General features: G+C 71.0%; 51 protein-coding genes, 1 tRNA gene and 1 riboswitch (2 of these 53 only partly in view). Of the genes, 22 read left to right on the top strand and 30 right to left on the bottom strand.

Annotated elements, in window-relative coordinates; all coding sequences use genetic code 11:
- From AQJ27_RS31895 to AQJ27_RS31930, 8 genes are all read right to left on the bottom strand, one after another.
- Positions 1-135 carry the 5' portion of a histidine phosphatase family protein gene (locus tag AQJ27_RS31895; RefSeq protein WP_067376087.1) on the bottom strand. It extends 489 nt beyond the left edge of the window, so only the first 135 of its 624 coding nucleotides appear in the window; its start codon is at positions 133-135; its stop codon lies beyond the left edge, outside the window.
- Complete coding sequence (locus AQJ27_RS31900) at positions 89-1,153, bottom strand: MerR family transcriptional regulator (protein WP_067376089.1); 1,065 nt, start codon at positions 1,151-1,153, stop codon at positions 89-91. Before AQJ27_RS31900 ends, AQJ27_RS31895 begins: the two co-directional genes overlap by 47 nt.
- A 71-nt stretch (positions 1,154-1,224) precedes the next feature.
- Positions 1,225-2,580, bottom strand: a complete 1,356-nt coding sequence (locus tag AQJ27_RS31905; RefSeq protein ID WP_067376091.1) for a hypothetical protein — start codon at positions 2,578-2,580, stop codon at positions 1,225-1,227.
- 59 nt (positions 2,581-2,639) lie between these two features.
- Entirely contained in the window at positions 2,640-3,764 is a 1,125-nt protein-coding gene (locus AQJ27_RS31910) for a hypothetical protein (RefSeq protein WP_067376515.1), read from the bottom strand.
- Between the two features lie 50 nt (positions 3,765-3,814).
- Positions 3,815-4,765 carry a COG1470 family protein gene (locus AQJ27_RS31915; protein ID WP_067376093.1) on the bottom strand — a complete coding sequence of 317 codons (951 nt, stop codon included), beginning with the start codon at positions 4,763-4,765 and terminating at the stop codon, positions 3,815-3,817.
- 53 nt (positions 4,766-4,818) lie between these two features.
- Entirely contained in the window at positions 4,819-5,547 is a 729-nt protein-coding gene (locus tag AQJ27_RS31920) for an LPXTG cell wall anchor domain-containing protein (RefSeq protein WP_067376095.1), read from the bottom strand.
- 181 nt (positions 5,548-5,728) lie between these two features.
- Entirely contained in the window at positions 5,729-6,244 is a 516-nt protein-coding gene (locus AQJ27_RS31925; RefSeq protein WP_067376099.1) for an ATP-binding protein, read from the bottom strand.
- Between the two features lie 283 nt (positions 6,245-6,527).
- Positions 6,528-6,896: an STAS domain-containing protein gene (locus AQJ27_RS31930; protein WP_067376101.1), complete on the bottom strand. Its 369-nt coding sequence runs from the start codon at positions 6,894-6,896 to the stop codon at positions 6,528-6,530.
- 239 nt (positions 6,897-7,135) lie between these two features.
- On the opposite strand from AQJ27_RS31930, the gene AQJ27_RS31935 reads away from it, so the two are divergent.
- Both AQJ27_RS31935 and AQJ27_RS31940 read left to right on the top strand, forming a co-directional pair.
- Positions 7,136-8,056: an RNA polymerase sigma factor SigF gene (locus tag AQJ27_RS31935; RefSeq protein ID WP_425275238.1), complete on the top strand. Its 921-nt coding sequence runs from the start codon at positions 7,136-7,138 to the stop codon at positions 8,054-8,056.
- A 235-nt stretch (positions 8,057-8,291) separates the two neighbouring features.
- The gene (locus AQJ27_RS31940; RefSeq protein ID WP_067376104.1) at positions 8,292-9,809 is read left to right on the top strand and encodes an RICIN domain-containing protein; all 1,518 of its coding nucleotides are present in this window, start codon (positions 8,292-8,294) and stop codon (positions 9,807-9,809) included.
- Between the two features lie 92 nt (positions 9,810-9,901).
- Here the strand turns inward: AQJ27_RS31940 and hutI are convergent, their stop codons facing one another.
- The 4 genes from hutI to hutU are packed head-to-tail and all read right to left on the bottom strand — an operon-like array spanning position 9,902 to position 15,355.
- Positions 9,902-11,089, bottom strand: coding sequence for an imidazolonepropionase (gene hutI, locus AQJ27_RS31945; RefSeq protein WP_067376105.1), 1,188 nt, complete (start codon positions 11,087-11,089; stop codon positions 9,902-9,904).
- Positions 11,090-11,124: 35 nt separating this feature from the next.
- On the bottom strand, positions 11,125-12,465 hold the full coding sequence (locus tag AQJ27_RS31950) for a formimidoylglutamate deiminase (protein ID WP_096240112.1): 1,341 nt from the start codon (positions 12,463-12,465) through the stop codon (positions 11,125-11,127).
- Positions 12,456-13,685: an allantoate amidohydrolase gene (locus AQJ27_RS31955; protein ID WP_067376109.1), complete on the bottom strand. Its 1,230-nt coding sequence runs from the start codon at positions 13,683-13,685 to the stop codon at positions 12,456-12,458. The genes AQJ27_RS31950 and AQJ27_RS31955 overlap by 10 nt, the downstream gene beginning before the upstream one ends.
- Positions 13,682-15,355: a urocanate hydratase gene (gene hutU / locus AQJ27_RS31960; RefSeq protein ID WP_067376111.1), complete on the bottom strand. Its 1,674-nt coding sequence runs from the start codon at positions 15,353-15,355 to the stop codon at positions 13,682-13,684. Before hutU ends, AQJ27_RS31955 begins: the two co-directional genes overlap by 4 nt.
- A 206-nt stretch (positions 15,356-15,561) precedes the next feature.
- Between hutU and AQJ27_RS31965 the strand changes: the two genes are divergently transcribed.
- From AQJ27_RS31965 to AQJ27_RS31985, 5 genes are all read left to right on the top strand, one after another.
- On the top strand, positions 15,562-17,025 hold the full coding sequence (locus AQJ27_RS31965; protein ID WP_079065409.1) for a type III PLP-dependent enzyme domain-containing protein: 1,464 nt from the start codon (positions 15,562-15,564) through the stop codon (positions 17,023-17,025).
- Between the two features lie 310 nt (positions 17,026-17,335).
- Positions 17,336-17,734, top strand: a complete 399-nt coding sequence (locus AQJ27_RS31970) for a hypothetical protein (RefSeq protein ID WP_054236907.1) — start codon at positions 17,336-17,338, stop codon at positions 17,732-17,734.
- A 143-nt stretch (positions 17,735-17,877) separates the two neighbouring features.
- Complete coding sequence (locus AQJ27_RS31975; protein WP_067376518.1) at positions 17,878-18,609, top strand: hypothetical protein; 732 nt, start codon at positions 17,878-17,880, stop codon at positions 18,607-18,609.
- Between the two features lie 38 nt (positions 18,610-18,647).
- Positions 18,648-19,157: a roadblock/LC7 domain-containing protein gene (locus AQJ27_RS31980; protein ID WP_067376115.1), complete on the top strand. Its 510-nt coding sequence runs from the start codon at positions 18,648-18,650 to the stop codon at positions 19,155-19,157.
- Between the two features lie 77 nt (positions 19,158-19,234).
- The gene (locus tag AQJ27_RS31985; RefSeq protein ID WP_054231414.1) at positions 19,235-19,609 is read left to right on the top strand and encodes a roadblock/LC7 domain-containing protein; all 375 of its coding nucleotides are present in this window, start codon (positions 19,235-19,237) and stop codon (positions 19,607-19,609) included.
- A gap of 24 nt (positions 19,610-19,633) precedes the next feature.
- On the opposite strand, the gene AQJ27_RS31990 is transcribed toward AQJ27_RS31985, so the two are convergent.
- The 3 genes from AQJ27_RS31990 to AQJ27_RS32000 form a co-directional block, all read right to left on the bottom strand.
- The gene (locus tag AQJ27_RS31990) at positions 19,634-20,203 is read right to left on the bottom strand and encodes a hypothetical protein (RefSeq protein WP_067376116.1); all 570 of its coding nucleotides are present in this window, start codon (positions 20,201-20,203) and stop codon (positions 19,634-19,636) included.
- Positions 20,204-20,307: 104 nt separating this feature from the next.
- Positions 20,308-21,186: a MurR/RpiR family transcriptional regulator gene (locus AQJ27_RS31995; protein WP_067376522.1), complete on the bottom strand. Its 879-nt coding sequence runs from the start codon at positions 21,184-21,186 to the stop codon at positions 20,308-20,310.
- Between the two features lie 68 nt (positions 21,187-21,254).
- Positions 21,255-22,949: an aromatic amino acid ammonia-lyase gene (locus tag AQJ27_RS32000; protein ID WP_067376119.1), complete on the bottom strand. Its 1,695-nt coding sequence runs from the start codon at positions 22,947-22,949 to the stop codon at positions 21,255-21,257.
- Between the two features lie 142 nt (positions 22,950-23,091).
- Between AQJ27_RS32000 and AQJ27_RS32005 the strand changes: the two genes are divergently transcribed.
- The 4 genes from AQJ27_RS32005 to AQJ27_RS32020 are packed head-to-tail and all read left to right on the top strand — an operon-like array spanning position 23,092 to position 26,441.
- Entirely contained in the window at positions 23,092-24,147 is a 1,056-nt protein-coding gene (locus tag AQJ27_RS32005; RefSeq protein ID WP_067376121.1) for an ABC transporter ATP-binding protein, read from the top strand.
- A complete protein-coding gene (locus tag AQJ27_RS32010) occupies positions 24,144-24,785 on the top strand; it encodes an ABC transporter permease (RefSeq protein WP_067376123.1) in 642 nt (213 codons plus the stop codon). The genes AQJ27_RS32005 and AQJ27_RS32010 overlap by 4 nt, the downstream gene beginning before the upstream one ends.
- A 1-nt stretch (position 24,786) precedes the next feature.
- Entirely contained in the window at positions 24,787-25,494 is a 708-nt protein-coding gene (locus tag AQJ27_RS32015) for an ABC transporter permease (RefSeq protein WP_067376125.1), read from the top strand.
- A gap of 14 nt (positions 25,495-25,508) precedes the next feature.
- Entirely contained in the window at positions 25,509-26,441 is a 933-nt protein-coding gene (locus AQJ27_RS32020) for an ABC transporter substrate-binding protein (protein WP_067376126.1), read from the top strand.
- 672 nt (positions 26,442-27,113) lie between these two features.
- Here the strand turns inward: AQJ27_RS32020 and AQJ27_RS32025 are convergent.
- Positions 27,114-28,118 carry a LacI family DNA-binding transcriptional regulator gene (locus AQJ27_RS32025; RefSeq protein WP_067376127.1) on the bottom strand — a complete coding sequence of 335 codons (1,005 nt, stop codon included), beginning with the start codon at positions 28,116-28,118 and terminating at the stop codon, positions 27,114-27,116.
- A gap of 186 nt (positions 28,119-28,304) precedes the next feature.
- Between AQJ27_RS32025 and AQJ27_RS32030 the strand changes: the two genes are divergently transcribed.
- The 4 genes from AQJ27_RS32030 (at position 28,305) to AQJ27_RS32045 (ending at position 31,102) form a co-directional block, all read left to right on the top strand.
- A complete protein-coding gene (locus AQJ27_RS32030) occupies positions 28,305-29,204 on the top strand; it encodes an amidohydrolase family protein (RefSeq protein ID WP_067376128.1) in 900 nt (299 codons plus the stop codon).
- Positions 29,201-29,713 (top strand): cysteine dioxygenase, encoded by a 513-nt coding sequence (locus AQJ27_RS32035; protein ID WP_067376130.1) that lies wholly within the window; start codon positions 29,201-29,203, stop codon positions 29,711-29,713. The genes AQJ27_RS32030 and AQJ27_RS32035 overlap by 4 nt, the downstream gene beginning before the upstream one ends.
- Before the next feature lie 132 nt (positions 29,714-29,845).
- A complete protein-coding gene (locus tag AQJ27_RS32040; protein ID WP_067376132.1) occupies positions 29,846-30,511 on the top strand; it encodes a carbonic anhydrase in 666 nt (221 codons plus the stop codon).
- Positions 30,512-30,664: 153 nt separating this feature from the next.
- A complete protein-coding gene (locus tag AQJ27_RS32045) occupies positions 30,665-31,102 on the top strand; it encodes a hypothetical protein (RefSeq protein WP_067376134.1) in 438 nt (145 codons plus the stop codon).
- A 461-nt stretch (positions 31,103-31,563) separates the two neighbouring features.
- Here the strand turns inward: AQJ27_RS32045 and AQJ27_RS32050 are convergent, their stop codons facing one another.
- Positions 31,564-32,958: a cystathionine beta-synthase gene (locus tag AQJ27_RS32050; protein ID WP_054237278.1), complete on the bottom strand. Its 1,395-nt coding sequence runs from the start codon at positions 32,956-32,958 to the stop codon at positions 31,564-31,566.
- 143 nt (positions 32,959-33,101) lie between these two features.
- Here AQJ27_RS32050 and AQJ27_RS32055 point away from each other — a divergent pair, with 143 nt between their 5' ends.
- From AQJ27_RS32055 to AQJ27_RS32065, 3 genes are all read left to right on the top strand, one after another.
- Positions 33,102-34,127, top strand: coding sequence for an SGNH/GDSL hydrolase family protein (locus AQJ27_RS32055; RefSeq protein WP_201264373.1), 1,026 nt, complete (start codon positions 33,102-33,104; stop codon positions 34,125-34,127).
- A gap of 529 nt (positions 34,128-34,656) precedes the next feature.
- Complete coding sequence (locus AQJ27_RS32060) at positions 34,657-35,877, top strand: acetyl-CoA C-acetyltransferase (RefSeq protein ID WP_054237276.1); 1,221 nt, start codon at positions 34,657-34,659, stop codon at positions 35,875-35,877.
- A 294-nt stretch (positions 35,878-36,171) separates the two neighbouring features.
- A complete protein-coding gene (locus AQJ27_RS32065) occupies positions 36,172-36,957 on the top strand; it encodes a hypothetical protein (protein ID WP_067376138.1) in 786 nt (261 codons plus the stop codon).
- Between the two features lie 67 nt (positions 36,958-37,024).
- Here AQJ27_RS32065 and AQJ27_RS32070 read toward each other — a convergent pair whose 3' ends face one another.
- On the bottom strand, positions 37,025-37,336 hold the full coding sequence (locus tag AQJ27_RS32070; protein WP_079065410.1) for a hypothetical protein: 312 nt from the start codon (positions 37,334-37,336) through the stop codon (positions 37,025-37,027).
- Between the two features lie 103 nt (positions 37,337-37,439).
- On the opposite strand from AQJ27_RS32070, the gene AQJ27_RS32075 reads away from it, so the two are divergent.
- Entirely contained in the window at positions 37,440-37,670 is a 231-nt protein-coding gene (locus AQJ27_RS32075) for a DUF4287 domain-containing protein (RefSeq protein ID WP_054237274.1), read from the top strand.
- 107 nt (positions 37,671-37,777) lie between these two features.
- Here the strand turns inward: AQJ27_RS32075 and AQJ27_RS32080 are convergent, their stop codons facing one another.
- The 3 genes from AQJ27_RS32080 to AQJ27_RS32090 all read right to left on the bottom strand — a co-directional run bounded on the left by AQJ27_RS32080 (position 37,778) and on the right by AQJ27_RS32090 (position 40,360).
- Positions 37,778-38,656: a Bax inhibitor-1/YccA family protein gene (locus tag AQJ27_RS32080; RefSeq protein ID WP_067376141.1), complete on the bottom strand. Its 879-nt coding sequence runs from the start codon at positions 38,654-38,656 to the stop codon at positions 37,778-37,780.
- 197 nt (positions 38,657-38,853) lie between these two features.
- Entirely contained in the window at positions 38,854-40,038 is a 1,185-nt protein-coding gene (locus tag AQJ27_RS32085; RefSeq protein ID WP_067376143.1) for a 4-hydroxybenzoate 3-monooxygenase, read from the bottom strand.
- Between the two features lie 239 nt (positions 40,039-40,277).
- Positions 40,278-40,360, bottom strand: a tRNA-Leu gene (locus AQJ27_RS32090).
- A gap of 413 nt (positions 40,361-40,773) precedes the next feature.
- Between AQJ27_RS32090 and AQJ27_RS32095 the strand changes: the two genes are divergently transcribed.
- Positions 40,774-41,544 (top strand): ABC transporter ATP-binding protein, encoded by a 771-nt coding sequence (locus AQJ27_RS32095; RefSeq protein ID WP_054237271.1) that lies wholly within the window; start codon positions 40,774-40,776, stop codon positions 41,542-41,544.
- Between the two features lie 140 nt (positions 41,545-41,684).
- A complete protein-coding gene (locus tag AQJ27_RS32100) occupies positions 41,685-44,213 on the top strand; it encodes an ABC transporter permease (RefSeq protein ID WP_067376144.1) in 2,529 nt (842 codons plus the stop codon).
- A gap of 75 nt (positions 44,214-44,288) precedes the next feature.
- On the opposite strand, the gene AQJ27_RS32105 is transcribed toward AQJ27_RS32100, so the two are convergent.
- The 9 genes from AQJ27_RS32105 to AQJ27_RS32145 form a co-directional block, all read right to left on the bottom strand.
- Positions 44,289-45,590 carry an SAM-dependent methyltransferase gene (locus AQJ27_RS32105; RefSeq protein ID WP_067376525.1) on the bottom strand — a complete coding sequence of 434 codons (1,302 nt, stop codon included), beginning with the start codon at positions 45,588-45,590 and terminating at the stop codon, positions 44,289-44,291.
- A 375-nt stretch (positions 45,591-45,965) separates the two neighbouring features.
- Entirely contained in the window at positions 45,966-47,366 is a 1,401-nt protein-coding gene (locus AQJ27_RS32110; protein WP_067376147.1) for an NAD(P)/FAD-dependent oxidoreductase, read from the bottom strand.
- 488 nt (positions 47,367-47,854) lie between these two features.
- Positions 47,855-48,796: a Ppx/GppA phosphatase family protein gene (locus tag AQJ27_RS32115; RefSeq protein WP_067376149.1), complete on the bottom strand. Its 942-nt coding sequence runs from the start codon at positions 48,794-48,796 to the stop codon at positions 47,855-47,857.
- Positions 48,797-48,956: 160 nt separating this feature from the next.
- The gene (locus AQJ27_RS32120) at positions 48,957-49,493 is read right to left on the bottom strand and encodes a DUF501 domain-containing protein (RefSeq protein ID WP_054237267.1); all 537 of its coding nucleotides are present in this window, start codon (positions 49,491-49,493) and stop codon (positions 48,957-48,959) included.
- A gap of 83 nt (positions 49,494-49,576) precedes the next feature.
- A complete protein-coding gene (locus tag AQJ27_RS32125; RefSeq protein WP_067376151.1) occupies positions 49,577-50,053 on the bottom strand; it encodes an FtsB family cell division protein in 477 nt (158 codons plus the stop codon).
- Positions 50,054-50,154: 101 nt separating this feature from the next.
- Positions 50,155-51,441, bottom strand: coding sequence for a phosphopyruvate hydratase (gene eno, locus AQJ27_RS32130; RefSeq protein WP_060897729.1), 1,287 nt, complete (start codon positions 51,439-51,441; stop codon positions 50,155-50,157).
- Between the two features lie 337 nt (positions 51,442-51,778).
- A complete protein-coding gene (locus AQJ27_RS32135; RefSeq protein ID WP_067376154.1) occupies positions 51,779-52,489 on the bottom strand; it encodes a LysM peptidoglycan-binding domain-containing protein in 711 nt (236 codons plus the stop codon).
- A 4-nt stretch (positions 52,490-52,493) separates the two neighbouring features.
- Positions 52,494-52,657: riboswitch (cyclic di-AMP (ydaO/yuaA leader) on the bottom strand.
- A 183-nt stretch (positions 52,658-52,840) separates the two neighbouring features.
- Complete coding sequence (locus AQJ27_RS32140; protein ID WP_067376156.1) at positions 52,841-53,845, bottom strand: LysM peptidoglycan-binding domain-containing protein; 1,005 nt, start codon at positions 53,843-53,845, stop codon at positions 52,841-52,843.
- Between the two features lie 171 nt (positions 53,846-54,016).
- Complete coding sequence (locus tag AQJ27_RS32145; protein ID WP_067376158.1) at positions 54,017-55,300, bottom strand: cytochrome P450 family protein; 1,284 nt, start codon at positions 55,298-55,300, stop codon at positions 54,017-54,019.
- 233 nt (positions 55,301-55,533) lie between these two features.
- On the opposite strand from AQJ27_RS32145, the gene AQJ27_RS32150 reads away from it, so the two are divergent.
- On the top strand, positions 55,534-56,040 hold the 5' end (the start) of the coding sequence (locus AQJ27_RS32150) for a globin domain-containing protein (RefSeq protein WP_067376160.1). It continues 705 nt past the right edge of the window; the window shows 507 of its 1,212 coding nt (coding positions 1-507); it begins with the start codon at positions 55,534-55,536; its stop codon lies off the right edge, out of view.

Raw genomic sequence — 56,040 nt, forward strand, 5'->3', positions numbered from 1 at the left:
CGTCAAGGGAACGTCCCGGAGCCGGTCGCCCAGGAGTTGGGCCTGGCGGCGGCCGTTCTCGGTCAGCTCGCTCTCGTCGGCCGTCGCCTCACCGTGGCGGGCGAGGTACAGATAGCGGGTGGCCTTCGCGGTCATGTGCCGTTTCCCCTTGTTGTGGGTCCTGGAGCCGGAGCCAGTCGAGGACTTCGGCGGCGTGCTGGTCGGTTGGGAAGACGGGGTAGAAGACGTGCTCGATCGCGCCCCGGTTCACGATCATGGTCAGTCGGCGGTACAGCGTGCGCCCGTCAGCGGTGAAGGTGGGCAGGTCCAGGGCTTCGCGCAGCGCGAATTCGGTGTCCGAGAGGATCGCGAAGGGCAGGTGCAGCCGGTCCGCCAACTCCCGCTGGTACTCCGGTGACTGCGACGACAGCCCGTACACCCGTGCCGCCCCGGCCGCGCGGAGGTCCTCGTGGTGATCACGGAAGGCGCACGCCTCGGCGGTGCATCCGCGGGCGCCCGGGATGGTGTCCCAGCCGTCCGGGAGGTCGGTACCCGGCCGACCGGACAGCGGATAGACGTACAGCACGGTCCGGCCGGGCCCCAGTGCTCCGAGACCGACCGCCCGACCGTCCGTGGCGGGCAGGACGAGGTCGGGCAGCCGCCCACCCGGCAGATGCGCGGCGCCGCCGTCGTCGGGTGGCCGGGGCAGGCCGGGGGGCAGCCAGGCCGGGTCGGCGGGCACCGGCACGGGGGACGGGGCGCTCACTTCCGGGGAAACCGAAATCCCCGCACGGGCGTTTCCCTCCGGGGAATCCGGAATCGATCTGCGGGCGCTCGCCTCCAGATGTGCCGCCAGCGTGTCCCTGCGCTCCGTCAGCTGCCTGATCCTTTCGGACAGGTCCCTGATCGAGCGCCGGTAGGTCGCCAACGACGCCGGGCACTCGTCCCCCACGTCATGACCGCTGGCCAGGCACTCCACGAAGGGCCGGGTGTCCTCCACCGACAGGCCGAGCCCGGTCAGGGTCCGGATCTCCTCGACCTGCCGCACGGCCATCGGCGCGTAGTCCCGGTACCCGTTGGGCAGCCGGCGGGGCACCACGAGCCCCGCCGCCTCGTAATAACGCAACGCCCGGACCGTCACCCCGGCCCTGCGCGCCAACTCACCAACCCGCATGCCCCGACGCTAAACCCGCACCCCGGGGTCCAGGTCAAGCGGACCCCGGGGTGCGGACGGTGCGAGGGGCGTCAGCGCACGCGGCGGTGCGGCAGGAAGACGAAGACCGCTCCGCCGAGCAGGATCGCCGTGCCGGCCACGAAGCCGAGTGCCCGAAGCCCGCCGTGGTCGTTCGCGCCGGTCTCGGCCAGGCCTCCGCCGGAAGAAGACGAGGACGAGGACGACCCGGAGGACGACCCCGAGGACGACCCCGAGCCCGACGTCGTCGCGCCGGAGACGCCGCCCGCCTGCTTCTGAACATCAAGTTCCAGTGAGACAGCGGTCTTTGTCGCCTTGCAGGGAATCGTGATCGGGTCGGCTCCGGCACTCAGCGTCACGACGATCGTCAGATCACCTGGGCTGAGCGTGGCCTTGCCGTCCGCTCCGGGCTTGTACGTGCCCGTCATATCGCCGAGCGAGACCGGGTCGCCCGTGTTGAGGGCGTCCTTGTTGGCAGGGCCCTCGACCTTGAGCGAGCCGCTGTCGTCGCCGCCGACCGTGATCACCATGGAGGGCTTCAGCGCGCCCGCGGGCAGCGGGGCGGGGCTGTTCATCACGCCCTTGGCGGTCTTCACCGTGAGGTCGTAACTCCCGCCGTTCTTCTTGGCGTTGATCGTCGCCGAAGAGTCGATCTTGGCGGGGCCGGGCGAGGTGCAGGCGAAGGACGTGGCCACGGTCTTGCCGGCGAAGTCGGTCTGACCGTCGTCGCCGCCGGAGGTCGAACCACCGGAGGTCGAACCACCGGACGTAGTGCCACCGGACGTCGTGCCACCGCCGGTCGTGGATCCACCCGAAGTCGTACCACCGGTGTCACCACCCGTCGCCGTGCCTCCGGAGGTGGTCGTCCCGCCGGAGGTCGAGCCGCCCGAGGTCGTCGAACCGCCCTCGGCGGCCGTCACCTTGATGGTGGCAGCGGCCGGCACCGCCTCCTGTGGCGTGCACTTGGTGTCCGTCGAGTAGGCGGTGATGGTGTACGCGTCCGGGGTCAGCGTGACATCACCCGCCGTCGTCAGCTTGACCTTGCCCGTCATGTCGGACAGCACCATGTCACCGCCCTTGGGAATCTCCGGGTTCTCCTGCGGCCCCTCCATCGCGATGTCCGCGCTCTGCGCACCGGACGCCTTGAGAGTTCCCGTCGGCTTGACCGAGTCCTTCGGCAGGACGATGAGGTCCGGATTCTTGGACGCCGCCTGGACGAACTTCCACACGACCTCGATCTCGTCGCCCACCTTCGCCGTCGCCGGTGCGGTGATCTCCACCTTGGTGGTGCCCTCGACGGGGCCCAGGCCGGAGGCCGCGGGCGGTATGCACTCCGTCTTGTACGACACCTCGGCGGCCTGCGCCGGGACCGCGGCCACTCCCAACAGGATGCCCGCGCCGCCGAGCATCAGCGCGAGCCCGGCCGCGCTCGTTCTGTGACCTCCGGATACAACTCTCCGTCGCCTGTTCACGTGTTCCCCTTCGTCGTCGGACCGGTGTCGTGCGGTGCGGAGAGCTGACCGTTCGCCGCGGTCCCCGGAACGTTGTCCGGCGTGAACCACGGCAGGGTCGGGTTCGTAGCGGTGCCGGGTGGCACGGGTGTGGCCGCGGACGCGCTCGCTCCGGGCACACCGGACGGGCTCGCCTTGGCCATGCGGAACGGGGCCGGCCTCGGCACACGGGAGGCGAGTTCGGGCAGGCGCAGGCTCCGATGACGCCCCGCCCGCCCCGCCGACCTGCGCGGGCGCACCCGGTCCACCACGGCCATCCCGACCCGGAAGACCGCGGCCGGCACCACCACGGCGAGCAGGATCCAGAAGAGGGTCACCCCCCAGGGGCGGCCCACCCCCCAGGGCTGCTCGGCGAGGACCTTGCCGCCGTACCGCAGCGAGACCGTGTAGTCGCCGTGCGCCCCGGCCGCGAGCTCGACCGGCAGCTTGATCTGCGCCTTCTTGCCGGGTGCGATCGTGCCGCGCCAGTCCTGTTCCTCCCACTGCGGCGCGAACACGCCGTGGGAGGTGCCGATCTGGAACACGGGGTCCTTGACGGCCGCGGTGCCGATGTTGCCGACGGTGAAGACGAGCCCGCGCGAGGCCGGCGCGCCGAACCAGGTCAGCAGCCCGCTCGACCCGTCGAGGCGGGTGTCGGTGAGCACCGAGAGCCGCCCCCCGCCCACCTCCTTCGGCAGTGGTTCGACCGAGTGCCCGGCGACCATGAAGATCGCGTCGACCTCCGCCTTCTCCCCCGTGACCGTGGCGACGTGCACCACGCACGGGCACGGTTCGGGCGGCTCGGTGACCGGCAGTTCCTTGCTGAAGTGGCCCTGCGCGTCGGTGGTGACGGCCCGCCCGTCGGCGTTGGCGCAGGAGTTGGTGCCGTCGATCAGCCCCCGGGACGGCACGGCCTGCCCGCAGATCAGCATCATCAGCAGGGCCTTCGGCCGCCATCCGTTGCCGGTCACGGTGATCGAACCGCCCGTCCCCGCCTCGGACCTGGACAGACTCACGCCGGGTTTCCCGGCCGCGGACGCCGGGGACACCGGTCCCGCCAGCGGTGCCAGGACGAGCGCGAGCGCCGCCACCAGCGCCGACATCCGCGCCCTGCCGCTCAGGACACCGCTCAGGACTCCGCTCACGACACCGCTCACGACACCGCTCCCGTCCACTCGACTTCCGTACGCGGCCGTTCACTCGTCCCGCCGTCCGTCGTACGGCGCCTGTGACGTCGTACGCCCCACCAGGCGCCCAGTGCCGCGAGCACCACTCCTGCGGTGGCCGCGAGCGCGCCCCACGGCACGAACCGCACCGACGCGGACGCCGTGGCGCGTGCCCCGCCCGCCGCCGTCACCGTCAGTCGTACGTCGACCGCGTCCAGCGCCGGGGGGTCGCGCCAGGGCTCGGTGAGCGTGACGCGGCGGCCGGGCAGGAGGTCGAGGGGCAGGGTGCGCGGGGCGCGGTCCAGGGCCCGGCCGAGGACGCCGTCGGCGCGTACCGCGAGTTTCGGGGTGAGCACGGTGTTGCCTCGGTTGACCAGCTCGTACGAGATGCGCCCGCCGTGCACGGCGACGTGCTCGACGGTGAGCGCCGACACCGCGGGACCGCCGACCCGCAGCTGGACCCGGACCGCCGAGGACCGGCCGCCGGCGCCCGCCACGATCGCGCCGGGGTGGTCGCCGGGCGTCGCGCCCGCCGGGACGCTCACGGTGAACGGCACGTCGGCCCGGGTGTGCGCGGGCACCCGCAGCGAGAGCGTGCGCACCGGGACCCGGCGGCCGCCGCGGTCTCCGGCGAACGCGATCCACGCGCCCGTGTCCGTGGACTTCCCGGCGGCGCGCACGGTGAGGTCGCCGTCCGCGGTGTTGTCGGCGTCCGCGCCTCGCAGCCGCACGGTCACGGGCCGCGCGCCCGGGTTGAGCACGGACACGGAGTCCTGCAGCACCGTGCCGGGCGCGCCCTCCGCGTAGACGTACGGCCGCCCGCCCGGCGCGCTCGCCGACGGCGCGAGGGACCAGCCGTCGTCGGCCGCGGCCACCGGGGCGGCGGCGGCCGACAGCAGCACGGCGACGGCACAGCGGAGGACGGGGGCGTACGGCATCGGCGGCTCCTGCTGGTCGTACGGTCGTACCGTCGTACGGGGGCGCGGCGCCCTCAGCGGCGGGTCGTCTGATGCCTGCGGGTCAGCCACAGCGTGCCCGCCGCGCCCGCGAGCAGCACCGTGCCGCCGAGCGTGCCGAGGGCGATCGCCGAGTCGGCGGGGCCGGTCTGCGGGAGCTGGCCGCCGGAGTCGGTGCCGGTCGAGCCCGTCGAACCGCCCGAGCTGCTGGATCCGCTGGATCCGCCGCTTCCGGAACCGCCGCCCGCCGCCGTGACGTCGAGGGTCAGCGACGGCCCGGGGTTGTTCGTGGGGGTGCAGGTGGTCGTCGTGCCGAGCGCCTTGATCGTGAGCACGCCCGCGGTGAAGGTGACCTTGCCGGTCTTCTCCGGCGTGTACGTACCCGACAAGTCACTGATTTTGATGGGGGTGTTGGCGGGGATCGCGGCCGCGTTGGCGGGGCCGCTCACGGCCACCGTGCCGCTGTCCGCGCCGCCCACCTTGATCACGGCGCTCGGGCTCATCGCGCCCTTGCCGAGCTCCACCGGGCTGGAGGAGACGCCCTTCTGCCAGGACATGGTGAGCTTGTAGCCGCTGCCGCTCTTGACGCTCTTGATGTCGATGGGCGAGACGGCGCTCTTGTCGCCGATCGGCGTCTTGCACTGGTAGTTGACGTTCACCACGCTGGCCTCGGCGACGGGGGCGGCCATCAGCACCGCCGAGCCGGCCAGGGCCGCGGCGAACGCGAGCGCGGCGGTTCGTTTCTGGTACGTCCGGTACGACACCTCGGGGCCTCATTCCTGACGGAACATCAGATCGGCCGTCAAGGTACGCCCGGTGCCTTGTGGAGGGAAGACAAAGTGCGCGCCGGATCCGAGGAGATCCGGCGCGCGTTCGGCAACGTACGAAGAAGGGTTCGAACCGCGGGTAACCCGAGGTGGGAGTCGCACCCGGGATCGGGTGGGGCTACGCGGGCGCCCCGAGTTCCGCCCACACCGTCTTGCCCGTGACCCCTGGAGTGCGCACGACCCCCCAGTCCAGACACAGCCGCTGCACGATGAACATGCCGTGGCCGCCGGGGCGGCCGGCGCGGTGCGGGGTGCGCGGGGCGGGCTGGCCCGCGCCGCGGTCGGAGACCTCGACGCGCAGCACCTTGTTGTCGCAGGAGATCCGCAGCTCGTCCGGGCCCTCGGCATGCAGGCAGGCGTTGGTGACGAGTTCGGAGACGACCAGCAGGACGTCCTCGGCGGCGGCCCGCCGGTCGGCGCTCGCGGCGGGCAGCCAGCCCCACGCGTGCAGCGCCTGGCGCGCGAAGTCGCGGGCCAGCGGCACGACGCCGCTCTCGCCGTCGAAGCTCAGTCTGCGGGCCTGACGCCCCCCGGACGGGACGGCCAGGCCGCCGCCCCCAGGCGCCCCGGAAGCGCCGCCGTCGCCCGACTCCGGGCCGCGGTCGCCCGGCGAGTAAGGCCGGGTGGTGCTCATCAGCGCTTCACCTCACCGATTCACCAGTTTCACGATTCAAGACTCAGCACTCAGCATGTGGTACGCGCCGCGGGTGCTTCCGCACTCAGGGCGTCCGGACGAATATCTACGACGATCACCTACGACGTTCCCACCGATTGTTGCCGACATAGTCAGGTTGTCTCCTGCCCGACCGATCCGTCGGAACACCCCCTTTGTGCGACGGGGATCGTGTGACGCGGGCGATGCCGCGATCGCAGGGGGCACTGCGGAGCATGCCGAGGCGGGGCCCCGACCGCCCCGGCTAGTCGGCCAGGGCCGCATCGAGCGTCTCGTGGACGGTGAAGACGGCCTCGGCCCCGGTGATCTCGAAGACCCGGGCCACCACCGGCAGCATCCCCGCCAGGTGGACTCCGCCCCCCGCGGCCTCGGCCTTCAGCCGGGCACCGAGCAGCACATTCAGCCCGGTGGAATCGCAGAACTCCAGTCGCGAGCAGTCCACGACCAGTCGCGAGCGACCCTTGTCAAGGCAGTCCTCGAGTGGCTCACGCAACAATTCAGCCGTGTGGTGATCCAACTCACCCGCGGGGGTCACGACGGCGCTTGAGCCCTCTTCCCGCACCTCGACTAGAAGCCGGCCCGACTGTGCGCTGCCGACCGTCTGGCGGTCCATGCCGTCTCTCTCCCGAGCGTCGCGACTGCTGATGTACGCACTCGAACACTACGCCTTCCTTACGATCCCCGACACCCGAACAACCCCCTGAAAATGGACATTTCACCGCGCAACGCACTTGCGGGCGACGCGCGAAAGCGGGTAGGGCTAGTACTGACACCTATTCGACACGGCCGGCTTTGGAGGCGCCCGCACACCGCAGTGCACGCATTGGCTTCGGCGGCCATATGCCGAGAACGATGGAGGACACCATGTCACCCCGGCTCGACGCATCGCAGACCCAGACGGCGACGTCGACACCTTCTCTGGAACGCCCGGAGCGTCTCGACGAAACCGGAACCAGCGGACTCGACGGACTGGACGGACTTCCCGAGATCCCCCCGTACGACGAGGTGGGACCGGTGGACGCACGGGCCCTGTCCAAGACCCTCTTCGAGCGGCTGGAGTCCCTCGAAGAAGGCACCCACGACTACTCGTACGTGCGCAACACGCTGGTCGAGCTCAACCTCGCGCTGGTCAAGTTCGCCGCCTCCCGCTTCCGCTCCCGCAGCGAGCCGATGGAGGACATCATCCAGGTCGGCACGATCGGCCTGATCAAGGCGATCGACCGCTTCGAACTGAGCCGCGGCGTCGAGTTCCCCACGTTCGCGATGCCGACCATCATCGGCGAGATCAAGCGCTTCTTCCGCGACACCTCCTGGTCCGTGCGCGTACCGCGCCGACTGCAGGAACTCCGTCTCGACCTGGCCAAGGCGGGCGACGAGCTCGCCCAGCAGCTCGACCGGGCGCCCACGGTGGGCGAGTTGGCGGAGCGCCTGGGCATCACCAACGACGAGGTCGTCGAGGGCATGGCCGCCTCGAACGCCTACACCGCCAGTTCGCTGGACGCCCAGCCCGAGGAGGACGACTCCGAAGGCGCGCTCGCGGACCGCATCGGCTACGAGGACCACGGCCTCGAGGGCATCGAGTACGTGGAGTCCCTCAAGCCCCTGATCGCCGAACTCCCCTCGCGCGACCGGCAGATCCTCTCGCTGCGCTTCGTCGCCAACATGACCCAGTCCGAGATCGGTGACGAGCTCGGGATCTCGCAGATGCATGTGTCGCGGCTGCTGTCGCGGACGCTGGTGCGACTGCGGAAGGGACTGACGGTCGAGGACTGACGGTCGAGGATTGACCGTCGAGGAGTGACCGTCGAGGAGTGACGCTCCCCGCCCCCTCCGGCACCTCTTCTCAGCTGAGAGCGGTCCGGCGCCGAAAGCGCCGGACCGCTTTTTTTCTTGGTCTCCGTCCTCCCTCTTTTCTCAAAGGCCCACCCCCGTCACTATGAGCACTCCAAACTGGCTGGTATGTCAGGACGGGGGCGAGTGACCGTACGGGGTACGAGGAGGCCGGCACATGGCTCAGGACGACGCGGGCGCGTCCGACACGCGGCTCACCGAACTGCTGAGCGCCGACACCCCCAGCGCGTATCCGGCCCTCCAGGAGCTCCGCGAGCGGCACCGCCCGTCCGTCCTCGCCTACGCCCGCCTGTGCACCCGCAGCGAGTCGGCCGCGCGGCAGCTCGCGGCGCAGGCGTTCACCCTGGCGGCCCAGGAGACGGCGCGCGGATCGAACCCGAGCGCCCCCTGGCGCCACCGGCTCCTGCTGCTGGCGGGGCAGGTGGCCGCCTCGTGGGCGAGGGACGAACGGGCCGCCGGCCTCGACCCCGGTCTGCTCCTCGTGCTGAGCGCGGCCGGCCCCGGCGGGCCCGTGCCGCCCATGCTCGCCCCGTTCCAGTCCCTCCCGTCCCGCACCCAGGGCCTGCTCTGGTACGGGGTCGTGGAAGAGGAACCCGCCGACCGGGCGGCCGTCCTGCTCGGCCTCACCCGTGAGGACGTGACGTACGGCGCACAGCCCGCGCTGCACGCCCTGGGCCAGGCCTGTCTGAAGTCCCGGCTCGCCGCCTCCGACGACCCACGCTGCGGGGACTTCCGACGGTTGATCGAGGAATCGCTACGGCCGGACAACCCCCGGTCCAGCCCCGATCTGCACGCCCACATGGCGCACTGCGCGCACTGCACGACGGCGTACGAGGAGCTGTCCGCCCTGCGCGACCATCCGCGCACCGCCCTGGCCGAGGGACTGCTGCCCTGGGCGGGCACGGCGTACGTCATGAGCGAGGCGGGCGAACCCCGGCCCGGCGTTCCCGCCTCGTCGGGGCCCTGGCCGCCGTCCCGCCGTTTCGTCCTCACCTCGGCGGCGGCCCTCGGCGTCGCCCTGGTGCCGCTGATGTTCGTCGTGCTGTCGTCGGGCGGCTCACCGTCCCAGAACACGGCGGGCTCGGTCACCACCCCGTCGAGCGTGCCGCAGGTGACGGTGACGGCGACCGTCTCGGCGACCCCCTCACCCCCGGCCCCGCTGCCCTCCGCGACCAGCGAGTCCCCTTCCCCGACTTCCCCGACGCGGAGCCCCTCCCCCTCGAGATCGGCCAGTGCGGCGCCGTCCCCCACGCCCACCCCGACCTACCCGCCGGGCAGCAGCTACGCCCAGGTCGTGAACCTCGCCTCGGGCCTGTGCCTGGACATCCGCGACGGCGATCTGACGCAGGGCACGGATGTCGTCACGGCCCCCTGCACCTCGGCCCGCACCCAGCGGTGGCGGGTCGACTCCGGGCGCGGCGTCCTGCAGTCGTACGCCGACTCCGACCTCTGTCTGGACAGCCGCGGCTCCGTCGACAACGGCGTCGGGATCTGGGACTGCGGCTCGATCGACGGCAGCCACGGCCAGAACCTGAGGTTCACCGTGGACGACGACGGCGTGATCCGCCCGTCCATCGCCGTCGAGACCGCGGTCACACCGAGCGGCGGGGACGGCCTGTCCCTGCTGCCGCTCGACGGGGGCACGAGTCAGCGGTGGCGGGCGGGGGCCTCGTGACCCCGGCGTCCTGATGCCGGCGCCGTGACCCCGGCGTCCTGATGCCGGCGCCGTGACCCCGGCCTAGCCGCCTCGGACTCGTGACCCCGGCCTCAGACCTCGCGTGCGCCGCGCCGCCAGACGCCGGTGACCAGCGGTACGCCCGGCCGGTAGGCGAGGTGGACGTGGCTGGGCGCGTCCAGGAGGGCGAGGTCGGCGCGGGCGCCGACGGTGAGGCGGCCGATGTCCGTGCGGCGCAGGGCCGCCGCGCCGCCCGCCGTGGCCGACCAGACCGCCTCGTCCGGGGTCATCCCCATGTCCCGTACCGCCAGCGCGATGCAGAACGGGACGGAGGAGGTGAAGGACGAGCCCGGGTTGCAGTCGGTGGAGAGGGCGACGGTCACGCCCGCGTCCAGGAGGCGGCGGGCGTCCGGCCACTCGGCGCGGGTGGAGAACTCGGCGCCGGGGAGCAGGGTCGCGACCGTACGGCCGTTCGCCAGGGCCTCGACGTCCGCGTCCGTGAGGTGGGTGCAGTGGTCGGCGCTCGCCGCGTCGAGTTCGACGGCGAGCTGGACACCGGGGCCGTACGAGAGCTGGTTGGCGTGGACGCGCGGGTGCAGGCCCTTCGCCGTGCCTGCCGTGAGGATCGCGCGGGCCTGGTCGCCGTCGAAGGCGCCCTTCTCGCAGAAGACGTCGATCCAACGGGCGTACGGGGCACAGGCGTCGAGCATCTCGCCGGTCACCAGGGCCACGTACGCGGCCGGGTCGTCGGCGTAGTCCGGGGAGACGATGTGCGCGCCGAGGTAGGTGACCTCGTCGGTGTGCGCCGCCGCGATGCGCAGCGCCCGGGCCTCGTCCTCGACGGTGAGGCCGTAGCCCGACTTGGTCTCGAAGGTGGTGGTGCCCTGGCGCAGGGCCTCGTGGAGGTAGTGCGTGAGGTTGCGCTCCAGGTCCTCGTCGCTGGCGGCGCGGGTGGCGGCGACGGTGGTGCGGATGCCGCCCGCCGTGTAGCCGCGGCCCGACATGCGGGCGTTGAACTCCTGGGTGCGGTCGCCCGCGAAGACGAGGTGCGAGTGGGAGTCCACGAAGCCCGGGATCACGGCCCGGCCACCGGCGTCGACCCGGTTGTCAGTGGCGGGTGCTTTTCTTGAGTCACCGGTCCACGCGATGCGGTCGCCTTCGATGACGACGGCCGCGTCCTGGATCAGACCGAGGGGGGACCCGTCACCGAGGGAGGGATCGTTGGTGACCAGGCTGGCGATGTTGGTGATGACGGTGGTCGTGCCGGTGGTGCTGCTCATGGCGTCCTCGTGGGGGCGGGGTTCGGCGGTCGTCTCTAGGCGCGCAGGGCTTCGACTGCCCGCGCGAGGGCCTGCGGCACATCGGGAACAAGAGCGTGCGCCCCGTCGCGTACGACATGCCGGCCGCCCACGACGGTGTGCCGTACGTCGGCCGCCGTCGCCGCGAATACGGCCGTCTCGGCGCCCAGGCGCGGCACCGGTCCCGCAGTTCTGACCGAGTCGAGGGCGACCGTCGTGAAGTCGGCGAGCGCGCCCGCTTCGAGGATGCCCGCGTCCTGCCAGCCGAGGGCCGCGTGGCCGTCGGCGGAGGCGGCGCGCAGCAGGGCGGCCGCCGTCCAGTGACCTCGGGTGCGGGTGCGCAGGCGCTCGTTCAGCTCCATCGCGCGGGCCTCTTCGAGGAGGTCGATGACGGCGTGGCTGTCGGAGCCGAGGGAGAGGGGCGAGCCGGCTCGCTGGAGAGCGACGGCGGGGCCGATGCCGTCCGCCAGGTCCCGTTCCGTCGTCGGGCACATGCACGTGCCCGTCCGGGAGTCGCCCAGCAGCGCGATGTCCTCGTCCGTGAGGTGCGTGTTGTGGACGCCGGTCGTGCGGGAGCCGAGCACGCCGTGGTCGGCGAGGAGCCGCGTCGGGGTGCACCCGTGGGCGGCCAGGCAGGCGTCGTTCTCCGCCGTCTGCTCCGACAGATGCACGTGCAGCGGGGCCCGCCGCTCCTCGGCCCAGCGCGCGACCGTCGCCAGCTGTCCGGCGGGCACGGCCCGTACGGAGTGGATGGCCGCACCGATCCGTGCGTGATCACGGTCCTTGAGAAGTGAAGAGCGTTCCGCCCAGGCCTCCGCGCTGCCGTCGGAGAAGCGGAGCTGGTGGCGGTTGGGCGGCTGTCCGAAGCCGGCGGACACATAGGCCGTGTCGAGGAGGGTGATCCGGATGCCGGCCTCGCCCGCGGCCGCGATGAGCGCCTCGCCCATCGCGTTCGGGTCGGCGTACGGGGTGCCGCCGGGGGTGTGGTGCACGTAGTGGAACTCGCCGACGGCCGTGACGCCCGCGAGCGCCATCTCCGCGTACACGGTGCGGGCGAGCGCGTGGTACGTGTCCGGAGTCAGCCGGTCCGCGAAGGAGTACATGATCTCGCGCCAGGTCCAGAAGGTGCCGGAGCCGACCTGGACGGTGCCGCGCAGGGCGCGGTGGAAGGCGTGCGAGTGGGCGTTGGCGAGGCCGGGGAGGGTGAGTCCGCGGAGGATCTCGGCGCCGGGGGGCGGGGTGGCGGTGTTCTCGCGGACGGCGGTGATCCGCCCGTCGCTCACGTCCAGGGCCACGCCCGGCTCGACGTGAGTGTCGAGCCAGGCGTGTTCAAGCCAGTACGTCTGCGTCACCTGCAGGCCAGCCCTTCGAGTACGTCGGCGAGTGCGGTCACCCCGGCCACGCAGTCGTCCTCGGCGGCGTACTCGGCCGGGGAGTGCGAGACACCCGTGGGGTTGCGTACGAACAGCATGGCGGTCGGGACGGTCCCGGAGAGGATTCCGGCGTCGTGTCCGGCGCCCGTGCCCAGGACGGGAACCGTGAGTCCCGCGGCGCTTTCCCCGTCCTTGCCCAGGATGCGGGCGAGCTCGTCGCGCAGGGCGTGCTCGAACTCGACGACGGGGGTGAACGACTCGCGGACGACGTCGAGTTCGACGCCCTGGGCCTCCGCGTACTCGCGGGCCGCCTTCTCGACGCCGGTGACGACCGTGTCGAGGGTCGCCTGGTCAGCGGCGCGGGAGTCGAGCCAGCCGCGCACGAGGGAGGGGATGGCGTTCACGCCGTTCGGCTCGACGGAGATCTTGCCGAAGGTGGCGACGGCACCGGCGAGCTGGGCCTCCCGGCGGGCGGCGAGCACGGTCTCCGCGTACGACAGCATCGGGTCGCGGCGGTCGACGAGCCGGGTGGTGCCCGCGTGGTTGGCCTCGCCCCGGAAGTCGAAGCGCCAGCGGCCGTGCGGCCAGATGGCACTGGCGATGCCGACCTGGTCGCCGCTGAGGTCGAGGGCGCGGCCCTGCTCGACGTGCAGTTCGACGAAGGCACCGATGCGGGCGAGGCGCTCGGGGTCGGGACCGATGGTGTCGGGGTCGTGTCCGGCGCGCTCCATGGCCTGCGGGAGCGTGATGCCGTCGCCGTCGGTCAGCCGGTGCGCCTGCTCGACGGTGAGCTGTCCGGCGGCCAGCCGGGAGCCGACACAGGCGAGCCCGAACCGGGCACCCTCCTCGTCACCGAAGTTGACGATGGCGAGGGGACGGGTGAACTCCGCCTGCCGGGCGCGCAGTTCGTCCAGGGCGGCGAAGGAGGACACCACGCCGAGGGGCCCGTCGAAGGCCCCGCCGTCGGGCACGGAGTCCAGGTGGGAGCCGGTGACGACGGCGTCGCCCTCGGCGGGGTCGCCGAGCCAGGCCCACTGGTTGCCGTTGCGGTCCAGCTCGTAGCGCAGCCCGCGGGACTCGGCCTGGGTCCGGAACCAGGCCCGGCAGTCGGCGTCGGCCCCGGTCCAGGCGAAGCGGCGGTAGCCGCCGGAGGCGGAGCTGCGGCCGATCGGCAGCAGCTCCGCCCACATGCTGTGGAAGGTCACGCGGCGCCGCCCTCGTCGCCTTCGCGCATCGGGATGCGCACGCCGCGCTCCTGGGCGACGGACTCGGCGATGTCGTACCCGGCGTCGACGTGACGGATGACGCCCATGCCGGGGTCGTTGGTGAGCACGCGGCGGATCTTCTCGCCGGCCAGCTTGGTGCCGTCGGCGACGGACACCTGGCCGGCGTGGATGGAGCGGCCCATGCCGACGCCGCCGCCGTGGTGGATGGAGACCCAGGAGGCGCCGGAGGCGACGTTCACCATGGCGTTGAGCAGCGGCCAGTCGGCGATCGCGTCGGAGCCGTCGAGCATGGCCTCGGTCTCGCGGTACGGGGAGGCGACGGAGCCGCAGTCGAGGTGGTCGCGGCCGATGGCCAGCGGGGCCGCCAGCTCGCCGCTCGCCACCATGTCGTTGAACCGCTCGCCGGCCTTGTCCCGCTCGCCGTAGCCGAGCCAGCAGATACGGGCGGGCAGGCCCTGGAAGTGGACGCGCTCACCGGCCAGCTTGATCCAGCGGTGCAGGGACTCGTTCTCCGGGAAGAGGTCGAGGATCGCCTTGTCCGTCTTGTGGATGTCGGAGGCCTCGCCGGACAGGGCCGCCCAGCGGAAGGGGCCCTTGCCCTCGGAGAAGAGGGGGCGGATGTAGGCGGGGACGAAGCCGGGGAAGGCGAACGCGCGGTCGTACCCGGCGAGCTGGGCCTCGCCGCGGATCGAGTTGCCGTAGTCGAAGACCTCGGCGCCGGCGTCCATGAAGCCGACCATCGCCTCGACGTGCTTGGCCATGGACTCACGGGCGCGGGTGGTGAAGCCCGCCGGGTCCTTGGCGGCCGCGTCGGCCATGTCGTCGAAGTCGATGCCGATGGGGAGGTAGGCCAGCGGGTCGTGGGCCGAGGTCTGGTCGGTCACGATGTCGATGGGGGCGCTCTCGGCGAGCATGCGGGGCAGCAGCTCGGCGGCGTTGCCGAGCAGACCGATGGAGAGCGGCTTGCGCTGGTCGCGGGCCTCGACGGCGAGCTGGAGGGCGTGCTCCAGGGAGTCGGCCTTCACGTCCAGGTAGCGGTGCTCGATGCGGCGCTCGATGGCGCGCGGGTCGACGTCGATACAGATCGCGACGCCGTCGTTCATCGTCACGGCGAGCGGCTGGGCGCCGCCCATGCCGCCGAGGCCCGCGGTCAGGGTGATGGTGCCCGCGAGCGTGCCGTTGAACTTCTTGGCGGCGACGGCGGCGAAGGTCTCGTAGGTGCCCTGGAGGATGCCCTGGGTGCCGATGTAGATCCAGGAGCCGGCGGTCATCTGGCCGTACATGGTGAGGCCGAGGGCCTCCAGACGGCGGAACTCCTCCCAGTTCGCCCAGTCGCCGACCAGGTTGGAGTTGGCGATGAGGACGCGCGGGGCCCACTCGTGGGTCTGCATCACGCCGACGGGGCGGCCGGACTGGACGAGCATCGTCTCGTCCTGCTTGAGGGTGCGCAGCGTGCGGACCATGGCGTCGAAGGAACGCCAGTCGCGGGCGGCCTTGCCGGTGCCGCCGTAGACGACGAGCTTGTCGGGGTGCTCGGCGACCTCGGGGTCGAGGTTGTTCTGCAGCATCCGCAGGGCGGCTTCCTGCTGCCATCCCAGGGCACTCAGTTCCGTACCGCGCGGCGCTCGGACGGGGCGGGGTCCTGACATGGTCTGCCTCCTAGCGGACTGTTGCAGTAGATATTCACATCCTGGCTTCTTGAATAGAGCTAGTCAATAGATGAGCGGGCCAGCAGGGGCGTGGCGCGGATGTTTGGCTGGGATGTATGGGCACAGACAGGGACGCGACGGAGGATTCAGTGAGCGATGGGGCAGCAGGGACCAGGGCGTCTTCGACGGGGACGCCTTCGACCGGGATGTCTTCGGCGGCGGCGCCTTCGGGTGGGGCTTCGGCGGGTGGGGCGCCTTCGGTGGGCGGGGGCGAGTCCGGCTCCGATCGCGTGGCGCGGCGCGACGATGCCGTCCGGGCCGCCGTGGCTCATGGACTGCTGGGGCCCGAGGCCCCCATCATCGCCCTCCTCGACGTTCCCGGCATCAAGGCCTCGGCGGCGGAGCTGCGGGCCGCCTTCGACGCGGTGACGGCGCCGGGCACGCCCGTGCTGCACGCCTTCGCGGTGAAGGCGACCCCGCTGGTGCCCGTACTGCGGCTGCTGCACGAGCACGGCATCGGCGCGGAGGTCGCGAGCCCCGGCGAGCTCGCCCTCGCACGGGCGGCCGGAGTGCCACCCTCCGAGACCGTGCTCGACTCACCCGCCAAGACGATCACCGAGCTGCGCGAGGCACTGGCGCTGGGCATCGCCGTCAACGCGGACAATCCGCAGGAGCTGGACCGCCTCAACGGCCTGGTGGGGGACCTGCCCCATGGGCCGAACGGCGGTCCCGCGGGATCCCCGCACCCCCGCTCCCCCATCGGAATCCGAGTGAACCCGCAGGTCGGCGGGGGTTCCATCGAGGCGTTGTCCACGGCGACGGCGACCTCGAAGTTCGGGGTCGCGCTGCGCGACGAGGGTGCTCGGGAGTGGATCGTCCAGGCGTACGCCGACCGTCCGTGGCTGACCCGGCTGCACGCGCACACCGGATCGCAGGGCATCCCGCTCTCGCTGATGGCGCGGGGGATCGCGGAGACGTACGCACTCGCCGAGGAGATCAACCGGCGTGTCGGGCGGCAGCAGATCGACACGCTCGACATCGGCGGCGGACTGCCGGTCAACTTCGGCTCCGACGTCACGACCCCGACGTACGCGCAGTACGCACGGCTGCTCGCCGAGGCGGTGCCGGGGCTCTTCGACGGGCGGTACGGGCTGGTCACCGAGTTCGGGCGGTCGCTGCTGGCCAAGCACGGGACCGTGGTCGCGCGGGTCGAGTACGCGAAGTCCGCCGGGGGCCGGCCGGTCGCGGTGACGCACGCCGGGGTGCAGATCGCGACCCGCACGGTGTACGCGCCCGGGTCCTGGCCGCTGCGGATCGCCGCGTACGACACGGAGGGGCGCCCCAAGGCGGGGCCGGACGTCGTCCAGGACATCGCGGGGCCCGCCTGTTTCGCGGGCGACCTGCTCGCCGAGGGGCGCGCGCTCCCGCTGCTCGAACAGGGCGACTACGCGGCGGCGTTGGACACGGGCGCGTACTACTTCGCCCACCATTACGCGTACAACTCCCTGGCCCGGCCCGGCGTTTACGGCTTCGCGTCGGTCGAGGGCGGCAACGCCAACGGCAACGGGGGTACGGACGTGCGGTTCGCGGTCGTACGTGAGCAGCAGGGCGTCGAGGAGATCGTCGCGGAGTCGGGCGGCGCACGGCCGACGGCACTTACGGCGCTGTAGCCCCAGCACCCGGCGCCTGGCACCCGACGCCCGACACCTGGCACCTGGCACCTGGCACCCCGAAATAGAACACGGCGTGCGTGGCCCCGGCGCGCACCCCTGCGGACCTGCGAGCGCCCCCTGGCACGCCTTCGCAACGCCCTGACCGGCATCCGAACAGCCTCGAGAGGACTGAAAATATGGTCAGTTGACCCACCTTAGTCACCGCGCGCATGTTCCACAGGAAAATGCCAGATCCCTCACCCGTCGCGCACACGTTGCGTAACTTCGGCGTCACTCGGCCGAACCCTTTGGCGGGAGGGGATACGTGGTGCCCGGAATCGACGAGTGCCTACTGGAAGCCATGCGACTGCCCGGTGCCCGGGGCGCCGCGGTGGTCGACTGGACCAGCGGGCTGGCCCTGGGCACGGTCGGGGACGCCCCGGGCGGTGACCACGAGACGACCGCGGCGGAGGCGGCCGAGCTCGCCCGGCTCGCCGCGGAGCACAAGGCGTTCGCCCCGTCCGACGGGTCCGACTGGTCCGAGCAGGAGACCCCGGTCGAGGACCTGATCGTCAGCAACCGTGACAGCTACCACCTGCTGCGGTTCGTCAGGACCACGTTCGACAGCAGTGTGTTCCTGCATCTGTGGCTGGACCGGGCGGACGGCAATCTCGCGCTGGCCCGGATCCGGCTCGGCGAGATGGCCGGACGGCTGGTACTGGGATGACGACGGTCAGAACACCGCCGGCACCCGAACTCGCCGTGCACAAGGACAGCGGCCAAGACCACGACCGCAACAACAACGACAACAACGACAACAACAACGACAACAACAACGACAGGGCGACGGTCCCCGCCGGCCTCTCGCCCATGCTCAGCCGACTCGCCGCCGAGCGGGCCACCGGCGTGCTGGTGCGCGAGCGCGGGGTGCTCTATCTCTGTGACGGAGAGGTCGTGCACGCCGAGAGCCCCGCCACCCCCTCGCTCGACGTACTGCTCACCGCGCGCGGAGTGCTGGCGGCCGAGTCCTGGCGGGAGGCGGTGGCCGAGGCCGGGGCGCGGCGGCGGGTCGGGCGGTTCCTGGTCGAGCGCGGGCGGATCGCCGAGGGCGCGCTGGAGCTGTGCCATCTCGGGGCGCTGTACGACGCGGCGTACTTCGTGCTGGGGCCGAGCAGCACTCCGGCCCGGTTCCGGTACGGGGCCGCGCACTGGCTCGGCCCCGTGCGTCCCGTGCCCGTGGCCGCGGTGGAGCGTGAGACGCTGCGCCGCCGCCAGCTGCTGCACCGGGTCTGGCCCGACCCGGCGACCGACACCGCCCCGTTGGCACGCGCCCGGCGCGCCGCCGAACCGTCGGTCCCCCTGCGCCAGTGGGCCGTCCTCGGCCGGGTGGACGGTCTGCGGACGGCGTCGGACATCTCGCTCGCCCTGGGGCGGCCCGCGTTCCACACCCTCGTCGACGTCCGCCGGCTGGCCGCGGCCGGGCTCGTCACGGCGGCGAACGCGCCGGAGCGTGCGCCGTTGCCCAAGGTGCTCACCCAGTCTTCCGCCGATCCCGACGTCGCGTTGTTGCGCCGGCTCCGAGACGCGCTGGAGGCCCTGTGATCCGCGCGCTGCGACAGCGTGCCGAGAGGAGACTGCTGATGGCGGCGGAACCCGAAGTCCTCGACGAGCTGCACCGGTTGAGGGCCCGTGTGCCCCAGCTGACCGGTGCGCTGGCGGCCAGCGTCGACGGACTCGTACTCGCCCACGACACACCCGGAGTGGAGCCCGAGGGCGTGGCCGCGCTCACCGCGGCCGCGCTGGGGGTGGCCGTGCGGATGGCGGACGCCACCGGGCAGGGCGAGTTCCGCGAGCTGCTGGTGCGCGGCGTCGACGGCTATGTGGCGACGTACGCGGCGGGCGGCTCCGCCGTGCTGACGCTGCTGGCCCAGGACCGGGTCAACGTCGGCCGGTTGCATCTGGAGGGGCGCCGTTCCGGTACCCGGATCGGCGAGCTCGTGGAGGCCGCGACGGCGCGCGGCGAACCGGTCACCCCGGCGCGGGCTCCCACGCGGCCCGCCTCCATGCCGACGCGTACCCGTACGGCGCGCGGCACTCCCCGAACGCCCCCGACCCCCACCCCCAACACCCCTACCGCATCGGAAAGCTGACCGAGAAGTCGGACCGAAGGTCGGGCCGAAGTCGGGCCGAAAAGTCGGACCGACAAGCCGAAAGGAAGAACCACACCATGACCAACACCGAAACCGCGCTGAAGGAAGCACTCGCCTCCATCGAAGGCGCGACCGGAGCCGCCCTCGTCGACTACACCAGCGGAATGGCGCTGGGCACGATCGGCGGCAGCAAGGGCTTCGACCTCACCGTGGCGGCGGCGGGCAACACCGACGTGGTCCGCGCCAAGATCCGCACCATGGAGCACCTCGGGCTGAAGGGCGAGATCGAGGACATCCTGATCACGCTGTCCGACCAGTACCACCTGATCCGGCTGATCAAGGGGCGTGGCGGCAACGGGCTCTTCCTGTACCTGGTGCTCGACGCCAAACGGTCCAACCTGGCGATGGCCCGGCACCAGTTGAAGAGGATCGAGGCGGACCTCGAGGTGTAGCGACCTCCCTGTCGCCGCCTCGGGTCAGCGGCGTCGCGCTCCGCCGGGCGCGGCGTCGCCGGCCGCCACTCCGGTGGCCCGGCAGGCCTTGACCGGCTTTCCGGCGGGAGCCCCGGCGCGTCGGCCGAGCCAGTCGACGCGCACCCAGATCAGCGCCTCCTCGGCGCGTTCCCGGCGCCCGAGCCAGCCGGCCTTGAGCCACAGCCCGACGCCCGCACCGGCGAGCAGCATGCCGCCCGCGGCGGGCACCGCGAAGGAGCTGCCGAGCGCGGCCACGAAGGCGAGCAGCAGCCACCGACGATGGCCCCGGCGCCAGTTGCGTACCGTCACGGCCCGGTCCTGGAGCACGTCCTGCTTGCTCGCGCGTGCGGCCGAGCGGACGAGTGCGGCGTACCGCTTCCTGCGGGTGTACGCCACCACGACGGCCGCGAGGATGAACAGCGCGGCCCCGGCCATGACCCCGATCCGGCGTCCGGTCAGCCCCGGCAACAGCACCCCGATACCCGCCGCGAACACACCGAACCACCACAGTGGTGCCGCCCCGGCTCTCACCACGACGGCCACCCGAGCCAGCCCCTGCCCTCCGCGCGCCACGTTCTCCGCCTCCCGTGCTTGCCTCTTCAGCGTCTTTGGGCGGGCACGCTAACGAGCGAAGGTGAGACGAGTCTGAGAAGCGGGGCCGCTCCACCGAACCGTGACTACTCCACGAACAGGCCCCTGGCCGCCGCCCGCGCGTCGAACTCCTCCAGCCGCGTCTGGGCGTCCGGGATGTCGTCGCACATCGCCTCCAGCAGGACGCGCCCGAGGAGCATCGGGGAGCAGGCCGTGTCGAAAGCGAGCCCGGTGCCGACGGCGGCGGGCAGGAGGAGGTCCGAGACCTTGGCGACCGGCGCGAACGCGGAGTCCGCGACCGTCACCACCGTCAGCCCGGCCTCCTTGGCATAGGCGAGCGAGTCCACGACCTCGCGCGGGTGGCGGGGCAGCGCGAAGCAGAGCAGGGCGGTGGCTCCGGCGTGGACGGCCGCGTCGATGCGGTCGTGCAGCATGGTGCCGCCCTCGTGCAGCAGCCGTACGTCCGGGTGGACCTTGGCGGCGAAGTACGCGAAGCCGTACGCCTGGGAGGCGGCGGCGCGCAGTCCGAGCACCGGGAGCGGACGGGAGGCGGCGAGCAGCCGCCCCGCGCGCTGCACCGGGCGCGGGTCGGCGAGCACCTCGGCGAGGTGCCTCAGGTTCTCGATCTCGGCCTCGACGGCCTGCTGGTACTCGTTGTACGAGCCCGGGGCCGCCGTCTGTTCGGTGGGTGCGACCTCGCGCAGGTGCTTGCGCAGCGCCGGATAGCCGTCGAAGCCGAGCGCGACCGCGAAGCGGGTGACGGAGGGCTGGCTGACCCCGGCGAGTTCGGCGAGTTCGACGCTGGAGAGGAACGGCACGTCGGCGGCGCTGCGCACCATGCTGTGCGCGATGCGCCGTTGGGTGGGCGTCAGCCGGTGCCCCTCGAAGAGCGCCTGCAGGCGCCCGGCGGGACTGTCCATCACGCTCTCGTCGGCTTTGACGTCGGCTTTCACATCGGCCTTCATGCCGGCCTTCACATCGGCCCTCACGCCGGCTTTCGCCTCCGCGCTCACGTCCGTGCTCCTGTCCACGCTCATGACTCGCTCCCCCTCCAGATGTCCGTGAACCGGTCGAGCAGCGCGGCCGCCGCCGTCACGTCGTCCGTCAGCGGCCGGTCGGTCTGGTCCAGGCCGAGCACGGACTCGGCCAGTTCCATCGCCCGTCCGACCGGCAGCTCCGGGTCGGGCCGCAGATCGCGCTGGCGCAGCGCCCGTACGGCGGAGACCAGTTCGCAGCCCACGACGAGACGGTAGGCACCGCACGCCCGCAGTGTCTGCCGTGCGGCGAGCGAGGCGAAGCTCGCCTGTTCCTCGACGCCCCGGGAGAGTACAGCGTGGCCGAGCGAGGCGGGCGCGGAGAAGGCACGCAGGTCGCCGAGGGCGGCGGCTGCGGCGTACTCCAGGATCATCACGCCGGAGGACGCGGGCTCGTGGTCGGCGAGGAAGGGGCGCAGGCGGGTGTAGGCGGGTTCGTTGAGGGTGGAGAGCCGGGAGGTCGACAGCCGCGCCACCTGTGTGACGGCGAGCCTGAAATGGTCGAGGGCTAGGGCGAGTTGGGCCTGGTAGAAGCCGCCGTGGTGGTACGCGGCCATGTCCTCGGGCGAGATGAGGGGGTTCTCGGCGGCGGCGTTGATCTCGACGACCAGGACGCCTTCGAGGGCGTCCGCGGCGTCCTGCGCGGGCCCGTGGATCTGCGGGACGCACCGGAAGCCGTACGGGTCCTGGATCCGCCCGAGCGGCGGGGTGGGCCGGTCCGCCGCTCCGATCAACTCCCGCATCCGGCGCGCGACTTCGGCCGAGCCCTTGTGCGGGCGCGCGGCGTGCACGGGCGCCGCGTACGCCTCGTGCGATCCGTCGACGGCCAGCAGGGACAGCGCGGCGACGACCTGGGTGGCCTCGATCAGTCCCCGCAGCTCGTCCAGGGCGAGCGCGGACTGCCCGAGGGTGAGGGCGTTGCTGCTGATGAGGGCGAGGGCGTCGTTGTTGTCGAGGGGCTGGGGTTCGGGGGGCAGGCCCTGCCCGACGGACGACACCTCCTCCCCGAAGGACGTCACCCTCTCCCCGAGACCGAGCGGCGACGGCCCCTGGGTCTGGCCCGACGGAGCCTGCCCTCGGGCCTGGACCGACGGAGCCTGCCCCTGGGCCTGGACCGACGGAGCCTGCGCCTGGGGCGGCGCACCCTGCTCCGGCCCCCGCCAGGGATGCTCCCCCACCAGCGCAAGGCCCACCTGGGCCAGCGCCGCGATGTCCCCCGTACCCACCGACCCGAACTCGTTCACGACCGGGTACGCGCCGGTCTCCAGGGCCTCGCACAGAGCCGTGACGACGGTGGGCCGCAGGCCCGCTCCGCCCGCCAGGAGCTGGTTGGCGCGGACGGCGAGCATGGCCCGGACCTGGCGGGCGGGCAGCTCCTCGCCGATGGCACCGGCGTGGCTGCGCAGCAGGCGCAGCCCGTGCTCGGCGGCGGCCTCGGTCGGCACGTCCTCGTTCCGGTTGGCGCCGACGCCGGTCGAGCGTCCGTAGACGCGACCGGTGGCGGCGATCTGCCGGGCGGCGTCCCAGGACTGCTCGACGCGCTTCATCGCCTCGGTGCCGGGAACGGGCCGGGCGGCCCCGTCGGCGAGCCGCACGATGTCGGTGACACCGGTGCTGCACCCGTCGAGCACCACGAGACCGGCGGTGAGGCCGGCCACCACCGCACTCGACGTGTCCGCATTCCGAGACGACATAGAGCAAAAACTCCCCTCAATCCAGACATTGGATCTTGCCTGGTGGCCATAAGTAACCAGCGATTAACACCGGACCGTTGACAACCTATTCAGGTACAGAGAACTCTGCATGACGATATGCAGACCGGGCAAGGGACACCTCATGATCCAGTTCGACACGGTCCACAAGCGCTTCCCGAACGGCACCACCGCAGTCCACGACCTCTCTCTGGAGATGCCGGAAGGCGGCGTGACCGTCCTCGTCGGATCCTCCGGTTGCGGTAAGACCACCACCCTCCGGATGATCAACCGGATGGTCGATCCGACCTCCGGCACCATCCGCGTCGGCGGCAAGGACGTCCTCGAACAGGACGCGGCCGAACTGCGCCGCTCCATCGGGTACGTCATCCAGCAGGCCGGCCTCTTCCCGCACCGCACCGTGCTCGACAACATCGCCACCGTGCCGCTGCTGCTGGGCTGGGGCCGCAAGAAGGCCAGGGCGCGGGCGGCCGAGCTCCTGGAGACCGTCGGCCTCGCCGCCGACGCCGGCAAGCGCTACCCGCACCAGCTCTCCGGCGGCCAGCAGCAGCGCGTCGGCGTGGCCCGCGCGCTCGCCGCCGACCCGCCCGTCCTGCTCATGGACGAGCCCTTCGGCGCGGTCGACCCGGTCGTGCGCACCCAGCTCCAGGACGAACTGCTCCGCCTCCAGAAGGAGCTCAGCAAGACCATCGTCTTCGTCACCCACGACATCGACGAGGCCGTCCGGCTCGGCGACCAGATCGCGATCTTCCGCACCGGCGGCCATCTGGTGCAGTGCGCGACCCCGGCCGACCTGCTCGCCCGCCCCGCGGACGACTTCGTCGCCGACTTCCTCGGCGCCGAGCGGGGCCTGAAGCTCCTCTCGCTCCAGCACCTCGCCGACGTACCGCAGGGCCCGGCCCCCGAGGGCGGCGCCTGGACCCTCGTCCTCGACGAGGCCCGCAAGCCGCGGCACTGGCGCGCGACGGCGGACGACGCCGAACTCCCCGTACGGCCGCTCAAGGACACCGACTCCCTGCTGGCGGCGCTCAACGAGTCCATCGCCTCGCCCAACGGACTGGTGGCACGTGTAGACGCCGAGGGCGTGCTCACCGGCGTCACCTCCCGCGACGACATCCACGAGCACGCGAGCAAGACGCACGGGCACGGCACCCACGGCACCGCGAGCGTGGCGATATGACCGTCGACTGGTCCTGGATAGGCGACCACACCCACGACCTCACCTCCCTCGCCCTCTCCCACCTCCAGGCCGCGCTGCTGGCCGTCTTCTTCGGGCTGCTGATCTCCCTCCCGCTGGCCGTCGTGGCCCACCGGGTGCGCGCCCTGCGCGGCGTGTTCCTCGGCCTCTCGAACGTCCTCTTCACGATCCCGTCGATCGCGATCTTCGTCCTCCTGCTCCCGGTGAGCGGCCTGACCCGCACCACCACGGTCATCGGCCTGACGGTCTACACCCTGGTCGTCCTGCTCCGGAACACGGTCGAGGGCCTCGACTCGGTCCCCGTGAAGACCAAGGAGGCCGCCAAGGCGATGGGCACCCGCCCGCTGCGGACCCTGCTCACCGTCGAACTCCCGCTCGCCCTCCCCGTGATCATGGCGGGCGTGCGGATCGCGACGGTCATGTCGATCTCCCTGGTCTCCGTCGCGACCTACATCGGCGACGGCGGACTCGGCCAGCTCTTCACGGACGGCTTCCAGCGCAACTTCCCGACGCCGGTGATCGTCGGCGTGGTCCTGACCCTGCTGCTCGCGCTGGTCGCGGACGCGCTGCTGGTCGCGGTCCAGTACGTACTCACTCCGTGGACGAGGCGGCGAGCCTGACATGTACGAACTCTTCAAGAACCTCGCCAAGTGGCTGGTCAGCGGCGACCAGTGGGCCGGCACCGACGGCATCGCGCACCGGATCGCCGAGCACCTGGAGTACTCGCTCCTCGCCACCCTCATCGCGGCCGCGATCGCGCTCCCGCTCGGCCTGCTGATCGGTCACACCGGCAAGGGCGCCTTCCTCGCCATCAACCTGTCCTCCTTCGGCCGGGCGCTGCCGACCGTGGGCCTGGTCGTCCTGGTCTTCCTGGTCAGCGGCCTGTCGCTGTGGTCGGTGTACGTGGCCCTGGTCGTCCTCGCGGTACCGGCCATCGTCACCAACACCTACGCCGGCATGAGCGCCGTCGACCCGGAGGTGAAGGACGCGGCGCGGGGCCAGGGCATGCGCGGCCACCAGGTCCTGTTCCAGGTCGAGATCCCGCTCGCCCTTCCCCTGATCATGACGGGCCTGCGCCTCTCCCTCATCCAGGTGGTGTCCACCGCCACGATCGCCGCGTACGTCAGCTTCGGCGGCCTCGGCCGGTACGTCTTCGACGGCCTGGCGCAGCGCGATCTCGTCCAGGTCCTCGGCGGGGCGGCGCTGGTCGCGATCGTCGCCGTCGTGCTCGACCTCGCGCTGGCCGGACTCCAGCGCTACCTGTTCCTCCCCCACTCTCGACTGCGCTCGAGCGGGCGGGACCCCCATCGCCGTACCGCCGCCCACTGAGGAGCCGAAGAACCATGAACCGTAGGACTCTGCTCGGCGGCCTCTTCGCCGCGGCCTCCGTCCCCGCCCTGGCCGCCTGCAGCAGCGGCATCACCTCGCTGGACAGTTCCGGCGGCGGCAGCGGCGGCGGCTCCGGATCCAGCGCCGGCGGCCTGACCATCGGCACCGCCAACTTCAGCGAGAACCAGATCCTCGGCTACCTGTACGCGGGTGTCCTGGGCGCCGCGGGCATCAAGACGAAGGTCCGCCCCAACCTCGGCTCACGCGAGATCGTCGTGCCCGCGCTGGAGGGCGGCGACATCGACCTCCTCCCCGAATACCAGGGCAGCCTGCTCCTGTACCTGGACGACAAGGCCACGGACACCGAGGCCGGGGCGATGCAGAACACGCTGACGACCGTGCTCCCCGGCGGCCTGGAAGTCCTCCCCTACGCGGCGGCCGAGGACCGCGACAGCTTCGCCGTCACCAAGGAGACGGCGGCCAAGTACGGTCTGACCTCCCTCGCCGACCTGCGCAAGGCCAACGGCAAACTGGTCCTGGGTGCCGCCGCCGAGATGAAGAAGCGGGTCGTCGGTGTCGTGGGCCTCAAGGACCGCTACGGGGTGGAGTTCAAGGAGTTCAAGTCCCTCGACTCCTCGGGCCCGTTGGTCAAGGGCGCGCTGAAGAAGGGCGACATCGACGTCGCCAACGTCTTCACCACGGACGTGGACGTCATCGAGAACGGCTGGGTCGTCCTCACCGACCCCCTCAACCTGATCCCCTCCCAGCACATCGTCCCCCTCATCGCCTCCCGCAAGGCCGACGCGAAGGTCCGCAAGGCCCTGGCCACCCTCGGCAACGTCCTCACCTCCGAGGAGCTGACCAAGCTCAACCGCCTGGTGGACAAGGAGAAGAAGGACCCGGACGCGGTCGCCAACACCTGGCTGAAGAGCAAGAAACTGGCGTGATCCCCTCCTTCGGGGCTGCGCCCCGGACCCACTGGGTGGTTCGTCGGCTGCCGCCCGGCGGGGGCTGGTCGCGCAGTTCCCCGCGCCCCTAAAGACCCCGGGCCGACCAGCCTTCCAGAGCGAGGCCGGGAGCTGGGGCTGCGCCCCAGACCCACTGGGTGGTTCTTCGGCTGCCGCCCGGCGGGGGCTGGTCGCGCAGTTCCCCGCGCCCCTGAAAACCCCGGGCCGACCGGCGTTCCGGAGCGAGGCCGGGAGCTGGGGCTGCGCCCCGGACCCAGTGGGTGGTTCTTCGGCTGCCGCCCGGCGGGGGCTGGTCGCGCAGTTCCCCGCGCCCCTGAAAACCCCGGGCCGACCGGCGTTCCGGAGCGAGGCCGGGAGCTGGGGCTGCGCCCCGGACCCAGTGGGTGTGTTCGGCTGCGGGTGCGTGGGGGCTGGTCGCGCAGTTCCCCGCGCCCCTAGAAGCCTTGGGCCGACCGGCGTTCCGGGGCGGGGCGGGAGGTCGTGGCTCTCTTGCGCCGGCCCGCATCTTCAGCCCGTCCGGCGTTTGAGGACGAGGCCGTTCAGGCCGTGCGGGGGTCCAGGGGGCGCAGCGCCCCTGGCGGGGGTCTGGGGGCGGAGCCCCCAGGTAGGGATGGGACGGGTAGGGGCGGCGGGGGCGAGAACCCTGTGGGGCTATACCCGAACCGCTGAGCCCCGTTCGCTCATCCTCGGCGCGCACAGGATCCGCTTCTTCCGGACCCGCTTCCCCTCGATCGCCGCGACCGTCAGGCGTGCCGCCTCCGCGGCGATCTCCGGGAGACCCCAGTCCACCGTGGTCAGCGGCGGGGTGAGGACCCGCGACACGGGGTGGTCGTCGAAGCCGACCACCGAGACGTCCCGGCCGACGGACAGCGAGGCCTCGGCGGCGGCGGCGTACACCCCGTACGCCAGCGAGTCGGAGAAGCAGAAGACGGCGGTCGCGGGCCGGGGCCCGTCCAGAAGGCGTCGGGCGACGACCGTGGCCTCGCCCAACTCCTGCGGGCACGGAACCAGTTCGGCACGCAGCCCGAGCCGTTCGGCGGCCTCGCGGACGTACACGTCGGCGGGCCGGTCGGGCGTACTCGGCCGGGTCGGGGTCAGCACGGTCACCCGACGATGGCCGAGCCCGTACAGATATTCCAGGACGGAGTCGATGCCGGCCCGGTTGTCGAAGATGACCTGCCCGGCGGTACGGGCCGCGCTGAGCGAGTCCCCGACGGCCACCACCGGCAACGCGTCGGCGATCGCCGCCCACCCCTCGGCCGAGGGATTCACCGGCGACACCAGCAACGCGTCGACACGCTGGTCGCGCAGCTGCTTGGCGAGCTTCAGCTCACGGTCGGGGTCACCGCCCGCGTCGAGGATCAGCGCGTAACGGTCGCCGGCCAGCAGCTCCCGGCCGATGGCGGCCATCAGCTGCTGCTGCCAGAGGTCCTGGAGGTCGCCCGCGAGGACACCGACCATGCTGGTGCGCCCGCTGGCGAGGGCGCGGGCGATGGGGTCGGCCTCGTAGCCGAGCTCGGCGGCGGCCTTGCGCACCCGCTCCTCCGTCTCCTTCGAGACGTGCTTGCCACGCAGGGCGTAGGAGACGGCGGCGGTGGAGAGACCAGTGGCCTCGGCCACCTCCCGGAGGGTGGTGCGCTTATTGGGCCTGGCCATGCCGGGAAGCCTACCGGGACACGTCCACATCGTGGGCATGCGACGCCCTCCACCCCAGGGACGCATGGTTGACAGAAAGGCTTGTTAACCGTTTAAGTTAACCGCATAAGTGAAGCGGTTAACCAAGCTCAGACCAGTCAGCCCACCCCATCCCTCCCCGAAGACCGAGGACCCGAGGACCGCCGCGTGCCCACCGACGTCCACCAGCACATCTGGCCGCCCGCCTTCGTCGAGCTGCTGCGCGCCCGCACCGCACCGCCGTACCTCGACGGCTGGACCCTGCACCTGACGGGCGAGCCGCCGTACGAGGTCGACCCGGCCGACCACGACGTCGCGGCCCGCACCGCACTCGCCCACGCCGACGGCCTGGACCTGGCCCTGGTCTCCCTCTCCAGCCCGCTCGGCATCGAACACCTGCCGCCCGCCGAGGCCGCCCCGCTGCTCGCCGCCTTCCACGACGGCGCCCTCGCGCTCCCGGCCCCCTTCGGCGTCTGGGCCTCGCCCTGCCTGTCGGAACCGGACACAGCCCCGGACGCGGTCGAGCGCGAACTCCGCCGGGGCTGCGCAGGCCTCCAACTCCCCGCCACCGCCCTGCTGGACGCGGCCGGCTGGGACTTCTGCGCACCCCTCCTCGACGTCCTCACCCGCCACGACAGGCCGCTGTTCGTCCACCCGGGCACGGCCCCGCCCACTCCCGACACCCCGCCCTGGTGGCCCGCGCTGGTCCCGTACGTCCACCAGATGCACGCGTCCTGGTTCGCCTTCCGTGCCTTCGGCCGCGCCCGTCACCCCCGTCTGCGCGTCTGCTTCGCCGCCCTCGCGGGGCTCGCCCCGCTGCACGGCGAACGGTTCGCGGCGCGCGGCGGCGGGCGCGGCGAGGTCGACTTCGACGCCTTCTACGAGACCTCGTCGTACGGGACGCGTGCCGTGGACGCGCTCGTGCGGGCCGTCGGCATCGACGTGGTCGTCAGCGGCAGCGACCGCCCCTACGCCTCCCCCACCGTCCCCGACCTCGGCGCGGCCGCCGCCGTCCACGCCCTGCGCACCGTCAACCCCGCCCGCCTCCTGAAGGGAGCCACCCCATGACGTACGAGGCCCTGCCGGACCGCACGCTCGACAAGCGCGAGCTCCAGGCCCTCGTCGACGACCTCGCCATCCGCCCCGAACTCTGGCGCGAACAGGTCGCGTTCTCCGACGAGGAGCGGCACTACGCGTCGCTGTACCGCGACGAGTACGTCGACGTCTGGCTGCTGTGCTGGACCCGGCGCAACGACACCGGCTGGCACGACCACGACATCTCCTCCGGCGCGGTCGGGGTCGTGCAGGGCGCGTTGACCGAGGCCAACCCGCGCATCGGCGGCAGCCATCTGTCCGTCACCGTCGGCGCGGGCGAGTCCTTCTGCTTCGGCCCCGAGCACATCCACCGTCTGACCGGCGCCACCGACGACGCGGTGTCGATCCACGCGTACTCGCCTCCGCTGTGGCGCCTGGGCCAGTACGACATCACCGAGGACGGTCTGATGCGCCGGATCTCCGTCTCGTACGCGGACGAGCTGCGGCCCCTGGACCTTCCCGTGGACAGCTCCGCCGCCTGATCAAGGGGCGGTATCGCGGCAGCGATGATCCGACGACGATTCGACCAAGGATCACTAAATCGACACTCAGGGTGAGTGCGCGTGTGCGTACGGTGATTGAGCGTTTACAGGCACAACTCCTGAGGGAGCGTCATGCCCCCGAACCGCAGGGCCTTTCTGGCGGCGACCACCGCCTCCGTACTCACCACCACCGCGTCGACTCCGGCCGTCGCCGCGCCCCGCTCCCGGCCGGCGACCGCCCGCGCGGCGCTCGACGAACTCCTCGCGGGCAACCGGCGGTACGCCGCCGGGCGGCCCCGCCATCCGCACGAGGAGCGCGCCCGGCGGCATGTCCTCGCCGCCGGGCAGCACCCGTTCGCGGTCGTCGTCGGCTGCATCGACTCCCGCGTCCCGCCCGAGCTGGTCTTCGACCAGGGGATCGGGGACCTGCTCTGCATAAGGACCGCCGGGCAGGTGCTCGACGAGGCGGTCCTCGCATCCGTCCAGTACGGGGTGGAGGAGCTGGGCGTTCCCCTCGTGCTGGTGCTGGGGCACGAGCGTTGCGGGGCCGTCGCGGCGACGCTCGAACACCTCCGTACGGGGGCACCCGTGCCCGGCCATCTCGCCCTTCTGGTGGACGAGATCACGCCCGCGGCGCTCCGCACCCGGGCGGTGCCCGGGGACTGGGCCGACCACACCGTGCGGGCGCACGCGGCCTGGGTCCGGGACGCGATCCGGGCGGACCCGGCCTTCACCGCGGCGCACGTGGCCGCCGCACGCTTCGACCTCGACTCGAGCCTGGTCACTCTCCTCCCCTAGGGTCCGTCCGGCGGATGTCGGCCTCACGGCGGTCGAGGCGACCGGCGCGCTCGGGGTACCGGCCCGGGCTGCGCCCCTGGGGGGTGCAGCCCAGCCCCAACCGGGGGGCTATCCCCAGTGCGACGGGGGCCGTCGCTCCCTAACGTGAACACCATGACCGGTAGGGAAGCGGGCGGCGACGCCGAACTGAAGAAGGAACTCGACGCCACCCTGCACGCGCGCAGGGAGTTGGGCGAGGAGTACGAGTCCGCGCTCGTCGACTCGTTCCTGGAGAAGGTCGAACAGCGTGTCGACGGCGCGGTGGACCGCCGGGTGCGGCGGCAGCTGGCCGAGCAGCAGATGGTGGTGGCCCGCGGTTCGCGCTCCCCGCAGGGGGCGACCGACTCGTGGGGGGAGCGCTTCGGTTTCGGGATCGTGTCGCTGGTCCTGGCGGTCCCGCTGTCCGCGATCGGCGGCGGCGTGGCGCAGCTGTCCGGCCTGTTGGTCGCCTGGGTCGGCATCGTGGGCGTCAACGTGGTCCAGGCCGCGCGCGTCACCCCGAACTTCTTCGGCCGCCGCGGGGGCAAGTCGGACTCCGACTGGGAGGACTAGGCGAGCGAGGAGCGTCGGTACGTCGCGGCGTACACACGGGAAGGGCCCGGCACCTGACTGGTGCCGGGCCCTTCTCACGTGTTGCGCGGAGACCGCCGCACCCCCGTTACCGGGGGGCGGGACGACGGCGGTCCCCGCGAGGGACGCGTGCCGGGTCAGGGCCGGGCTTGCGCGTCCGTGGCGTCCATGGAGGTCCGGGAGCCGCTCCGGAGGTCCTTGGCGCCGTTTTGGCGTCGGCCGGGGCGGGGAGCCGCTCCCGCCCTGCCGACACCCACTAATGTGCCGGACCCGTGTTAAGCGGGTGCTGCGCGGACGTGACGCGCTCGTACCACTTCCGCGAAGTTCCCTGCCGAAAGGCAGGAAGATCCCCCTCAGGAGGGGAACTTCAGGAAATATCCTCCTGCCACCTGCGGAAATCGCCCCGACCGGCGCCTTCTTGCCCGCGGGCGGCCCGTCGGCACCTACTGCTTGGCGCCGCCCTTGGCGAGGAAGGACAGCAGGTCCTGGCGGCTGACGACACCGGTGGGCTTGCCCTCGACGAGCACGATCGCCGCGTCGGCGCTGCCGAGCACGGACATCAGGTCGCCGACCGGTTCGCCGGAGCCGACCTGCGGCAGCGGCGCCGACATGTGCTTCTCCAGCGGGTCCTGCAACGAGGCGCGCTGGGTGAACAGGGCGTCGAGCAGCTCCCGTTCCACGACGGACCCGACGACCTCGGCGGCCATCACGTCCGGGTGACCGGCGCCCGGCTTGACGATCGGCATCTGCGAGACGCCGTACTCGCGCAGCACCTCGATGGCCTCGCCGACCGTCTCGTCCGGGTGCATGTGGACGAGGGAGGGGATGGCGCCGGACACCTTGTCGTTGAGCACGTCCGCGACGCGCGCGCTCGGGCCGGAGTCCTCCAGGAACCCGTAGTCGGCCATCCACTCGTCGTTGAAGATCTTGCTGAGGTAACCGCGCCCGCTGTCGGGAAGGAGCACGACCACGACGTCGTCGGGTCCGAGCCGCTCGGCCACCCGCAGCGCGGCGACCACGGCCATCCCGCAGGAGCCGCCGACGAGCAGCCCCTCCTCCTTCGCGAGCCGGCGCGTCATCTGGAAGGAGTCCTTGTCGGACACGGCCACGATCTCGTCCGCGACCGTACGGTCGTACGCCGTCGGCCAGAAGTCCTCACCGACGCCCTCGACGAGGTACGGCCGCCCGGACCCGCCGGAGTACACGGACCCCTCCGGGTCGGCGCCGACGACCTTGACCTTGCCGTCGCTCGCGTCCTTCAGATAGCGCCCGGTCCCGGAGATCGTGCCGCCGGTGCCGACGCCCGCCACGAAATGGGTGATCCTCCCCTCCGTCTGCTCCCACAGCTCGGGGCCGGTGGAGTGATAGTGCGAGAGGGGGTTGTTCGGGTTGGAGTACTGGTCGGGCTTCCAGGCGCCGGGCGTCTCACGGACCAGCCGGTCGGAGACGTTGTAGTACGAGTCCGGGTGCTCCGGGTCGACGGCCGTGGGGCAGACGACGACCTCGGCGCCGTACGCCCGCAGCACGTTGATCTTGTCAGTGCTCACCTTGTCGGGGCAGACGAAGATGCACTTGTAGCCCTTCTGCTGGGCCACGATGGCCAGCCCGACCCCGGTGTTTCCGCTGGTGGGCTCGACGATCGTGCCGCCGGGCTTGAGGGCGCCGCTCTCCTCCGCGGCCTCGATCATGCGCAGGGCGATGCGGTCCTTCACGGACCCGCCGGGGTTGAAGTACTCAACCTTCGCCAGGACGGTCGCCTGGATACCTGCGGTCACGTTGTTGAGCCTCACCAGCGGGGTGTTGCCGACGAGGCTGATCATCGAGTCGTGGAATTGCACCGTTGTCTCCGGAGCTGCGTTTTAACAGGAATGGTCCCGTCAGCCTAAGGCCCTGGGTGACGGTTCACTCGCCGTTGAGATTGGCCGACCCGCTCCACGGGGCAAGCAGTGTTTGTACGGCTACGAGGAGGTGGCGGCGACGTATGTCGAGCTTGTCGAGGGCGAGGGTGGCACGGCGGATCGCGGCGGGCGCGGCGTACGGCGGCGGCGGGATCGGGCTGGTGGGTGCCGCGGCGGTCGGGGTGGTGCTGGCGGAGGTACAGCTGGCGAAGCGCCATGTGGGCAACGGGCACGCGCACGCGCCCCGCGCGGACGGTCTCTACGGGTACGCGTACGCCGTGCAGGACGGGCCGCCGCTGCGGCTGACCATGCTGGGTGACTCGACGGCGGCCGGGCAGGGCGTGCACCGGGCCCGCCAGACGCCCGGCGCGCTGCTGGCGTCCGGGCTCGCGGCGGTCGCCGAACGCCCCGTGGAGATGTGGAACGTCGCGCTGCCCGGCGCCCAGTCCGACGACCTCGACCGGCAGGTCGCGGTCGCCCTCGCGGACACCTCGCGGGTGCCGGACGTCTGCGTGATCATGATCGGCGCCAACGATGTCACCCACCGGATGCCGCCGACGCGGTCGGTCCGCCATCTGTCGGCCGCGGTGCGACGGCTGCGTACGGCGGGGGCGGAGGTGGTCGTCGGGACCTGCCCCGACCTGGGCACGGTGGAGCAGGTCCAGCAGCCGCTGCGCTGGCTGGCCCGCCGCGCCTCGCGCCAGCTCGCCGCCGCGCAGACCATCGGCACGGTCGAGCAGGGCGGCCGTACCGTCTCGCTGGGCGACCTGCTGGGACCCGAGTTCGAGGCGAATCCGCGCGAGCTGTTCGGCCCCGACAACTACCACCCCTCGGCGGAGGGGTACGCGACGGCGGCGATGGCCGTGCTGCCCACCGTCTGCGCGGCGCTGGGCCTCTGGCCGGCCGAGGAGGAACGCCCGGACGTCTCGCGTCGCGAGGGCTTCCTGCCGGTCGCACGGGCCGCGGCGGAGGCGGCGTCCGAGCCGGGCACGGAGGTCACGGCCGCCATGCCCACGGGGCCGCGGGGTCCTTGGGCCCTTCTCAAGCGCCGTCGGCGGCGGCGCGTCCCCGCCACGGATCCGGCTCCCGCGCCGACGCCGTCCGCGTGAGACGCCCGCTGCGGGCGCGGGGCTGTGTTCGCCCGCTGCGGGCGCCGGGTGCGTTCGCTCGCTGCGGGCGCGTGGGTGTGGTCGCTCGCTGCGGGCGCGTGGGTGTGGTCGCTCGCTGCGGGCGCGTGGGGGGCTGGGCGCGCAGTTCCCCGCGCCCCTGGGCCGGGGCTGCGCCCCGAATCCCCGGCGCCCGGCTTTCCTCGGCTGCCGGACGGTGGGGGCTGGGCGCGCAGTTCCCCGCGCCCCTGGGCCGGGGCTGCGCCCCGGTTCGCCGCGGACCTGGGGCGGGGCTGTGCCCCGGATTGCCGCGGCCCTGGGGCGGGGCTGTGCCCCGGATTGCCGCGCCGCTGGGTCGGGGCTGTGTCCCGGATTGCCGCGCTGCTGGATGTCTCCAGCAATCGAGGTGAGGAAAGCAAGCGCTTAGAAATGCGGTCCTAGTCACACCGTCGGAGCGGTGACCCGGGCGGTACGGGCGGGTAACTTCCCAAGCAGCCCTGCCTGTCCACCCCATAGCGCCCATGGAGCCGTGATGCCCGAAGCCGTGATCGTCTCGACCGCCCGTTCCCCCATCGGCCGCGCTTTCAAGGGCTCCCTCAAGGACCTCCGCCCGGACGACCTCACCGCCACGATCATTCAGGCCGCCCTCGCCAAGGTCCCCGAGCTGGACCCCAAGGACATCGACGACCTGATGCTCGGCTGCGGCCTCCCCGGCGGCGAGCAGGGCAACAACCTCGGCCGCATCGTCGCCGTGCAGATGGGCATGGACCACCTCCCGGGCTGCACCATCACCCGTTACTGTTCCTCGTCCCTCCAGACGAGCCGCATGGCCCTGCACGCCATCAAGGCCGGCGAGGGCGACGTCTTCATCTCGGCCGGCGTCGAGCTGGTCTCCCGCTTCACCAAGGGCAACTCCGACTCCCTCCCCGACACGCGCAACCCCTTCTTCGCGGAGGCCGAGGCCCGCACCGAGGCCGTGGCCCAGTCCGAGGGCTCGACCTGGCACGACCCGCGCGAGGACGGCCTCGTCCCGGACGCCTACATCGCGATGGGCCAGACCGCCGAGAACCTCGCCCGCATCAAGGGCGTCACCCGCCAGGACATGGACGAGTTCGGCGTCCGCTCCCAGAACCTCGCCGAGGAAGCCATCAAGAACGGCTTCTGGGAGCGGGAGATCACCCCGGTCACCACCCCCGACGGCACGGTCGTCAGCAAGGACGACGGCCCGCGCGCGGGCGTGACACTGGAGGGCGTCCAGGGCCTCAAGCCCGTCTTCCGCCCCGACGGCATGGTCACGGCCGGCAACTGCTGCCCCCTCAACGACGGCGCCGCCGCCCTCGTGATCATGTCCGACACGAAGGCCCGCGAGCTCGGCCTCACCCCGCTCGCCCGCATCGTCTCGACCGGCGTCACCGGCCTCTCCCCCGAGATCATGGGCCTCGGCCCGGTGGAGGCCAGCAAGCAGGCCCTCCAGCGCGCCGGCCTGACCGTCGACGACATCGACCTCTTCGAGATCAACGAGGCCTTCGCCGCCCAGGTGATCCCCTCCTACCGCGACCTGAACATCCCGCTGGACAAGCTGAACGTGAACGGCGGCGCCATCGCCGTCGGCCACCCCTTCGGCATGACCGGCGCCCGCATCACCGGCACGCTCATCAACTCCCTCCAGTTCCACGACAAGCAGTTCGGCCTGGAGACGATGTGCGTGGGCGGCGGCCAGGGCATGGCGATGGTCATCGAGCGCCTCAGCTAGTTCCGTTGGTTCCGTACGGGTGACCAACGCTGAGCCCAGCGTGACCGAATCGGCCCAGAGCCCAGTAACCACCGGGACTCTGGGCCGATTTGTGATCCAATCCCCCCCAAGATGTGACCTATCTCCCCCTGGAGAGCGATTTACGCAGGTCAGAGCCGCTGCACGACTAAACCCCGGGGCCAAAGTCCTGTCCTATTCGTGACGTTACGCACTGACAGCAGGATGGTTTGCCCTTCAAGCTGATGTAGGAAGTCGGGGGGTCGACTTTGAACCGGGAGTACGTCAGTGAGCGCCATGCCAATTGCTTTGCTGCTCACCACCGCCGCGACCGCGGCCGTGGGCGTCGCCGTTCTGCGCACCCTGCAGGGTCTGCGCCGGCAGGTAGCGGCCCTGCACAACGAGCTGGCCGAGAGCCGCGCCACGGCCCTCACGCACGGCCTCGTACCGGCGGCGCGCTCGGCCGCGGACACGGACGACATACGCGCTGCCGTCGCCGAGGCGCTCGCCGAGGAGCGGGAGCGGGAGCTCGCCGAGGCACGGGCGTTCTGGGCCGCCCAGGAGGCGCGTGACGCCTCGGACGCGCCCTCGCTGCTCGGTCTGCCCGACAGCGAACTGTTCATGCCCCGCGAGTCGGACTTCTTGAGCCTGGAGCCCCTGGAGCCGGTCTCCGAGGCGGCCCTCGACGCCGACGAGTACGCGGGTGACTCGCCCGAACTGGCCGCGGCCCGCCGCCGTCACCCCTCGCACCCGGACTTCGTCCCGGTCCAGTCACCCGTCGTGAACGACCACGAGCGCACGGTCTCCTGCCTGGAGGAGCTCGCCGAGTCCCGCACGGAGCTGGCGGACGTCCGTCCCGGCCCGCTCGGCACCCTCGACGTCTACGTCTTCGCCGACGGTACGACCCTGTGCATGACCCCCGGCCACCGCGAGACCGCGGAACGGCTGGCCGCGGCTCTGCGGGCCGGTGAGACCCCGGTCCTCCTCGGCGGCTCCGGCATCTCCGGCGCCTACGCCCTGACCTTCGCCTGCGGCGAGGAGAGCGTCTACATCCTGGCGGACAGGGTCATAGCGTCCCTGTAAGTCCCTGCAGTAAGTGGCTGCAGTAAGTGCCTGCAGTAAGTGCCCGCGGCAAGTCGCTGCACCGGCGTCACACCCCGGCTCTCTTCTGCGCCTCCTCCACCAGCATCAACGCCTCCGCGAGCTCCCCCTCGTCCCTCAGGACGACCGCCAAATCATGCGCCGCGACGGTGATTTGATCGGCGACGGCGAACATCCCCGCGTCCGGCATCTCCAAGGGCTCAGCCGCGGGGTCCTCCACACGCTGCGCCCACCGTGCCAACTCCCTGGCCAGCCCCAGCGCCTCCGCGGCGGCCCCCCGTTGCAGCCGGCTCTGCGGCGCGGCCCGCAACCGGTCGGCGAAGTGGTCCACGGCTCGGGTCAGCGGCGTCGTATCAAGCACGCCGCGAGACTACGCGCCGCGACGGGACTGTTGCCAACAACCGAACCCTCAGGCACCGTGGCGTGAAGGACCGGCTTACACCCCATTGCGTCCGGAGGCGCCGATGTCCCAAGTGTTCTCCCAGGAGACCCACCGCAATCTGCTCGCCCGCATTCCCCACTGCACCGGTCGTGAAGTGTCCGACTGGCTGCGCACCGTCGACGAAGGCCCCGCCCTCTTCCGCTTCGAGGAGAAGGTCAGCTGGCTCCGCGCCGAGCACAATCTCGCGTACGGCCATGCCAAGGCGATCATTCATGAGTACGACTTGAGGAGGGCCGCGCGCAAACTGCTCTGAGCGCGCACCACCACCAGGACCAGGCATCCCCATGGCAAAGGGCCCGCGAACCGTCGGTTCGCGGGCCCTTCAGGTCGGTCACCGGCCCGTTCGGCCGGCGGGGTCGGCTAGTCGTCGCCGCTGAAGATGGCGACCAGCCGCAGCATCTCGACGTAGATCCACACGAGGGTCATGGTCAGGCCGAACGCGGCCAGCCAGGCCTCCTCCTTCGGCGCGCCGTACGCGATGCCGTCCTCGATCTGCTTGAAGTCGAGGGTCAGGAAGAACGCGCCGATCAGGATCGCCAGGATGCCGACGATCGCGCCCAGCGGGCCCATGCTGCGCAGTCCGCCGTCATTGGCCACGCCGAAGACGACGAGCAGCAGGTTGACCGCCGTGACGACCACGAAGGCGATCGCGATGGTCATACCGATGCGCGCGTACCGCGCGGTCACCCGGACCCAGCCCGCCTTGTAGACGAGGAGGGTCGCTCCGGATACCGCCATGGTGCCGAGCACGGCCTGGAAGGGCGCGCCGCTCCACCGGCTGTTGTACATCTCGCTGATGACCCCGAGGAAGACGCCCTCGAAGGCGGCGTAACCGAGGATCAGCGCGGGCGAGGCCGTGCGCTTGAAGGACTGCACCATCGCGAGGACGAACGCGACGAGCGCGGCGCCGATGGCGAGCCCGTAGCTGGTGCTGGACACCGGAAGCAGCGCCCAGGCGAGGATCGCGCCCACGGTGACGGTGCCGAGCGTCATGGCCGAGCGCATGACGACGTCGTCCATCGTCATCCGGCCGGTGGAGACCGGGGCCTGCGGCGGTGCGCCGTGCTGCAGGTCCTGCTGGGCGTAAGGGTTCTGCGCGTAGGGGTTGCCACCCTGGGCGTACGGGTTGGCCTGCGTGCCGACAGCGGGTCCCCCGGCCTGCGGCGCCGCGTTGAATCCCGCGTAGCCGTTGTCGCGGCTGAACCCCCGTCGCGAGAAGACCGGGTTGCTGCTCCTCATTTCACTCCTCCATGGCCACCGTGCGTGGCCTTGGCTCAAGGGTAATGGGTAGGCAAAGGATCGACCCTACTGCTTGGGGAGGATCTTTCCCTCACGCTGCCAAGGTACGCGTGTGTTTCCCGGCACGCGCGTACTGGTACCAAGCCGTGACAGGCCCCTTACGCCCTGCCTGGCGGGGTCTCGGGACTCCGCGGTGATCAGTCCAGAGGAAACCCGGTGTAACCCTCCGCCAGGTCCGTCCCGGCCGCCCGTGAGGTGGCGATCCGGCGCAGCCTGGCCAGCTGGACGCGGTCCTCGAAGGGGGTCGCGTCCGGGGCGCGGTGCAGCAGGGTGGTCATGTCGTACGAGAACCGTTCGGCCTGCCAGACGCGGCGCAGACAGGTCTCGGAGTACGCGTCGAGACGTTCCGCCGATCCGGTCTCCTCCAGGTGGACCAACGCGCGGGCGAACGTCACCACGTCACCGACGGCGAGGTTGAGTCCCTTGGCGCCGGTCGGCGGAACGATGTGGGCGGCGTCCCCGGCGAGGAAGAGCCGCCCGTACCGCATGGGCTCGTGGACGTGACTGCGCATCGGGGTGACGGACTTGGAGGTGATGGCCCCGCGCTCGAGACTCCACCCGTCGGCGGTCTCCAAGCGCCGCTCCAGCTCGTCCCAGATCTCCTCGTCCGCCCATGAACCGGCGTCCATGCCCTCGGGCACCTGGAGGTAGAGCCGGGAGACGTTGGGCGAGCGCATGCTGAGCAGGGCGAAGCCGCGGTCGTGGCGGGCGTAGACCAGTTCGTCGTGGGAGGGCGGCACGTCGGCGAGGATCCCGAGCCAGCCGAAGGGGTACGTCCGTTCGAATACACGGGAGTGCTCGGCGGGTATCGCCCGCCGGGCCACCCCCCAGAACCCGTCGCAGCCGACGACGTAATCGCACTCCAGCACGTCCTCACGCCCCTCACGCCCCTCACGCCGGAAGCGGACCCGCGGCCGCTCGCTCTCCGCCCCCTCCACCGCCAGCGCCTCGGCCTCGAAGAGCAGCGGGCCGCCCTCCTCGATCTGGAGCGCGATGAGGTCCTTGCAGACCTCCGTCTGGGCGTACACCATCACGGAGCTGCCGCCGGTCAGGGCGGGGAAGTCGACCCGGTGCCGCTCCCGCGCGAACCGCAGCTCGATCCCGTCGTGCCGCAGCCCCTCCCGGTCCATCCGCCCGCCGGCCCCGGCGGCCCGCAGCACGTCCACCGTCCCCTGCTCCAGGATCCCGGCACGCTGGCGCTGCTCGACGTACGCCCGGTCGCGGCTCTCCAGCACGACGGAGTCGATCCCCGCGTTGTGCAGCAACCGCGCGAGCAGCAGGCCGGCCGGCCCGGCTCCGATGATTCCGACGGTGGTACGCATCCGGCACGCCCCTTCGCGTTCCGCTCAGCCCGCAGCCCGGCTTGTTCGCCTGACGGCTCGTTCGTCTGACGGCCTGTTCGTCTGACGGCTCGTTCGCCCGACGAGCTTGTTCGCCTGGTGAAAATTACTTCACCATTTCCTGACGGGAGTCTGCGACGGCACGCGCTTGCTGTCAACGGTTCACGATGAAGTCGCCGAAGACGCCCCTGAGGGACGCAAAAGGACAGAAGGGTCGGAGGTGCCCGGAACCGGACTTGAACCGGTACGCCCGCGAGGGGCAGCGAGGTTTAAGCTCGCCGTGTCTGCATTCCACCATCCGGGCAGGCCATGGGCTCCGCATTGAGGTTCCGAGCCTATCGGGGCGCGTCCCTCGAACAGCGGACGAGCGAACCGATGTTGTCTTATTTTATTGACGTCTGAGGGTGCATCAGCCCCCGGTACGGGCCATCCGCACTTGCCAATAGCCTTTCGGGCGGCACAGACCCGCGTATACGGAATGACGGAATTTCACCGTCCGAACGGACGCACCCGCAGGAGTCGTACCCGCACGGCGCTCGGGAAGCACTCAGGGAGCACTCAGGGCGCGCCCTCATCCCCAGGTATGACAAGACCGTGCGCGGTCCGACCCGAGGCTGCCCCCGGAACCGGAACAGCGGCTGACTCCAAGGCGCCGAACGGCCGCGAGGATGGGACACGTCCCCAGAATCGCCGTCGTCCCGACAGGAGCACCCTCCCGTGACCAGCACGCCCCTCGCCGACCGGGCCACCACCGTGGCCGCCCGCGCCACGGAACTGTCGAAGGTCTACGGACAGGGCGAGACCCAGGTGGTCGCCCTCGACCGGGTCTCCGTCGACTTCCGGCAGGCCGAGTTCACCGCGATCATGGGCCCCTCGGGGTCCGGCAAGTCCACGCTGATGCACTGCGTGGCGGGCCTCGACACCTTCTCCTCCGGCTCCGTGCGCATCGGGGAGACCGAGCTCGGCTCCCTCAAGGACAAGCAACTCACCAAGCTCCGCCGGGACAAGATCGGCTTCATCTTCCAGGCGTTCAACCTGCTGCCGACGCTGACGGCCCTGGAGAACATCACCCTCCCGATGGACATCGCGGGCCGCAAGCCCGACCGCGAGTGGCTGGACAAGGTCATCACGATGATCGGTCTCTCCGACCGCCTCAGCCACCGGCCCTCCCAGCTCTCCGGCGGCCAGCAGCAGCGCGTCGCCGTAGCCCGCGCGCTCGCCTCCCGGCCCGACATCATCTTCGGCGACGAGCCGACCGGAAACCTCGACTCGCGCTCGGGTGCGGAGGTACTGGGCTTCCTGCGCAACTCGGTACGGGAGTTGGGGCAGACCGTGGTGATGGTGACCCACGACCCGGTGGCGGCGGCGTACGCGGACCGGGTGGTCTTCCTCGCGGACGGACGGATCGTGGACGAGGTGTACGGGCCGACGGCGGACTCCGTCCTGGACCGCATGAAGCAGTTCGACGCCAAGGGCCGCACCAGCTGACCGAGGGGTGACTCGCCCCTGACCGGGGCGCGGGGAACCGCGTGCCCAGCCCCCGCTCGCCCGCAGCCGACGGGCTCACCGCAGACACAGCCACACCCTCCGCCTGCCGACCGCCTCACCCTCCTGGACTGAGAAACCCCATGTTCCGAACCGCCTTGCGCAACGTGCTCGCGCACAAGGCCAGGCTCCTGATGACCGTGCTCGCCGTAATGCTCGGCGTGGCGTTCGTATCGGGCACCCTGGTCTTCACCAACACCATCTCCGACGCCTACCAGAAGAGCTCCGCCAAGGGCTTCGACCAGGTCGACGTCGCCATCCAGCCCAAGACCCAGGACGACAAGGGCGACAAGGTCGGCAAGGAGCAGAAGCTCACTCAGGCACTGCTCGAGAAGGCCTCCAAGGTCCCCGGCGCCGGCACCACCATGGGCGTCGTGACCGGCTTCACCGCGATAGCCGACAAGGACGGCAAACTCGTCGGCAGCGGCTTCCAGTCGCAGGGCGGCAACTACTGGGGCACCAAGGACGCCCGCTACCCGCTGACCAGCGGCCACGCGCCCAAGGGCAAGAACGAGGTCGCGATCGACTCGGAGACCGCGAGGCGCGCGGGCTACAAGGTCGGCGACACCGTACGACTGTCCGTCGACGGCCCCGTCCTCGCCCCCACCGTCGCCGGCGTCTTCAGCACCGACGACGGCAACGTCGCGGCCGGCGGCAGCCTCGCCCTCTTCGACACGGCGACCGCGCAGCAGCTCTTCCACCGCGTCGGCGAGTACGACGAGATCGACGTGAAGGCCGCGTCCGGCACCAGCCAGACCGCCCTGCGCGCCGCCCTCGACCAGGTCATCCCGCAGGGCGTCGCCTCCACCACCACCGGCAAGCAGCTCGCCGACGACCAGGCGAGCGCGATCGCCTCCGCGATGAGCGGCATGAAGACGGGCCTGCTGGTGTTCGCGGGCATCGCGCTGTTCGTCGGCACGTTCATCATCGCCAACACCTTCACCATGCTGGTCGCCCAGCGCACCAAGGAACTCGCCCTGCTGCGCGCCGTCGGCGCCTCCCGCCGACAGGTCACCCGCTCCGTGCTCGTCGAGGCCTTCCTCGTCGGCGCGGTCGCCGCGGTGGCGGGTCTGCTCGCGGGCATCGGCATCGGCGCGGGCATGCGCTCGCTGATGGGCTCGCTCGGCGCCACCGTCCCGGACGGCCCGCTGGTGATCTCGCCCGGCACGATCGCCACGGCCCTGCTCGTCGGCATCCTCATCACCATGCTGGCCGCGTGGCTGCCCGGCCGTCGCGCCGCGAGGATCCCGCCGGTCGCCGCGATGAGCAGCGTGCACGCACAGGCGACGACGAAGTCCTTGGTCGTACGGAACACGATCGGCGCCCTGTTCGCCGCGGCCGGCGTCGCCGTCGTCCTGTACGCGACGACCATGAGCGGCTCGGACGGCCAGGCCCCGATGGGTCTCGGCGCTGTCCTCCTCATCATCGGCGTCTTCGTGCTGACCCCGCTGCTCTCCCGCCCTCTGATCGCGGCCGCGGCCCCGGTGCTCCGTGTCTTCGGGGTCTCCGGCAAGCTGGCCCGCCAGAACTCGGTGCGCAACCCCCGCCGTACGGCCGCCACCGCCTCCGCCCTGATGATCGGGCTCACCCTGATCACCGGTATGACGGTGATGGCGGGCAGCCTGCAGAAGTCGATCGACAAGATGGCCAGCTCCGCGATCAAGGCGGACTACGTCGTGTCGATGGCGAACGGCGTCCCCCTCTCCCCGGACGTCGCGAAGACCCTCGCCGGCCTCGACGGTGTCACCGACACCAGCCCCCTGCGCACCTCCCCCTCGCGCATCGACGACACGTCCGAGCTGCTGGCGGGCGTGAACGGTGGGTCCATCGCCAAGCTCACCGACCTCACGCTCGACGAGGGCGCCTTCAAGGTCGGCGGCACGCAGGTCGTCGTGGACGACGACACCGCCAAGTCGCACGGCTGGAAGGCCGGTTCGGACCTCACGGTCTCCTACGAGGACGGCAAGAAGCAGCGCCTCACCGTCGCCGGGATCTACCACGGCAACCTGATGATCAACGGCATCATGGTCGACAACGCGACGCTCGCCCCACACCTGACGGACGTCGCCGACATGCAGGTCATGCTGAAGACGGCCGGCGGCACGTCCGACGCGACCAAGAACAAGCTGGAGAAGGCCCTCGGCAAGAACCCGGCCATCCGGGTCCAGGACAAGAAGGACATCTCCAACGGCATCGCGCAGATGTTCACCCTGATCCTGAACATGCTCTACGGCCTGCTCGCCATGGCGGTCATCGTCGCCGTCCTCGGTGTCATCAACACCCTGGCCATGTCGGTCTTCGAGCGCTCCCAGGAGATCGGGATGCTTCGCGCGATCGGCCTCGACCGCAAGGGCATCAAGCGGATGGTCCGCCTGGAGTCCCTGGTCATCTCGCTCTTCGGCGGCGTGCTCGGCATCGGCCTGGGCGTGTTCTTCGGCTGGGCGGCCGGCGAGCTCGTCGGCAGCAGGATGTCGACGTACGAACTGGTCCTGCCATGGGACCGGATGGCCCTCTTCCTGCTCCTCGCGGGAACGGTCGGCGTGCTGGCCGCGCTGTGGCCGGCCCGCCGGGCGTCCCGCCTGAACATGCTGTCGGCGATCAAGTCGGAGTAGCGGCGCAGGACCTGTCACGAACGTCGGGGCCCCGTTCCGGATCGGAACGGGGCCCCGGTCGTCGGCGGACCACGGTCAGTGGGACGGGTTCCAGGTTCTGGCCCGCAGGGGCATTCCGGAAGCACCGGAGGGCTCGGGGGTCCTGACCGCCAGTACCTGGTTGACGCCGATGCGGTTGCGCTCGAAGGCGACCGCGGAGGCCGCCATGTACAGACGCCAGACACGGGCGCGGCCCGGACCGGTGAGCGCCACGGCCCGCGCCCACTGCGCCTCCAGGTTGGTGACCCAGCGGCGGAGCGTGAGGGCGTAGTGCTCGCGGATCGACTCGACGTCGCGGACCTCGAACCCGGCGCGTTCCAGCTGGGTGACGGTCGTGCCGATGGGCGCGAGCTCGCCGTCGGGGAAGACGTAGGCGTCGATGAACTCGTCGACGTCGTACGCCGATTCGTCCCGCCGGGGCGGCCGTGCGATCTGGTGGTTGAGCAACCGCCCGCCCGGCTTGAGGAGGCGGTACAGCACCTCGGCGTACTCCAGGTAGCGCTCGGCGCCCACGTGTTCGGCCATGCCGATGGAGGAGATCGCGTCGTACGGCCCGTCGGCGACGTCCCGGTAGTCCTGCACCCGGATCTCCACCCGGTCGGTCAGCCCCTCGTCCGCGACCCGCTTACGGGCGTATGCGGCCTGCTCGTGCGAGAGCGTGACCCCGACGACGCTCACGCCGTGCTCGCGGGCGGCGTGGATCGCCATCGAGCCCCAGCCGCAGCCCACGTCGAGGAGTCGCTGGCCCGGCCTCAGATCGAGCTTCTGCGCGATGAGTTCCAGCTTGTCGCGCTGGGCGTCCTCGAGCGTTCCGCCGTCCTCCCAGTAGGCGCACGAGTAGACCATCGAGGGCCCGAGGACGATCTCGTAGAAGTCGTTGCCCACGTCGTAGTGGTGGCTGATGGCGCGCTGGTCGCTGCGCTTGGTGTGGAGGTGGCGGCGGCGCCTGCGCATCTCTTCCTGGGGCGGGCTGGGCGGCAACGGGAGGCCGCCCATCTTCACCAGTCCGCGGACGGCGGCCCGTACCTCCGGATCGCGCAGGGCCTCCGCGAGGCCCCGCGCGTCCTCGCCCCGGTCCCAGACGAGCCCCGACAGCAGATCGAGCGCGGTGTAGAGGTCGCCCTCCACCCCCAGGTCCCCGGCGACCCAGGCCCGGGCGAGCCCCACCTCACCCGGTTTCCACAGCAGCCGGCGCAGGGCGCGCCGGTTGCGGACGACAACGGCGGGGGCGCCTGGAGGGCCCGCTTCCGAGCCGTCCCAGGCGCGGATGCGCATCGGGAGCGGGGCCCCCACCAACTGTTCGACAAGGCTCTTCAGCCGCAGCGCGGCGTCCTGCATGGCGTACACCTCCGAGACAACACTCCCGAACGCTCCAACACCACGTAAACACCAACTGGCCTCGCGCGCAGTCCCCCTTCCGCGTTACAGCTGAGCAAAATACTTGTACCCACCACGTTCTTCCGCCCCCGCCGCCCCTACCCTCCCCCAAGCTCTCGGCTTCGCTCGAGCAGTGAAGATGCGCGCAGCGCCCCTTCAGGGGCGCGGGGAACTGCGCGACCAGCCCCCACCGGTCGTCGGCCAAAAGACGAAGGGCGGACGGGGGATGCGGGGCGAAGCCCCCGCCCCAGGCAGAGAACTCGCCCCCAACGCCAGAGGGACCCCCCGCACCACGGATGGCGGGAGGTCCCTCAGGGACGAACAGGTGACCGGAGGTCAGGAGGCCTTGGCCTTCTCCTCGGTCTTGGCGGCGGCCGGAGCCGCGGCGGCAGCCGGAGCCGGAGCCGGCTTCGCAGCCTCGTAGAACTCCTCACGAGGAGTCTCGATCGCACCGAGCGAGACGACCTCACGCTTGAGGAACATCGCGAGCGTCCAGTCGGCGAAGACGCGGATCTTACGGTTCCACGTCGGCATCGCCAGCCCGTGGTAGCCGCGGTGCATGTACCAGGCCAGGCGACCCTTGACCTTGATCTTCATCTTGCCCATGACGATCATGGCGACGCCCTTGTGCAGGCCGAGACCCGCGACAGCGCCCTTGTTGGCGTGCGAGTACTCCTTCTGCGGGAAGCCCCGCATACCGGAGACCACGTTGTCGCCGAGGACCTTCGCCTGACGGAGCGCGTGCTGCGCGTTCGGCGGGCACCAGGCGTTCTCGACCCCGGCCTTGCGCGCGGCGACGTCCGGCACCTGGGCGTTGTCGCCGGCGGCCCAGATGTAGTCCGTGCCCTGCACCTGGAGGGTGGTCTGGGTGTCCACGTGACCACGCGGGCCGAGCGGCAGACCGAAGCGGGAGAGGACGGGGTTCGGCTTGACGCCGGCCGTCCACACGATGGTGTTGGAGTCGACCTCGAGGCCGTTCTTCAGCACGACGTGGCCGTCGACGCAGGAGTCCATGGAGGTGGAGAGGTAGATCTCCACGCCACGGCCCTCCAGGTGCTCCTTGCCGTACTGGCCGAGCTTGGGGCCGACCTCGGGGAGGATCTTGTCCGCGGCGTCGACGAGGATGAAGCGCATGTCCTCGCGGGACACGTTGGTGTAGTACTTCGACGCGTCGCGGGCCATGTCCTCGACCTCGCCGATGGTCTCCGCACCCGCGAAGCCACCCCCCACGAAGACGAAGGTGAGCGCCTTGCGGCGGATGTCCTCGTCCGTGGTCGAGTCAGCCTTGTCGAGCTGCTCGAGGACGTGGTTGCGCAGGCCGATGGACTCCTCGATGCCCTTCATACCGATGCCCTGTTCGGCGAGGCCGGGGATCGGGAAGGTGCGGGAGACCGCGCCCATCGCGATGACGAGGTAGTCGAAAGGCAGCTCGTACGCCTCGCCCACGAGGGGGGCGATCGTGGCGACCTTGCGGTCCTGGTCGATGGTGGTGACCCGGCCGGTGAGGACCTCCGCCTTGGGCAGGACGCGTCGCAACGGGACGACGACATGCCGAGGGGAGATGCTGCCGGCGGCGGCTTCGGGGAGGAAGGGCTGGTAGGTCATGTACGACCGGGGGTCGACGACCGTGACGGTCGCCTCGCCGTAGCGCATCTTCTTGAGAATGCGCCGAGCTGCGTACAGGCCTACGTACCCACCGCCTACTACGAGGATCCTGGGACGCTCCGTGGTGCTCATGCCATCGAGTATCCACCCGCCCCTGGAGGGTCGCTCGTGCGCCCCTTCACAAGCTTGGGTGAGCCCTCTGCTACACTGCGCCGCTCACGTGACCCAGGTCATGGCGGCGAGGGGGAACCACCGTGTAGTGGCGACCGTTGTCAACACCGCGTGAGCTGCCGCTCCGGGTGTCCGAACCGGTCGAACCACCCCTCCGCTTCACCCGCCGGAAACACTCCCGGAACACTCCGTTGAGCACCCTCCCGAGCCTGGTGAGCCCCCCAGGAGCACTCAAGGGGGCTCGTCGTCCCCCCACAGGGCCGAATTCCTTGTGAAGAACTTCACGAAGTTTTCCGGCGGCGTGTCGCCGAGAGGGTCCGAATGGCCCCCTGGGCGCGCTCATACGTTATCCGACCTGCTCAAGGGAGGCTACCAGCGGGTAGTAAAGGCTCCCCCGCCTCGGAAACCGCACTCGGAAACGCCACCCTCGGCCCCGTCCGGTCAGCCCCTCACGCGATGGACCACGCGATCCCGTCCAGGATGTCGTGTTCGCTCACCACGACCTCCGCCGCACCGATCCGCTCCATGATCGCGAGCAGGACGAGGGCGCCGGCGGCGATGACGTCGACGCGCCCCGGGTGCATGGAAGGGATCGCGGCGCGTTCGGCGTGGGTGGAGGCCAGCAGCCGCTCGGTGATCTCGCGGACCTTCTCGTACGGGATCCGGGAGTGGTGGATGGCGGCCGAGTCGTAGGCGGGGAGGTCCAGCGCGACGGCCGCGACCGTGGTGACCGAACCCGCGAGGCCGACGAGCGTGTGGGCCTCGCGCAACGGGACCGTCCGCTCGGCGAGGTCGAGGGCCGCCTCGATGTCGGCGCGGATGGCCTCGATCTCGGCGGGGGTCGGCGGGTCGCTGACGACCCCGTCGTGCACGAGGTGCCGCTCGGTCATCCGTACGCAGCCGATGTCCACGGAGCGGGCGGCGCGCACGTGGTCGTCACCGACGACCAGTTCGGTGGAGCCGCCGCCGATGTCCACGACCAGGTAGGGCCTGGCGAGGTCGTCCCGGCCCGTCAGTTCCTTGGTCGCGCCGGTGAAGGAGAACTCGGCCTCCTCGTCGCCGGTGATGACCTCGGGCTCGACGCCCAGGATGTCCAGCACGCCGCGTACGAACTCGTCCCGGTTCTCCGCGTCACGGGAGGCGGAGGTCGCCACGAAGCGCAGTCGCTCCGCGCCGTGCCGCTTGATGATCGCCGCGTACTCGCGGCAGGCCGCGAAGGTGCGCTCCAGGGCCTCGGGGGCGAGGCGTCCGGTGCGGTCGACGCCCTGACCGAGCCGGACGATCGTCATCCGGCGGTCCAGATCGACGAGTTCCCCCGTCACCGGGTTCGCGTCGGCGACGAGGAGGCGGATCGAATTCGTACCGCAGTCGATGGCGGCGACCCTGGTCATCGGTTGTTGTCTCCTGCTCGTGAATTCGTTTCGACGACGCGCGACCGGGCCCGTGGCCCGGGGCGAAGCCCCGTCTTGGGGGGCGCGGGGAACCGCGCGCCCAGCCCCCACCCACCCGCAGACAGAACACCACGCACCGGGAGGAGGGAGCGCAGCCCCCTCACTCCCCCTCGGACGGCGGCTCCGCCGCCACCACGCACGCACCCTTGCGCCACCACTCCGGCAGCATCGCGATCGCCTCGTCGCCCAGCGGATTCACCCCGGGCCCCGCGGCCAGCGAGTGCGCCACCAGCACATGCAGACACTTCACCCGGTCCGGCATCCCACCGGCGCTCGGAAAGCCCGCCAGTACCTCGATGGCGTCGCGCCGCGCGATGTAGTCCTCGTGGGCGGCCCGGTACGCGGCGGCCAGCTCGGGGTCGGTCGCCAGCCGGTCCGTCATCTCCTTCATCACCCCGTTGGCCTCCAGCGTGCCGATCGCGGAAGCCGCGCGCGGGCACGTGAGGTAGTACGTCGTCGGGAAGGGCGTACCGTCCGGCAGCCGGGGCGCCGTCTCCACCACGTCCGGCTGGCCGCAGGGACAGCGGTGGGCGATCGCCCGCAGCCCGCGCGGCGGCCGGCCGAGCTGTTGCTTGAAGGCCTCGACGTCCGCGTCGGTCGGCTCGGTGCGCGGGGTGGGCGGCGGGGGCGTTTCCATGCCTGTGCTCAAGTCTCTTTCTTCTTCAATTCACCGGTTCACCGGTCGTCAGGTCACCGGTCGTCAGGTCACCGGCCATCAGGTCACCGGTCGGAGTGGTCCGACTTGTCGACGCCGTCCCAGACGTTGGCGTACCAGGGGCGGGCTGCCACCCCCAGATCCGTACGCGACTGCTTCGCCGCGTCCGGGTCGATCACGATGTATCCGGTCTCGCCCGGCATCACATAGTGCAGCCGTTCCCGGATCTGCTGCTTCGCGTACGCGTCGTCCTGCCAGCGCGCCTTGAGGTCACGCAGCTGTTCGACCCGGGCGCGGGCCTGCTCCTGCTGTCGCTCCAGATCGGCGATCTCGGCGCGCTGGGACACGTACTGCCTTATCGGGTACGCGAGGGCCACGATCAGAGAACAGAGTACGAGAGCCAGCAGCGCGGCGCGGCCGGTCAGGCGTGAGCGGCGGGCCTGGCGCTTGGTCTGCGAGCGGTAGACCCGGGCCGCCGTCTGCTCGCCGAGCAGCTTCAGCCTGGTCGCGGTGGAGAACCGGTCCCGGTCCTTCACGGCCATGTCCCGCCTCCCGTTCACACGCGCGTACGTCCCCGGACACGGTACGGGACCGGGTACGGGGACGTACGTACGACTGGCTAAGGCTTGACCCTCCGCGGGTGTCAGCCCTTGAAGCGCGGGAAGGCGCTGCGGCCCGCGTACACCGCGGCGTCGTCGAGGATCTCCTCGATGCGCAGCAGCTGGTTGTACTTGGCGACGCGGTCCGAGCGGGCCGGGGCACCGGTCTTGATCTGACCGCAGTTCACCGCGACGGCGAGGTCGGCGATGGTGACGTCCTCGGTCTCGCCGGAGCGGTGCGACATCATGCACTTGAAGCCGTTGCGCTGGGCCATCTCGACGGCGTCCAGGGTCTCGGTCAGCGAACCGATCTGGTTGACCTTGACGAGCAGGGCGTTCGCGGAGCCCTCCTCGATGCCGCGGGCCAGGCGCTCCGGGTTGGTGACGAAGAGGTCGTCGCCGACGATCTGGACCTTGTCGCCCAGCTTCTCGGTGATGACGTTCCAGCCGGCCCAGTCGTCCTCGTACAGCGGGTCCTCGATGGAGACGAGCGGGTACGCGGAGACGAGCTCCTCGTAGTACTCGGTCATCTCGGCGGCCGAGCGGGACTTGCCCTCGAACTCGTACTTGCCGTCCTTGTAGAACTCGGACGCGGCGACGTCGAGCGCGAGCGCGATCTGCTCACCGGGGATGTAACCGGCCTGCTTGATGGCCTCGAGGATGAGGTCGAGCGCGGCGCGGTTCGACTCCAGGTTCGGGGCGAAGCCGCCCTCGTCGCCCAGGCCGGTGGACAGGCCCTTGGTCTTCAGCACCTTCTTGAGGGTGTGGTAGACCTCGGCGCCCCAGCGCAGGGCCTCGGAGAAGGACTCCGCGCCGATCGGGGCGATCATGAACTCCTGGATGTCCACGTTGGAGTCGGCGTGCGAGCCGCCGTTCAGGATGTTCATCATCGGAACGGGCAGCAGGTGCGCGTTCGGGCCGCCCAGGTAGCGGAAGAGGGGGAGGTCGGACGCCTCGGAGGCGGCGTGCGCGACGGCGAGCGAGACGCCGAGGATGGCGTTGGCGCCGAGCGAGCCCTTGTTGTCGGTGGCGTCCAGGTCGAACATCGCCTGGTCGATCAGGCGCTGCTCGGTGGCGTCGTAACCGACGAGCTCCGGGCCGATCTGCTCGATGACGGCGAGGACGGCCTTCTCGACACCCTTGCCGCCGTAACGGTTGGGGTCACCGTCACGCAGCTCGATGGCCTCGAAGGCGCCGGTGGACGCGCCGGACGGAACGGCGGCACGACCCGTGCTGCCGTCGTCGAGGCCGACCTCGACCTCGACCGTGGGGTTGCCTCGGGAGTCCAGGATTTCCCGGGCTACGACGACGTCGATGGACGGCACGAGCATCTCCTTCTGGGATGTGACGCGGGTACGCGGAGCCTGTGATGGCTTCGCGACATGAGCCTAACCGCCCCGGGGGGATCGGCCAGCCGGTCGCCCACCCCTTGGGCAGAACTGAACGTACACATTGTTCCAGAACGGAACAAAAACGGGTACGGAAATCTGGGTACGAAATGCTCGCCACGAAGGGCCGGACACGAAAAACCCCGCTCCGGTGCGTACGGGGGAACACGCACCGGAGCGGGGAGCCCGTGGGGACGGGGGTGGCCCTCACCGGGGTCTCCAGTGTGGAGACCCCCTTTATGAGGGACCTGTCATTCAGCTGGGGTGAAGCTGCCGATCATCAGCTGAGGTGCAGCTGCTGACCCGGGTAGATGAAGTCGGCGTCCGCGACGATGTCCTTGTTCAGCTTGAACAGCCGCTGCCAGCCGCCCTTGACCTTCTTCTTCTCGGCGATCGAGCTGAGGCTGTCACCCTTGACGACCTTGTACTCGCCGTCGCCCTTCTTGACCTTCTTGCCGGTCGGGGTGGAGACGGTCTTCTCGGCGGCCGGACGGGACGCCGAACGGGAGGCCGCGGTGTCCGTCGAGCGGGTGGTGGTGCCGGCGCTCGGCGAGCTGTTCGACGAGGAGCCGTTCGAGGAGGACGAGGTCGACGGGGCGCTCGCACCGCCGGTGTACGCGGCGCTCGACAGGCCCGTGCCACAGGTCGGCCAGGCACCCTTGCCCTGCGCGGCGAGGACCTTCTCGCCGATGGTGATCTGCTGGGACTTGGAGGCCTGGTTGGCGGTCGCGGCGTACGCGGTGCCGCCGTACGCGGCCCAGGTGGAGGCCGAGAACTGCAGACCGCCGTAGTAGCCGTTGCCGGTGTTGATGGACCAGTTCCCGCCGGACTCGCACTGGGCGACGGCGTCCCACTGGGAGGAGGTGGCGGCGGAGGCGTTGCCGGCCGCCATCAGCGGAGCGGCGATGGCGACACCGGTGACGCCGGCGAGCGTGGCGACACGAGTGGCCTTGGACGGACGGCGGTGCTTGCCCTTGCTGGAAAACAGCATGGAGAGATCCCCTCACCGACGCCTGCGAGGTGAGCTGTCGGGTTCGGGCGGGTGAGTGCCCGGCCGTGCGCTCTGAGCGCTCGGCTTCACCCCAAGCCGCTCCCGGTCAACTACCGGGCGCGGCGCATACCTTGGGTCCCCCGCTCCTGCCTACGGCGCTGACGCGTCGACTGTTCCCGTACGGCCGTTGGCAGGATTCGGCGTTGACGACCGTCGGGGCCCGCTGTGGCGAGCGGTCATGACCGTAAGCAGTCGATCGGCTGAATTCCAAAGACGATCAGGGCCTTTGAGATCCATCTCTCACTCGCACCAAACCGGACATTACACAGCGAACCATGACGTGAACTGCCCCTACTTTTCGCCCGATTCAGCACCAACTGCAAGGCTCTGACCGGGAAGGATGAGGTTCGGGTCGACGCCGACCGTCTTCTTGTTCGCGTCGTACAGCTCGGCCCATCCGCCTTCGAGGTCAAGGGCGTCCGCGATGGTCCAGAGATTGTCTCCGGCGCGCACGACGTAGGAGCCGTCGACGGCATCGCGGGAGGCGCCGGAGCCGCGTGAGGCATGCCGCCCGGAGGAGTCGTCGCCGCGGCCGTCCACGGCACTGTCGGTGGTGTCCTCGTCCGCGGTGCCGCCGCGGTGGCGCCCCGCACCGGTCGTCGCGTTCTCGGAGGTACCGGAAGAGTCGCCACCCTGGCCGGAGTTGCCCGAGTCGTCGCCCTTCGTCGTGTCCGTGTCGGAGCCGTCCGCCCCCTGGGCATCGTCGCCGGTGTCGGCCTTCGTCGTGTTCCCGGTCCCCTTCGAGGATGAACCGGACGAAGACGAGCCAGACGAAGACGAATCGGACTTCGAGCCGGAAGAGCCGGACGGAGCCGAAGTCCCGGATGAACTGGACGAATCGGATGAATTAGATGAACCAGATGAGTCCGACGTACTGGACGAGTCGTTCGCCACGCCCGTGTCGACCAGGATGTCGCCCGAGTTCTTGCTCAGCCCGGAGAGCGGTCCGCAGGTCGGCCAGGCGGCGAGGCCCCGGTCGTCGAGGAGCTTCTCGGCGATGGCTATCTGCTGCGACCGGCTGGCCTCGTCGGCGCTCGACGCGTAGGCGAGGCCGCCGTACTTCTCCCAGTCCGCCTGGCTGATCTGGAGCCCGCCGTAATACCCGTTGCCGCTGTCGGCACTCCACTGGCCGGCGCTCTCGCACTCGGCGACCCGGTCCCACGTGGTGCCGTCGGCCGCGCTCGCGCTGGTGGCACCGAGCAACGGGATCGCGATGGCGGATCCGGTCACTCCTGCCGCGACGATGAGGGCCGGGGCCTGACGGGGGCGACGATGGCGGCCGTTCCCGGAGAGCATGCGGAAGCCTTTCACGTGACAGCAGGTGACTACGCGACGTGTGAGTCGCGTTGACGAGTGAACGTATCCGCACCCGAACACTTGTCACAAGTCGATGCAGCGTAGATCACGTGAAGATCACAGAGTTGAGTGCGTGTCAGGTTTGAGCGCCCGTAGGTGTATGGTCGCCCGCTATCGCGAGACCGGTACCGGGGGCGTGAACTCCACTGGAAGCGTGCGCAATCCGCGCATAATGAGCCCGCCGCGCCAGCGCAAATCGTCCGAATCCCCCGCGAGTTGAAGGTCGGGGAGACGGGTGAGGAGGGTGGCGAGCGCGGTCTGGCCCTCCAGGCGGGCGAGCGGGGCGCCGAGGCAGTAGTGGATGCCGTGGCCGTAGCCGAGGTGTTGGTTGTCACGGCGGGAGAGGTCCAGCGTGTCCGGCTGTTCGAACCGCGCGGGGTCACGGTCCGCAGCCGCGAGGACCACGAGGACGGGGTCGCCTGGCGCGATGCCTTGACCGCCGATGCACACGGCCTCGGTCGCGAACCGCCACGTGGCCAGTTCTACGGGCCCGTCGTAACGGAGGAGTTCCTCGACGCCGGTCTCGAGGAGTTCGCGTTCGCCGGCGGCCAGGGACCGCTGGAGACGCGCGCGCTGTTCGGGGTGGGTGAGGAGGGCGTACGTGCCGTTGCCGATGAGGTTGACCGTCGTCTCGAACCCGGCGAAGAGCAGGATGAAGGCCATGGCGGCGGCCTCGTTCTCCGTGAGGTGCTCGCCGTGGTCGGACGCGCGGATGAGACCGGAGATGAGGTCCTCACCGGGCGCGGGCGTGTCGGGAAGGCCTTCCCGCTTCTTGTGAATGAGTTCGAGCAGATACCCACGCATCTTCTTGACCGAGCGCGCGACCCCGCCCCGCGGTCCGCCGCCGTGCCGGATCATCATCCCCGCCCAGTCCCGGAAGTCGTCCTGGTCCTCGCGGGGCACGCCCAGCAGGTCGCAGATGGCGTAGATGGGAAGCGGGAACGCGAACTCGTGGATCAGGTCCGCAGAACCCTTCTCCGCGAACTGGTCGATCAGTTGATCGGTGAGCTCCTGCACGCGCGGCGCGAACTCGGCCACCCGTCGCGGCGTGAACGCCTTCGATACCAGCCGCCGCAGCCGGGTGTGGTCCGGCGGGTCGATGTTCAGCAGATGCGTCATCAGCTCGGCCTTGCGCTCCCCCGGAATACCCGTCTTCCCTTTCGCGTGGGCGGGTTCGTCGTGGTGCGCCGGATTCTTGCTGAGCCGCGCGTCGGCGAGCGCCTGCTTGGCGTCCGCGTACCGCGTCACCAGCCAGGCCTCCACCCCACTCGGCAGCCGCGTCCTGTGCACGGGGGCGTGCTCCCGCAGCCAGGCGTACGCGGGGTAGGGATCGCTGGCGAACTCCCAGGTGAAGAGTTCCGGGGCGGGGCTGAACGGCGGCGGCTGATCGGTCACTCCCTGACGGTATCCGGAGGGAGGGGGAACGGGGTGGGGGCGGTGGTGGAGGGCGGCGTGGGAGAGGGGCGCGGGAGGGCGGTGCCCGAGGGCGGTGTGAAAGGGGGGTGTGTGAGGGGGGTCTGGGAGGGCGGTGCGGGAGGATGGTGCAGAACGCGCCCCGTTCATCCCGGGCCATCCCGAAATCGGCAGCTGTTTGACTTCACGCCTCGCCTCCTCCCTAAATTCGCGCCGTGGACCCCGAAATACTCAGATCCAGCTTCGCGGTCGTCGAGAGACGGGCCGAGTTCGCGGTCAAGTACTTCTACTCGCATCTCTTCCGGCACTACCCGGACGTCCGCGGGCTCTTCCCCCTGGACTTCCCGGAGGACATGGAGCGACAGCGGGACCGGTTGTTCGCGGCACTCACGTATGTGATGGAGCGGCTGGAGGATCCGACGCTGCCGGGGTACCTGCGGGAGCTGGGACGGGACCACCGGAAGTACCTGGCCGAGCCGGAGCACTACGCCGCCGTGGGGGCGAGCCTGATCGCCGCGTTCGCCGCCGTCGCGGGGTCGGCGTGGAGCGCGGAGGCCGAGAAGGCCTGGACCGAGGCATACGGGGCGATCACGAACGTCATGCTCCAGGGCGCGTGGGAGGCACAGCACGAGGGTGAACCGCCCTGGTGGGACGCCGAGGTCGTGTCCCGGACCCGGCACGGCGACGACCTCGTCGTACTGACCCTCCGCCCGCACCACCGG

Source organism: Streptomyces olivochromogenes (assembly GCF_001514115.1).
Taxonomy (GTDB): domain Bacteria; phylum Actinomycetota; class Actinomycetes; order Streptomycetales; family Streptomycetaceae; genus Streptomyces; species Streptomyces olivochromogenes.

Excerpts from the sequence above, each read along its gene's own strand:
- AQJ27_RS31965 (WP_079065409.1), top strand. The coding sequence starts at position 15,562 with ATGTCTTCGGCGGCGGCGCCTTCGGGTGGGGCTTCGGCGGGTGGGGCG.
- AQJ27_RS32010 (WP_067376123.1), top strand. The coding sequence starts at position 24,144 with ATGACCGTCGACTGGTCCTGGATAGGCGACCACACCCACGACCTCACC.
- AQJ27_RS32040 (WP_067376132.1), top strand. The coding sequence starts at position 29,846 with ATGCCCCCGAACCGCAGGGCCTTTCTGGCGGCGACCACCGCCTCCGTA.
- hutI (WP_067376105.1), bottom strand. The coding sequence starts at position 11,089 with ATGAGCAGCACCACCGGCACGACCACCGTCATCACCAACATCGCCAGC.
- AQJ27_RS32045 (WP_067376134.1), top strand. The coding sequence starts at position 30,665 with ATGACCGGTAGGGAAGCGGGCGGCGACGCCGAACTGAAGAAGGAACTC.
- AQJ27_RS31910 (WP_067376515.1), bottom strand. The coding sequence starts at position 3,764 with ATGTCGGCGCTGGTGGCGGCGCTCGCGCTCGTCCTGGCACCGCTGGCG.
- AQJ27_RS32125 (WP_067376151.1), bottom strand. The coding sequence starts at position 50,053 with ATGGCCGTGAAGGACCGGGACCGGTTCTCCACCGCGACCAGGCTGAAG.
- AQJ27_RS32015 (WP_067376125.1), top strand. The coding sequence starts at position 24,787 with ATGTACGAACTCTTCAAGAACCTCGCCAAGTGGCTGGTCAGCGGCGAC.
- AQJ27_RS32105 (WP_067376525.1), bottom strand. The coding sequence starts at position 45,590 with ATGCAGGACGCCGCGCTGCGGCTGAAGAGCCTTGTCGAACAGTTGGTG.
- AQJ27_RS31985 (WP_054231414.1), top strand. The coding sequence starts at position 19,235 with ATGACCAACACCGAAACCGCGCTGAAGGAAGCACTCGCCTCCATCGAA.
- AQJ27_RS32080 (WP_067376141.1), bottom strand. The coding sequence starts at position 38,656 with ATGAGGAGCAGCAACCCGGTCTTCTCGCGACGGGGGTTCAGCCGCGAC.
- AQJ27_RS32065 (WP_067376138.1), top strand. The coding sequence starts at position 36,172 with ATGCCAATTGCTTTGCTGCTCACCACCGCCGCGACCGCGGCCGTGGGC.
- hutU (WP_067376111.1), bottom strand. The coding sequence starts at position 15,355 with ATGTCAGGACCCCGCCCCGTCCGAGCGCCGCGCGGTACGGAACTGAGT.
- AQJ27_RS32075 (WP_054237274.1), top strand. The coding sequence starts at position 37,440 with ATGTCCCAAGTGTTCTCCCAGGAGACCCACCGCAATCTGCTCGCCCGC.
- AQJ27_RS31930 (WP_067376101.1), bottom strand. The coding sequence starts at position 6,896 with ATGGACCGCCAGACGGTCGGCAGCGCACAGTCGGGCCGGCTTCTAGTC.
- AQJ27_RS31905 (WP_067376091.1), bottom strand. The coding sequence starts at position 2,580 with ATGCTCGGCGGCGCGGGCATCCTGTTGGGAGTGGCCGCGGTCCCGGCG.
- AQJ27_RS32100 (WP_067376144.1), top strand. The coding sequence starts at position 41,685 with ATGTTCCGAACCGCCTTGCGCAACGTGCTCGCGCACAAGGCCAGGCTC.
- AQJ27_RS31915 (WP_067376093.1), bottom strand. The coding sequence starts at position 4,765 with ATGCCGTACGCCCCCGTCCTCCGCTGTGCCGTCGCCGTGCTGCTGTCG.
- AQJ27_RS31995 (WP_067376522.1), bottom strand. The coding sequence starts at position 21,186 with ATGAAGGCCGATGTGAAAGCCGACGTCAAAGCCGACGAGAGCGTGATG.
- AQJ27_RS32135 (WP_067376154.1), bottom strand. The coding sequence starts at position 52,489 with ATGCTGTTTTCCAGCAAGGGCAAGCACCGCCGTCCGTCCAAGGCCACT.
- AQJ27_RS32115 (WP_067376149.1), bottom strand. The coding sequence starts at position 48,796 with ATGACCAGGGTCGCCGCCATCGACTGCGGTACGAATTCGATCCGCCTC.
- AQJ27_RS31980 (WP_067376115.1), top strand. The coding sequence starts at position 18,648 with ATGGCGGCGGAACCCGAAGTCCTCGACGAGCTGCACCGGTTGAGGGCC.
- AQJ27_RS31935 (WP_425275238.1), top strand. The coding sequence starts at position 7,136 with ATGGAGGACACCATGTCACCCCGGCTCGACGCATCGCAGACCCAGACG.
- AQJ27_RS32120 (WP_054237267.1), bottom strand. The coding sequence starts at position 49,493 with ATGGAAACGCCCCCGCCGCCCACCCCGCGCACCGAGCCGACCGACGCG.
- AQJ27_RS32000 (WP_067376119.1), bottom strand. The coding sequence starts at position 22,949 with ATGTCGTCTCGGAATGCGGACACGTCGAGTGCGGTGGTGGCCGGCCTC.
- AQJ27_RS31925 (WP_067376099.1), bottom strand. The coding sequence starts at position 6,244 with ATGAGCACCACCCGGCCTTACTCGCCGGGCGACCGCGGCCCGGAGTCG.
- AQJ27_RS31975 (WP_067376518.1), top strand. The coding sequence starts at position 17,878 with ATGCTCAGCCGACTCGCCGCCGAGCGGGCCACCGGCGTGCTGGTGCGC.
- AQJ27_RS32020 (WP_067376126.1), top strand. The coding sequence starts at position 25,509 with ATGAACCGTAGGACTCTGCTCGGCGGCCTCTTCGCCGCGGCCTCCGTC.
- AQJ27_RS32110 (WP_067376147.1), bottom strand. The coding sequence starts at position 47,366 with ATGAGCACCACGGAGCGTCCCAGGATCCTCGTAGTAGGCGGTGGGTAC.
- AQJ27_RS32060 (WP_054237276.1), top strand. The coding sequence starts at position 34,657 with ATGCCCGAAGCCGTGATCGTCTCGACCGCCCGTTCCCCCATCGGCCGC.
- eno (WP_060897729.1), bottom strand. The coding sequence starts at position 51,441 with ATGCTCGTGCCGTCCATCGACGTCGTCGTAGCCCGGGAAATCCTGGAC.
- AQJ27_RS32005 (WP_067376121.1), top strand. The coding sequence starts at position 23,092 with ATGATCCAGTTCGACACGGTCCACAAGCGCTTCCCGAACGGCACCACC.
- AQJ27_RS32035 (WP_067376130.1), top strand. The coding sequence starts at position 29,201 with ATGACGTACGAGGCCCTGCCGGACCGCACGCTCGACAAGCGCGAGCTC.
- AQJ27_RS31940 (WP_067376104.1), top strand. The coding sequence starts at position 8,292 with ATGGCTCAGGACGACGCGGGCGCGTCCGACACGCGGCTCACCGAACTG.
- AQJ27_RS32025 (WP_067376127.1), bottom strand. The coding sequence starts at position 28,118 with ATGGCCAGGCCCAATAAGCGCACCACCCTCCGGGAGGTGGCCGAGGCC.
- AQJ27_RS32085 (WP_067376143.1), bottom strand. The coding sequence starts at position 40,038 with ATGCGTACCACCGTCGGAATCATCGGAGCCGGGCCGGCCGGCCTGCTG.
- AQJ27_RS32140 (WP_067376156.1), bottom strand. The coding sequence starts at position 53,845 with ATGCTCTCCGGGAACGGCCGCCATCGTCGCCCCCGTCAGGCCCCGGCC.
- AQJ27_RS31900 (WP_067376089.1), bottom strand. The coding sequence starts at position 1,153 with ATGCGGGTTGGTGAGTTGGCGCGCAGGGCCGGGGTGACGGTCCGGGCG.
- AQJ27_RS32055 (WP_201264373.1), top strand. The coding sequence starts at position 33,102 with ATGTCGAGCTTGTCGAGGGCGAGGGTGGCACGGCGGATCGCGGCGGGC.